This window comes from Paraburkholderia sp. RL17-347-BIC-D (genome assembly GCF_046027915.1).
GTDB lineage: Bacteria > Pseudomonadota > Gammaproteobacteria > Burkholderiales > Burkholderiaceae > Paraburkholderia.
The window spans coordinates 628,739-684,993 of record NZ_JARESS010000001.1; the positions used below are offsets into that span (position 1 = coordinate 628,739).

The following is a 56,255-nucleotide window of genomic DNA, read 5'->3' on the forward strand; positions in this document are numbered from 1 at the left end:
GCGGTGAAGAGCGTGATCGTCTATCGGCGCACGGGCGGCAAGGTCGCGTGGCACGAAGGGCGCGACCTGTGGATGCATGATCTCACGCAAGCCGAGGCAGACGTTTGCGAGCCGGAATGGGTGGGCGCGGAGCATCCGCTCTTCATCCTTTATACCTCCGGTTCGACCGGCGTGCCGAAGGGCGTGCAGCACTCTACGGGTGGCTTCCTGATGTGGGCCGCGCAGACCATGAAGTGGACTTTCGACGCAAAACGTAGCGACGTGTTCTGGTGCACCGCCGACATTGGCTGGATCACCGGTCATAGCTATATTGCGTATGGTCCGATGGCAATCGGCGCAACCCAGGTCGTGTTCGAGGGCGTGCCGACGTGGCCGAACGCCGGCCGCTTCTGGGAGATGATCGCGAAACACCGGGTGACCGTGTTTTACACCGCACCGACCGCCATCCGCTCGCTGATCAAGCTGGCCGATTCCGATCCGAAGGTTCATCCGGACCGCTTCGACCTGTCGACGCTGCGTCTGCTCGGCACGGTCGGCGAGCCGATCAACCCGGCTGCGTGGACATGGTTCTATGAGCACGTCGGTCACGGCCATTGCCCCGTTATCGACACCTGGTGGCAAACCGAAACGGGTGGTCACATGATCGCGCCGATGCCGGGCGCCACGCCGCTCGTGCCGGGCTCATGCACGCTGCCGTTGCCGGGCATCATGGCCGCGGTGGTCGATGAGACCGGGCGCGATGTGCCGAACGGGCAGGGCGGCATCCTTGTCGTCAAACGTCCATGGCCTTCGATGCTGCGCAACGTATGGGGCGATCCGGACCGCTACACGAAGAGCTACTTTCCCGAAGAACTCGGCGGCAAGCTGTATCTCGCGGGTGACGGGGCGGTCCGTGACGAAGACACGGGCTACTTCACGATTACCGGTCGGATCGACGACGTGCTCAACGTATCGGGCCACCGGCTCGGCACCATGGAGATCGAATCGGCATTGGTCGCCAATCCGCTGGTTGCGGAGGCCGCTGTTGTCGGGCGCGCTGACGAGACTACCGGCGAAGTCGTCGTCGCGTTCGTGGTGTTGAAGGGCGAGCGGCCAACCGGTGACGTGGCGATCAGAATCGCGAATGAGTTGCGCAACTGGGTCGGCAAGGAGATCGGGCCGATTGCAAAGCCCAAGGAAATCCGCTTCGGCGAGAATCTGCCGAAAACCCGTTCAGGGAAGATCATGCGCCGTTTGCTGCGTTCGCTTGCGGCCGGCGAAGAAATCACCCAAGACATATCTACACTGGAAAATCCGGCGATTCTCGATCAACTCGGGTGATTCGTCGCGCAGGCCGCGGGATCGCCGGATTGAATTTTATCTTCAGGAGCAGGCCATGGCCAGCGCACCGAACCAAACACCACTCGCGAACCCCGCGCCACTGGGTCTCGCCGGCTTTGCATTGACGACGTGGCTGCTGAGCATGATCAACGCCGGCTGGTTCTCGGGCGAGTCGATGGGTCTCGTGCTCGCCTGCGCGCTTGCCTACGGCGGGACGGCGCAGGCGATTGCCGGCGTGATGGAGTTGCCGCGCGGCAACACCTTCGGCGCGACCGCCTTTCTAAGCTACGGGGCTTTCTGGTGGTCATTCGCGCTCTTCGTGCTGTTTCTGCACGATAAAGTGCCGGCCGCTTTCGTTGGCTGGTATCTGTTTCTGTGGGGCGTGTTTACGTTTTATATGTGGCTGGCCACGTTTCGTTCGCCCCGCGCGCTGCAGGCTATCTTTCTGGCGTTGTGGATCACGTTCGGCTTGCTGGCGGGTGGCGAGTGGACGGGTTCGGCTCTCTTGCGAATGGCTGGTGGTTACATGGGACTTGTCACGGCGGCGCTCGCGTTCTATCTGTCCGCAGCCGATGTGATCAACGAGGTGCACGGCCGGATAGTCATGCCGATTGGCGAGCCACGAGTCTTCAGCCGGCACGCCGTCGCGCTCTGACCGCTCGAACCGATGCTGAATCCGCAAGAGGCGAGAGTCAGCACCTCGCGCATGCAACCGGAGTTACCGAAAATGAAGGCACTGGTCTATCTCGGCCCAGGCAAGAAAGCGGTTGAAGACCGTCCTAAACCGGTCATCGACGCGGCCACCGACGCCATCGTCAGGATCAGCAAGACGACGATCTGCGGAACAGACCTGCACATTCTCAAGGGTGACGTCGCGACCTGCCAGCCGGGCCGGGTGCTCGGGCATGAAGGTACGGGCGTCATCGACGAGGTGGGGCCGGGCGTGACCACGTTCAAGCCGGGTGAGCGCGTTCTCATCTCATGCATTAGTGCTTGCGGCAAATGCGAGTATTGCCGCAAACAGATGTACTCCCATTGCGTGAGCGGCGGCTGGATTCTCGGCAACAAGATCGACGGCACGCAGGCCGAATTCGTCCGGATCCCGCATGCGGATACCAGTCTTTACCGCATTCCCGACAACGCCGACGAAGAAGCGCTCGTGATGCTGAGCGATATCCTGCCGACGGGATTCGAATGCGGCGTGCTCAATGGCAAGGTTGAACCGGGCAGTACGGTAGCCATCGTCGGTAGCGGGCCGATCGGACTCGCGGCGTTGCTCACGGCGCGCTTCTATTCGCCTGCCGAGATCATCATGGTCGATCTGGACGACAACCGGCTGGAGACCGCGAAGCGTTTCGGTGCAACCGTAGTGATCAACAGCGCGGACGGCAACGCAGTGAATGCGATCATGAAGCTCACGTCCGGGCGTGGCGTCGATACTGCCATCGAAGCGGTGGGCATACCCGCCACCTTCGAATTGTGCGAGGAGATCATCGCGCCGGGCGGCACGATTGCGAACGTCGGGGTGCATGGCGTGAAGGTGGACCTTCACATGGAGCACCTATGGGACCGGAATATCACCATCACCACGCGGCTGGTCGATACCGTGAGCACGCCGATGCTGCTGGAGACGTTGCGCTCCCGCAGGCTCGATCCCAAACTTCTGATCACCCATCGCTTCACATTCGAGCAGATCCTCGATGCGTATGAAACCTTTGCGCACGCGGCCGAAACCCGCGCGCTCAAGGTGATCATCGCCGCCTAGCGCGCCGCGATGCATCGGCCGCCATTAGCGCGGCAGTTCATACATTGCCGCAGCGACGTCGGTGTGTGCGGGACCGGCGGTCTGCGCGACCGTGGTTTGCGTTTGCCGGCTCGGGACCAGCAACACGGGCAGGCTTGCACTGCGCACGACGCGTTCGGCCACGCTGCCCAGGAACAGTCGCTTGAAACCTCGTCGCCCATGCGTGCCGAGCACCAGCAGGTCCGCATTGAATTCGTTGGCGGAAATGCGGATCCGTTCCGAAATGTCCTCGCCGATCGGCGCGACGTCGACGATCCGCGGTGTGCCGGCTACGTTCTCGTGCTTCATTCGCGCCAGTGCGTCGGCCAGCAGTTGCTCGCCCTCTTTAACAAAGGCATCGCGCAGGATTGTCGGGTCATAGCCGGAGGCGTCGTATGCCATCAATGGGTTGTCGACCACATAGAGTGGCTGCAACTGCGCGTCATTGGCGCGTGCGAGTTGCAGCGCGCTGTCGAACGCGTGTTCAGACGTCTCGCTACCGTCGATCGCTACCAGAATGCGTTTATACATGTCGGCCTCGAAGAATTCGTTCGTGTCCGTCGTATGTCGCGGTAGGGATAATCATTGTGGTGGGCTCCTTGACGAACGGTGTATTTCGCTGGGCTCGACTCGGATATCGACGGCGTGCCAGTCGACCGTAAACAGCACAGTGAATAGCCCACCTTGCGCTCAATAGCGGTGTAATGCAATGAACAGATCACCTGAATTGTCGCGATGCGGTACGGCAGCGTACCGACTTCGGTCGGTCCTGCGCGCACCGTGAAATGGAAGGGTTCGCATTGCCTCGACGGTGCCATTTCATCGGCTCCTTCGTCCCGCTGTGGTACCGCTGAAGTCAGCGCGCGCGGATTTTCTCAAAGGTCTTCGGTATGAAATACAAAGACTACTACGAAGTGCTGGGATTGCCGCGCAGTGCGACGCAGGACGACATCAAGCGTACGTATCGCAAGCTCGCCCGCAAGTATCATCCGGACTTGAGCAAACTCGACGATGCGGAGCCGCGCTTCAAGGAGGTAGGCGAGGCGTATGGCGTGCTCAAAGATACGGAGAAGCGCGCGGCCTACGACCGGCTGGGGGACCAGTGGCGCAACGGTCAGGACTTCGAGCCGCCGCCGCGGTGGGACGAAGGGTTCGAATTCAGCGGCGCGGACAACAGCGGTGCGGAGGATGCACGCTTCAGTGAATTTTTCGACGCGCTTTTTCGTGGCCAGGATGCCGGTGGTGATCGTAGGTCGACCAGGCAGGCGCGACATACTGCCGGCGCCGGTCACGCACGCGCGACGGACCAGGAGTTGGAAGATGCTTATGCCGGTGTCGGTTTCTCGGTTCCGGGTCAGGATCACCACGCCAAAGTGGTGATCGATCTGGAGGATACCTATCGTGGAGCGCAGCGCACGATTTCGCTGGAGACGCCGGTGCTCGAAGCAAGCGGACATGTCGTGCTGAAATCGCGCACGCTCGATGTCTCCATTCCGAAGGGCGTGCACGGTGGGCAGCATCTGCGGCTGGCCGGCCAAGGGGGCGCCGGTTTCGGAGAGGGGCGTGCCGGAGACCTGTACCTGGAAATCACGTTGCGCCAGCATGCACATTTCCGTGTCGACGGCCGCGATGTGACGATCATCGTGCCGGTTGCGCCCTGGGAAGCGGCACTGGGCGCACGCGTTACCGTGCCGACGCCTGACGGAGCCGTCGAAATAACCGTGCCCAAAGATTCTGGCGGCGGCCAACGCTTGCGCCTGAAAGGCAAGGGAATCCCCGCGAGCGGTCCGGCCGGTACATCGGGTGATCTCTATGCGCAATTGAACATCGTCCTGCCGTCGGCTGACAGTGAGCCGGCACGCGCGGCTTACGAGGCACTACGACAGGCCTGCGAATTCGACCCGCGCGCGCATTTCTCAGGTGATCCATCATGAACGAATCGCGCACGGCCTGGCTCGAATGCCTGATCGTCGAGGAAGAGATCGAGTTCACGCTACACGAATTGTGCCGGGTGTCCGGCGCTTCTGAGAATGAGATATTCGATTGGATCGAGCAAGGCGCGATCGAGCCGAAACGCGTCAGCGAGGACGACGGCCCGCACTTCGACGGCGCCTCGTTGCGACGTGCCCGCAAGGCCCGTCATCTTGCGCGGGATCTCGAGATCAACGCTGCGGGTATCGCGCTCGCACTCGATCTGCTGGATGAAATCGAAGCCTTGCGAGCGCAGTATACGAGGCGATAGAACGGCTCCCTCATGTGAACCAGGCGAGCCCCATCGCCACGACCGTAGCCGCCATCACGCCTGTCGCCACCCAGCCGAGGATGCGTAGAGCTGGCGGAAGCGTGAAGCCGGACATGATGCGGGTACGCATCGAGAGATGCATCATGACGATCGTCACGGGCACCGCGACAACACCGTTGAGGACGGCGCTCCAATAGAGCGCTTTGACCGGATCGATCGACGTGAAGTTCAGACCGGCGCCGACTGCCGTCGCGGCGGCAATCACGCCGTAGAACGCCTTCGCCTGCGAGGGCAGCCGCGCGAGGCCCACCCGCCACGCGAACAATTCTCCCACCGCATAGGCACCCGAGCCGGCCAGCACAGGCAGCGTCAACAAACCGGTGCCGATGATGCCGGCGGCGAACACAAAGAACGTGAATGGACCTGCTATGCCACGCAGCGCCTCAGCCGCCTGCGCCGAAGTCTGAATATCGAAGAGTCCGTGCGCGTGCAAGGTCGTCGCCGTCGTCACGACGATGAAGAACGCGATCACATTCGAAAGCGCCATGCCGAGGTACGTGTCGACGCGGATCCGCGCGAACTCGGCAGGCGCTTCCCACGGTGCGTGGGTCAACGGATGCGCGCCGGGTCGCTCCTTTTCGTCTTCGACTTCCTGCTCTGCCTGCCAGAAAAACAGATAGGGGCTGATCGTCGTACCCATGACAGCGACGATGGCGACGAGATAATCCGGTTTGATGGATAGCGACGGCAATAGTACGGCCCAGCCGACCTGATCCCACGGCACTTTAACGACAAAGGCGCAGATCACGTAGCTGAACAACGACAGGCACAGCCATTTCAGAACCGACACATAGCGTGCATAGCGCGTGAATACTTCCAGCACGACCGACAGCAGCCCGAAACCGCAAACGTAGAGCAGGACAGGACCGGAGATCAGCAGCTTGAGCGCAGCGCCCATCGCGCCCAGGTCCGCACCCAGGTTGATGGTGTTCGCGACGAGCAGCAATCCGACCAGGCTGGTCGACAACCAGCGCGGATAGTGCTCGCGCAGATTGCCGGCGATGCCGCTTCCGGTGATGCACCCGATGCGCGCGCTGATCTCCTGGATCGCGGCCATCAACGGATAGCTGAACAGGAGTGTCCAGGCGAGGCCATAGCCGAATTGCGCACCGACCTGGGAATACGTTGCGATACCGCTCGGATCGTCGTCCGATGCGCCGGTGATGAGGCCCGGGCCCATCACCTGTGGCAGCTTTGGACGAGTCGGCTGTTTGACCGGATCGTGGGTGAGCGTGTCCATGAGCGGGGCGCTCCTCGTGGCGGGCGAGTCGGTATGGGACTCTCAGGCAGTATCGGGTGCGGTGGACCCGGCGTTACGGTGGTCGTCGAAGACCGCGATTCCGACGTCATAGGGAGCCATGCGAGTCGTCCTTGAAAAGGTGAGAGGTATGCAAGCTGCCGCGCCGTGTGCAACGAGCTTTGGAAGTGCGGCCCGTGCTATTTCAGATTATTGAGTTCGGCACGCGCGAGCGTCTCGACCGATTCCCATGCGACATCTTCACGTTCGAAGAAAGTGTCGAGTTTGATCAGTTCCTTGCCCTTTGCCGCGCCTTTCCGAACGATACACACACTCGCCACCCAGCCATCGGCGACATGATCCTTGACCGTCATGTAGGCGTCGTGTGTCCTGCTTGAAATGATTCTGTCTGCCATGGTGCCGCCTGTCTGATTGAACGACAGCCACGCTGGTCGCCGTCGCTGCCGGGTTAAGCTTGAGGTTCGTCGATAACTGTCGGCACTGCTACATCCCGAACTTGTGTTCCGCAATGTATCTGTCGCCATATGCGAGTGCAGCCGCATAGCCTTCCTCGCTGGTTGCAAAGACGCCGACGTCATAGTGCTTGTCGGCGGAAGGAAGGCAACCTTCCACAGCATGCCGAAGATGAAAATTGAAGGTGCCGTCCTGCAGTTCCATGCATTCGGGGGTGAATGTATGAATACGGGCCTGATACAACTTCTGGATGTTTTGCCTCATGACCTGCTCCTGCCTTATATGCCTTTGAATACAACGGACTAGCGACTCCTCGGTCATCGCTGGGCGACGATAGTAGACACGCTACGCGCACGCGCGGGAGAAAGCGGTACGACAACGTACAGACGCCCGTCCATGTTCAAACGCACAATCCGCGCCGGTCTCGCGAGATTCTTTGGATGTCGGCGGGCACTGATCCGCCAAGGCTTGCGGCAATCATCAGACGTGGGCTAAACCTTCATTTCGTTGAATTCCGGCTCAATACGCGTCCGGCAGCGCCTTTTTTGGCAACGTACAAGTGGAAGCAACGATTGCCGTTCAGCCGAGCGTTAGGTCGAGAAGGCCGAGCATGGCAATCGTTTCGAAGGTCGTGCAATCCGCATGCACGGCGTCTCGCACCGCGAATTCATGCCAGGACACGGATCGGCGCGTAACTTCGACGCGACTTATAATCTTTTTTGCGTATTAGCCAGATCTCGAGTAACGCGAAGATTACCGCATCGTGACGCGCTGCGGCACAAGCCGCAAAGGTGTTGGAGCATTCCTCCTTCTATCCATATTCACCCGTCAGGAAATCGTCGGCGAAAGCGGCGCGGTTCCGGGCGAGCTGCGGAGAGTGTGAAATGTCTCAAGATCACCGTCAAAACGAAAATCATCTGATGGCCGTGTTGCCTGACCTGGAGTGGGAGCGTCTGGCGCCGCATCTGTCGCTCGTGGAGATGCCGCTTGGCAACGTCGTCTATGAATCCGGCGATCGCCTCAGTTACGTTTATTTCCCAACCACCTGCATTGTGTCGCTGCTGTATGTGATGGAGGACGGGGCGTCCGCCGAAATCGCGATCGTCGGCAACGAAGGGCTCATCGGCATCGCGCTTTTCATGGGTGGCGAGACCACGCCGAGCCGCGCGGTCGTACAAAGCGCAGGGCAGGCATATCGCTTGGACGCTCAAATCCTGAAAGAGGAGTTTCATCGTGCAGGGCCTGTCCAGCGCCTTTTGCTGCGCTATACCCAGGCGTTGATCACGCAGATGGCGCAGACCGCCGTATGTAATCGTCACCATTCGATCGACCAGCAGTTGTGCAGGTGGCTGCTGCTCAGCATCGACCGCCTCTCGTCGAACGAACTGAAGATGACGCAGGAGCTGATCGCCAATATGCTGGGCGTGCGCCGCTCCGGCGTAACCGAGGCCGCACTGAAACTGCAGGATGCAGGTTTGATTCGGTACAGCCATGGACACATCGAGGTATTGGATCGGCCGGGGCTAGAAAAGCGTGTGTGCGAATGTTACGGCGTAGTGAAGCGCGAATTCGACCGGTTGCTGCCCGCCTTGAAAGCGCTATAAAAAACGGCGTGAGCGCGTGCTGGCGCGAATTCAATTCAGTGTGAACGGAGAGCGAATTGGACGATCCTTTCAACCTTCAGCGCTTTGTCGACGCTCAGGATCCGCTGTACGCGCAGGTCTGTGACGAACTGCGCAACGGGCGTAAGCGCAGCCATTGGATGTGGTTCGTGTTTCCGCAGATCCAGGGGCTTGGAACGAGTGCGATGGCGCAGCGGTTCGCGATTTCGTCGTTGGCCGAGGCCGATGCTTATCTGCGCCACCCGATTCTGGGCGAACGGCTGAGGCAATCGACGCAACTGGTCAACGTTGTCGATGGTCGTTCAATCGAGGAAATTTTCGGGTATCCGGATTACCTGAAGTTTCACTCGTCGATGACGCTATTCGAGCGCGCGGCGATCGACAAAGAGCCCTTTGCGCAAGCGCTCAGAAAGTATTTCCATGGCCAAGGCGATCCTCTAACGTTTGAGCGCCTCTAGCGCGCACTTGCCGGGGCAGCGCAATTGCTGCGCCCCGCATTGATTCAACTTACCCTCCATCGACCACCTTTCAGGCGAACAGTTAAGCCTTGTCCAGGACGCTTCGCGAGCGGACAAAGTAGCGAACGCATCTGCGTGCGGCCCGTCATCGATTGCCGGTGCTGTAAGCGATGTAATGTCAATAACGGTTAGACAATCATGAACGAGAAAGACATTCACTCAGCCAACACAACTCGCAGCGCGCGCCGCCGGAACGTCGTCGCGGGTCTCGTCTACGTGTTCGAGCAGGTCATGCCGGACCCATTCGTCCTTGCAATTGGCTTGACGCTCGTGGTGGTCCTGCTCGCCATGGCCTTCGCACCGCATGCGTCGCTCGCCGTCATCCTGAGCTCGTGGTACGGCGGCACGTTCAACATTCTCGGCTTCGCGCTGCAGATGATCCTGATTCTCGCGACCGGCTATGCGATCGCTGACGCACCGCTCGTCCAGCGCGGACTGCGGGCGATGGCTGCGGGCGTGCGCACGCCGACGCGCGCCGCGCTGTTGGTCTTTCCGATCGTCGCGGTGGCCGCGTGGCTCAACTGGGGGCTTGGCCTGGTTGTCGGCGCGCTCCTGTCGCGCGAAATTGCGAGGCGCGTAAAGGTGGATTTCGCATGGCTCGTCGCGGGTAGCTACTCCGCGTGGTCGGTCTGCAATAGCGGCTTGTCCAGTTCGATCGCGTTGTCACAGGCATCGCACGGCAATGCATTGAACCTGGTCGAAAAAGCCACCGGACAGGTGATTCCGTTGAGTGAGACCGTGTTTGCGCTTTTCGTCTTCATCCCGACCGTCCTCGTCGTTGTCGTCATGACGGCGATCTTCATCTGGATGCACCCGAAGCAGGAGAATGTGGTCGCTTTCAATGAAACGCAGCCTGCGCCTGAAGCACAGACAGAGGCCGATCCGCATGCGAGGGACGCGAAGACATCATCGTTCGCTGCCCGCGCCGAGCGGTCCATGCTCGGCACGCTGCTCCTGCTGGCGCTGGGCGTGGGCTATCTCGCGCTGACGTGGTCCAGCAAAGGCTTCGAGTTGGACATCAACACGACGATCCTGATCTTCCTGCTGGCAGGGCTGGCGCTGCAGCGCACACCGATCGCCTATGCCGATGCAATTCGCCGCGCCGCGCGGCAGACCGGCTCGATGTTGCTCCAATATCCGATGTACGGCGGCATCATGGGCATCATGACGGGGACCGGACTGGCGTCGACGATCGCCAAGACGTTTGTGGCCATTGCCACGCCGGTGACGCTTCCCGTCCTGAGCTACTTCAGCTCGCTGATCATCACGCTGCTCATTCCCAGCGCCGGCGGTCACTGGGCCGTTCAGGGGCCTTTTGTTCTTCCGGCCGCATTGAGCCTGCATGCTTCGGTTCCACGCACGGCGATGGGCGTCGCCATGGCCGAGAACGTCTCTAACATGCTGCAACCTTTCTGGGCGGTGCCCGTTGTTGCGATCGCTGGCATTCGCATCCAGCGGGTCATGGGCTACACGGCGATCACTTTTGTAGTATCGCTCGTGATCTATGCGGCGGCGCTTTGGCTGATTCCGTGATTCGATTGCACATGCGCCGGGCAGAAGAAGCTGCTGGCGCGCCGCTGCGTTTTTTGATGAACTGGTTCACGCGCGTCGCTCGGAAGCGGGTGGGCATGGTCTGATGAATCGCACGCTCCATCGAGCTCGACACGCCGCACGCGACCAGAGTCAGCGACGCGTTCGCCTTTTCTTTTTGGGTTTCGGCGGCGCGAGCGCAGCGGTCCAGAAAGCGGTGGTCCCGCGCTTCGCCGCCGCCGTCGCGTGACCGCGCGCTGAACCCGCCACTGCATTTGCGCCGCTCAACCACATGCTGAGGAAGGGATTCTTTTTCATCCACGGATTTTTCATGTCAGGCCCGATCGAATAAGGGTTGTCCAGTTCATGCCGAACGAAGATCGCAACGGGCATACCTATCGGACCGCGATCGGCGCGCCGGTGCAAATCGAGCGCGGAATCGATCCTGCCGAACGTAAATCGGCAGATCGCGCGCGCGAGACGGCAACTACCGGCAACAATCGCTTCCCCGACCGACGGCGAATTGAACACACCAGTTGTACATTCGCGCAGTCGGGCTGACGCGAACACGTCCGGCCGATCACTTCGGCAGAACTCACCGTGACTGGGCATGACGCTTGCGCGATTAAGCGTCAACCGTTAAACCCGATCACCGAGGAGAGCAGCATGGAAGCGACAAAGCAGGACAACAAGGCGACTGTATCCGGCGCGCACGATGCCTTAGCCTTTCTCGAGGCGGAACATCGCGCGGTCGAAAAATTATTCACGGCGTTCGAGAAAGCCGCGGACGATGATCTTGAAGCGAAGTCGGCGCTCGCGCAGCGCGCCTGCGAAGAGCTATCCATTCATGCGATGCTCGAAGAGGAACTGCTTTATCCGGCGGCGCAGGAAGCTCTGCCTGACAGCGACAAGGTCGACGTCGAAGAAGCGTACGTCGAGCACTTCCTCGTCAAGACGCTGATCGCGAAGTTTGAAACGATGAAAGCGGGCGATAAAGGCTTCGACGCGACCTTCAAGGTGATGAGCGAGATGGTGGGGCATCACGTCGAGGAAGAGGAGGAGGAACTCTTTCCGGAACTGCGCAAGTCGAATTGTAATCTGCGCACGCTGGGCGAGAAGATGGCGAAACGCAAGGCCGAACTGCAGAGCAAGGTCGATGCGGTGGGGAGCAGATCGGTGGGCGATAAGACGGCGGCGCTTTAAGCGTAGCAAAGCGATAGTGGATCGCGAACGCGCGGCAAAAAACCGAAAATATATAACGCTGGAGCAGCCCGCTGCGAGAAAGGCACGCTGTATGCTGCCGTCGTTCTACCCGGCAGCCGCTTCGTTGAGCGGTTGCCTCTTCAAGACTCTTTGCTCTTGATAGGACACGATCAGCACCGCAGAAGAAAGGAACGTCGAAGGGCACTGTGTCGCACAGTAGCACGGCCGAGACGAAACAGGGTAAGCCGCACAAACAGGCTGCAGCGATTGCGTCGAGCCGGGGGCGCAAGTCGGGCGCGAAGATTTCGAAGAAGAGCGACAAGTAAAGGCTGGTGCGCGGTCCTCGGAGTCCGCGAAGGAGGGCGTGGTGATGGCGACGAGTGAATCAGTCGAAGAAACCGGCGGATGTGCTTGCGGTGCGGTGCGATTCCGCGTCACCGCACGACCCCGGCGAGTGTCGATATGTCACTGCATGACGTGTCGGCGAATACATGGCAACGTGTTCGGCGGTTATGCCATGTTCGAGCGTGGCGGTGTGGAGATTTCCGGCGCTACGCAGGCGTGGCAGAGTTCGCCTGAGGCGCGAAGACATTTTTGCCCGACACGTGGTTCGATCGCGCTCATGGAATACCTCGGCAGCGACGAACTGGATCTCCCGCTGGGAGGCTTCGACCGCGTCGGCCTGTATGAGCCGAGCTACGAGCTTTGGTGCTGCCATAAAGAGCCGTGGCTGCCCGGCGGAGTGCGCGCCGAATATAACGAGAACGGACCATGACGCTTGTTCGATGAAAGCAGGGGAAGTGTGATGACGTGGATGCTACGGTCGCCTACCAGTGCCGAACGCGGTTTGCTTGCTGGATCTGGAAGTCGCTCTCGCCAGGCAAGAAGTACAAAGCCGGTATCAGTTGCCATAGCGCAATCCACGCGGACGCCGCTGTGAGCGATCAATCGACGTCAGCGGCGGCTCTATCCTTGCAGAACGATTTCAACCGGCCGCGGCATGAAGTTTGCAGAAAAGGAGACGCGCAACCTTCTGGAGCCGGTCATGACCACCCAACCTGTCGCCCCTTCGCCAACTGACGAACTCGACACCGTTCCAGACACATCGAGTCCTGCCTACGCCGGCCGTGACCCGCTAACGCGTCTATTCGACCGGTTTGCAAGCCTCGTCACGCGATGGGCCCACCCACTGCGTTCTCTCTCGCAGTGCTGACAGTCGTTGCCTGGGTGGTTACGGGGCCTATCTTTCACTACTCGGACGGATGGCAACTTGTCATCAACACCGGGACCACCATCGTTACGTTTCTGATGGTCTTTCTGATCCAGCAGAGCGAGAACAAAGACAGCGTCGCGTTGCATCTCAAGCTGAATGAACTGCTTTCCTCGCATCGAGCCGCAAACAACAATCTGATCGGCATCGAGGACGCGTCTGAGGAAGAACTCCGAAGACTGGCGGCAGCTTACCTACGTTTGTCCACTCAGTGTGATGCTCAAGGTTCGCCCGGAAAGGGCGGCGTGGTGAAGGGACCCGTGGGGCATCCCGTCGAAAGTTGACTTCACCGCTGGCGAACAAGTGTCGCGCGAAGCGTTGCATCAACGTTTCATGGCCCGCTTTTCTATGAGCGGGCGTTCAGGGTGGAAGACGAGTCGCTCGCCCGGCTTAGGCGATTGCGTGGGGCTGTGCCGGGCTCGCGCGCCGTTCCGCTGGCAGCGTTGACGGGCGTGGCAAGGGCCATTCGATCATGGCGGCGTGAAAGCCGGCCAGTACCTGTTGATCAACAACTGCCTACATCGCTCCTTTACAGGCGGCTAATTCCACTGTCTATCTGGTCAAACATGAATCGCAGGCGAGTCACCCGCCTGGCACTGCCGGGAAGCAATGTCTGCGCTGTTTCGAGCGCTGTAATACGCTGACGCCAATAGACAAGTCCAAGAACATTGTTGGTGACGAGTTGCGGGAGTATGTGTTCGAGGTGAGCGAGATCTTTTTCAAGCTGATGATGCGACATATTGATCCTTTTGCCGAGATTGAAGCTCCGGAAACCTGACGCTCCAGTCGATATGGCGGCCAGTCCCTCCGCCATTTATCGGCAGAGCCTTGTATACGGTTCACTTGGCTACGCCGACCGACTAGTCCTCGAAGGCAACCAGGAGCCTCGGAAAGGAGGGTGCGGAGATCACCGGCGAAGCGGCCGAAGCGCACAGGCAACGAATTACCGCTTGGTGTTCGAAGATCACTCACCGTTTTCGGCGTTGGCCATTGCCGCGCATAGCCATGCCGAGCGCGTCACGGACTGTGCTCAAGCCTCTATACGCATGCGCTGTCGGCCATCAACATCTGGATGTGGACATGCGACAGCGAAATTTTCGTTTCGCCCATATCGACACTATCCAAATAGAAATCATCACATGGACGCTTTAACGGCCATATGTGCGGTTCGCGGTGCATCACTGCAGCATTGCAATTGTCGTTTCCACTCTATCTGGCATGCGGGAGCATGTCCGTACGGTGCCGTACCGCGAAGGCCTTGTTTCTCGCGTGGGAATGGATAACGACGCTGCGCGGCATTCATACGTGGCGAATCAAGATCGAGTTCCGCCGCAGGCCCGTGAATATCCAGTTCCTACGGGCATTTCCCGTGTGCCTGATCCATCGTTTGGTCGTTACGGATTGAGCCGACTCCGTGTCGCGTTCCTTTTCTTCCACAACCACTGGCATGCCATCATCCGTCGCATTTTCCGCGGCTTCTCTTCGCCTTCTGTTTTCTTCCAATTCCTCTGTATTGACCTGATCATCATTCATGATTCTCTCCTACCAAAAGAAAACGGCTTCACCAACGGGATGTCGGCATCCGTCCCGTAGCGTCGGCGACGGGGCACATTCGTAGTTCGGGGCACGGTCTTCTTTGCGCGTCAGCGCGTACGATCTTTTTCGTACACGAAGTGCCGCCGGCATCGACATCCGGAATAGTTGCGTTGCAGCGACCGCAGCAACGAGTGAAAGCGGCAAGACACGATTCGGACAGGACGATACAGAAACGCGTTCGCTGAGCCAGTGGCAAGTGCCGCCGTTGACTCTTCAGGCCTTGCAGTCAGTGTGCAATCCGGAACGGCCGCGTGCCGCAATGCCAGTAGGCTTGCCGGTCAATCAAGTGGATGTGGTCAGAGACCTCGGCGTCAACGCTCTGCCGACGGCGCTGAATAGCGCCACTTGCTTGCGTTTGAATCGATGCGGGCGTCATTGACGCGTCGTTTTTCCGCCCGTGCACGATCCGCCTGTTCGAGGGAGAGTGCTTGTGCCTGACGCGACAGAGCATATTCGCTCACGTTGCCAGACGTACGTGCTGCAATTTTGATTTGTGATCGCATGATGATTCCAGAACAAGGGACACTAAGTGCGACCCATGTACTGACTGTATACCCATCGCCCGATGCAAGCACGCTTTCCTTTACAAAGGTGAAAACCGGAACGGTAGGGCTGCTTCTTTCTCGAACGCGCAACGGCACGCCGGAAATCTTCGGCAACGCATCCTTTCGCGCGTTTTTGCAAAAGGTGTTCATCAAACAGGTCCCGCGAGGCAGTGCGGGCACTTTGACTCTTTAGCGTTCGTCAGAGCGTGTTTATCACCCGTGCTGAAGTAACAGGCCCAACATCGTAGGCAACAGATGTCGGGGCCGGCTCTGTGATCTTCGAGGGCATCTCAGGCGACCGCGGACGGCACGCGCCTCGATCATACAAAAGCAACCCTTCGACCTAGAACAGCGGGTGCTCGTGCGGATACAGCGCCGTCCTGAGGGCAAAGCCACCGAGGACAACGAAGATGACGGCGGCCAGAATGTGGACCGCCTTGGTTGGCAGACGGTCGGCGAACTTGTGCCCCAGGTAGATGACGGGCACGTTTGCCAGCATCATGCCGAGCGTGGTGCCGGCGACCACCCCGAAGAACTCGTGAAATCGCGCAGCCAGAGCGATCGTTACGATCTGCGTCTTGTCACCCATTTCGGCCAGAAAGAACGTTAGAGCCGTGGTGCCGAACACACCCATCGGATGCCTGGTCGACACCGCCTCGGCACCGTCGAGCTTGTCGGGAATCAGAATCCAGACGGCCATGACGGCAAATGATGCGACGACCGCCCAGTTCAGGATCGTGGGGCTCAGAACGCTCGCAAGCCATGCCCCCAACGCGCCGGACGCCGCATGATTGACGAGCGTTGCGATAAAGACGCCGAGAATAATCGGAATGGGCTTGCGATATCGGGCAGCGAGCACCAAGGACAGCAGTTGGGTCTTGTCGCCGATTTCGGCTAGGCCGACCACGCTGGTCGAAACGAGGAACGATTGCATAGGTTGTGGGCCGGGCCGCGCAATAAGTACGCGATGACGCGCATTCCGGCGACCCGGTCAGGTCGGAATGCGCGTCATCGGTCTTGCCAGGCATAGTGCTGTGCACGCCATGGCGGTCTGTCGACCACCAAGTATGTTGACGGGCACCCTCGAACATTGCGCTCGAGGCGGCTACTCCCCAATGAGAGGGGCGATTCTACAGTGTCCTGGCCCGGTAACGCAAATCGTCAGCTTTCCGAAAGCGGGTGCGTCGAGATGGAACGGCGTGAGGTTACGAATGCGGAATCTGGCAGACGGAGGCAAGGGCGCCAGGTAAGGGCGAGCATCGGGGCCGTTGTAACCGACTGTAATGGCTGGCGCTCGTCCAGCGGGAATAAAAATTCGACCGATACCGTTCACAGGGAGCCGTCATGGTTCCCTTTCGCTTTGTCAGCCAGACGCGGGCAAGAGCGGGCGACGAGTTGCAACGGCACGAAGTGGACTTCCACGGCAGATTCCGACGACGGGGGTCTCAACCTTGAATAACAGGAAGAAAAATCAGATTTTTTATGAATATAAATCGTAATGATTTGCATTCTGAAGAAGGCTTTCTATGCGGACGCGCTTGCGTTGGCAGCCGGTACGTAGAGGCGCAAGCGGGGTCGCGAACCGGCAACAGACAAATGAGACAGGAGAATGAAACGTGAAGAAAGTGGGTGTCCGAAGGTTTGGGAAAAGGGCGAGCGTGGGACTGACCAGTTCACTTATTGCACTGACGCTGGCGCATTCGGCTGCGGCACAGGACTCACTGCCATCGGGCGGCGAACAGGACGGTATCGCCGACGCGCCGACACTGCCGCCCGTACAGGTTCGCGCGGCAACACCCGGGCAGGTCGTTCAGGACGATAACGTGAACGACCCCGACCAGGTTGCCGCCGTAAGCAAGACAGGAACCGCGCTCAAGGATTTGCCGGCAAGCGTGCAGGTGATCCCGCGCGCGCTGATGACCGAGCAGGGCGCGACGATGCTTCGGCAAGGCGTCAGCAACGCCAGCGGTGTGAATGTCGGTGGTCAGGATACGAAGGGCTATTACGACCATTTTCTGATTCGCGGCCTGAACGCGCAGATCTACAACGACGGATTCTCCGACGGAGACCTTTTGGGCGGCATCTCGCATTCGTTGAACGGCGTCGAGCGCATCGAGATTCTGGAAGGCCCGGGGTCGGCGCTGTTCGGCAGTGGCCCGCCGGGAGGCACGATCAATATCGTCCACTACACGCCATCTTCCGACTTCCACTACGGCGGCAATATACAGTCGGGCTCGTTTGGCACGATCTCCGGTAGCGGCTACGTGACGGGACCAACAGGAATATCTGGGTTGAACTATCGGGTCGATGCAACCGTATCGCGTTCCGATGGATTCCGCGACCTGGCGAGCCGTGACGAGGAAATCAGACCCGCCTTCGAATGGAAGCTCGACAATCACAAGATCAATTTCTCACTCGATGCGCGCGACATTCACGAAACGCCTGACTCGTATGGTCTGATCTATTTTCATGGCTCACCCATCACGAACGTATCAATCGATTCGAAGTATTCGACGCCCTTTGCGTTCGCACGCGGCAACTACGTCCGCCCGACGCTCACCGACGAGTGGAAGGTCAATGACTTTCTGACCATCAATAACCGCTTCTCGTATTTGCACCGAAGCCTCGATGTGCTCGGCAATGGCGATAGCACGAGTACGAAGGTGAGCGGCAGTGAAGTGGTCGGCCGGCAGCTACGGCAGCAGGATGATTCGGATAACAGTTTCGACTATCAGCTGGAGCCGGTGTGGCGGTTTGGGACCGGCAGCGTCAAACACACGCTGCTCACGGGATTCGAATATCAGCATCAGACGATCGATACTGAGCGTACCACGGCGGATCTGCCGAACATACCGAACGCATTCGCTCCTGTGCCACCAGAGACGTCGCTCGCCGGGCTGGCGTTTCTTTGCGACGCGAAGCATTCGTGTGATAACGATCACCTGGTTGCAAATTACTACAGCGTTTATGCAACCGATCAGATCGACGTGACCGACAAGCTGAAAGTTCGCGCGGGCGTGCGCAAGGACTGGTGGGACACGTCGCTCACGCCGAATATCACGGTGCCTGGCCGCTTCGACACAGAAGGGCAGCCGCTGGTTGCCGGGGTGACCGACTCACGCAACGATGCGCCGGTGAGCTGGAACATTGGCGTGCTGTACAAGGCACTGCCGTGGATGTCGCCGTACTTTGGCGTGTCGAAGAGTCATCTCGCCAACTTCAACTCCGAAAACACGCAAAATGGAATCGGCGCTCCGGAATCTGCCTTGCAATACGAGGCGGGCATCAAGTTCTCGTTTCTCGACGACCGGTATGTTCTGAATACGGCGTTGTTCGACGTGGAGCGCGATAACGTGGCTGCGCTGACCACGATCAACAATGTGGAAAGCGTCGTCTTCGACAGTCAGAGGACGAAGGGCGCCGAGGCGTCTCTTGACGCAAGCATTACCTCGCAGTGGCACGTCGTCGCCAATTTCACGGCGCAAGACGCGAAGATCACCGACAATCCGCAAGGGGTGGCGTCGGTGGGCAATCATCCGCAAGGCGCGCCTGCATACATTGCGAACCTCTGGACCACATACGACTTTTCCATCGCGGGCCTGCCGGGGTTTCATGTCGGCGCCGGTGTCAACTATGTCAGCAAGACCTATAGCGACATCACGAACGTCAATTCCATTCCGTCGTATGTGATTGCGAATGCCGCGCTTGGCTATGAAACGCGCCGGTGGGGCGTCGACCTCAACATTCACAATCTCACGGATCGGCGCTACTTCATTGCTGCAAATGCTGCCGGAGCGTATGTCGGCGAATCGTTGAGTGCGTTTGTGAACCTTCACGCCAATTTTTGAGCCTTGTGAGTTGTCGGCCGGTGAAGTCGCGGGCGCTCAACTGGATTCATGAATAGACGTTGAGACAGTGACGCGGTTTGCGTCACCAGTCACGTTCGCGGTCGCGAGCGGTCACCCGGATTAGCTCACGGGTGACCGCCGCAAGGACTGGAGAAAGCCTTCCTCGCGCCGAGTAGTCAGTCGGAACCTGGGGCGGCACTGATCCTTGCGACCGCCACGACCTTTATCATCCCTGGAGTTACATCCGCCGCGCGAGCGTATCGGACGGTGATTCGCCGAATCGTTTCCTGTACTCGATCGAAAATCGCCCTAAGTGCATGAAGCCGCAATCCAGCGCGACGTCTGAGACATGGACGTCGGCTGTCGCTTCACGAAGAATCGTATGCGCCTTGTCGAGACGTATTTGTCGTAGATACTGCGTGGGACTGATGCCCCGGAACTGCTGGAAGCCATCACGCAGTGTCCGCTCGGCCAACCCTAGCGCCATTGCCATATCCGGCAGTCTCAAGACCTCTCCGCAATGTTCGCGCATGTAATCCTCGGCCCGCTTGACGAAGCCTGGCGACGCCGTCCGACGATTCGGCGCAGGCGCCGCGGTTGTGTGACCTGGCGTCAGCAACTCCAGCAGTAGTCGACCCATTTGCCTGCCAACGCCATCATTCTTTCGAGCCAGATCGAGCAGAGTCGAGGAATTGGCAATCAGATTGAGTTGCTGCATCCAGCCTCCAAGTGCCGGGCTGTCGACGTGAATGTGCGAGCCGAGGCCGAGGCGCGCGGACCACGCTTGAGTGCCTGGCAGATCAGTGTCAATGCGCAGAATGAACTGCTCGCAATCCGGCGAAAGAACGGCGTCGAACGGCTCGCCCGCCGCACATAGCACCGCGTTCGACTGATCCACGCAGACAGTTCGCCCTCTTGTCCGTACTTTCGCCTGACCGGTGACGCAAAACATCAACAGGTGATAGCCGTCAACCGCTTCGACATCAACGCGCATCGCGGTTCCGAACGCAATGGTGCCGATCCCGACGCCGCCGAGCCTGACAAAGTCCATATGCGAGAGGCCAGCCTTTGCGCCAGAGGGCACGAGAAGGTGGGGCTGCATCACACGGGAGATGCGCTCACGCGTTTCATCGAGATCAGCGGATTCGAAGAGTCTGAATTCGCGCAAGGCCGGCGCGCTAAACGGAGACGTGAGCATGACTAACCGATAGGTAAGTGCTGCAATGATTCAACTGTGGAAGTGTGGCTTAAAAATGGCCACGGCGAAACACGATTCACCCTTCCCGACGAAACGTGCCGAAAATGGATAGCGCATCCAGTTCCCACCGGAAACGGATAGCGAATGCTTTTTGGCAGCGTCAGCATACCTCCATGGCGATATTCCAAACATGGAGAAGCATGATGCAAACGACTGAGATACCCCTGCGGCCGGCCGCCGAGCTGGACGATGATTTCGTCAGATTTCCGCACACTGACGGCTCGCGTGTCCCGTACAAGGTGTTCAGCTCTCAAGCGGTATTCGAACGGGAGCAGGCACGGATTTTCCGCGGCCCGACATGGAACTTTGTGGCCCTCGAGGCTGAGATTCCGAATATCGGCGACTTCAAGAGCACGTTCGTCGGCGATACGCCGGTTGTCGTTACCCGCATGGAAGACGGCGTGGTTGCTGCGTGGGTCAATCGCTGCGCGCATCGAGGTGCGATGGTTTGCCGAAAGGCGCGCGGCAACGCGACGTCGCACACCTGCGTCTATCACCAGTGGAGTTTCGACAACGGCGGCAATCTGCTCGGCGTTCCATTTCGCCGCGGGCAAAAAGGCATGTCCGGGATGCCCGCGGACTTCGATCCGAAGGCGCACAGTCTGAAGCAACTGCGTGTCGAGACCTATCGCGGCCTCGTATTCGCCACGTTCAGCGACGAAGTGGCTCCGTTGCCGGAATACCTTGGCAATGAAATGCGCCCGTGGATCGACCGCATCTTCCACAAGCCCATCGAATATCTCGGTTGCACGCGCCAGTTCTCCAGATCGAACTGGAAGCTCTACATGGAGAACGTGAAGGATCCGTACCACGCGAGCATGCTGCATCTCTTTCACACCACCTTCAACATCTTCCGCGTGGGCATGAAGGCGCGCTCGATCCCGGATGCGAATCATGGCCTGCACAGCATCATTACGGTGACGAAAACAGAGGACGACACGTCGAGCGCGTACAAGCAGCAAAACATCCGCTCGTTCGACGAGGGCTTCGCGCTGGAAGATGATTCGATTCTTGCGCTCGTTTCCGAATTCGAAGAAGACACAACCAATCACATCCAGCCGATTTTCCCGCAACTGGTGATCCAGCAGATTCATAACACGCTGGTTGCACGTCAATTGCTGGCGAAGGGGCCGGACAGCTTCGAGCTGATTTTCCACTTCTTCGGCTATACGGACGACACCCCCGAAATGCGTGCGCTGCGCATCAAGCAGGCCAACCTCGTCGGGCCGGCAGGGTACATCTCGATGGAGGATACGGAGGCCACCGAACTCGTGCAGCAAGGTACGGTGCGCGACGCCGACGCGACCTCGGTCATCGAGATGTCGCGTGGAAATCCCGATCAGCAGGACACGGTCATTACGGAAAGCCTGATCCGCAAATTCTGGGTCGGCTATCAGAAGCTCATGGGTTATTGAATCAAGGGGTGTCGAGAGATGGAACAGGAAACACAACTTTGGATTGACCTCCATATGCTGCAAAGCCGCTACGTCAACGCGCTGGACAATGATCGGCTCGAAGCCTGGCCCGACTTCTTCGTCGAGGACTGCTTGTACGAGATCGTTCCCCGCGAGAATGACGACGCCGGCTTGCCAATCGGCATCATTCACTGCACGAATCAGCGCATGTTGCGCGATCGGGTCGTTTCGCTGCGTAACGCAAACATCTTCGAAGAGCACTCCTACCGTCATATGACGTCCGGCTTGACGGTCCTCGAGCAATCCGCAGATGAAGTACGCACGGAGAGCAGTTACGTCGTCGTTCAAACGCTGACAAACGGTGAGTCGTTCGTCTACCAGGCGGGTCGTTATCTTGACCGCGTGGTTCGGACGCCCGAGGGCTGGCGCTACGCTGAAAAGCGTGTGATCTACGACACGTCGCGGGTACGGACGCTGCTCGCAACGCCGATCTGAATGGGGGTTTGAATGTCGGAAATTATGCAGTGGGTTGACGTGGGCGCGACGAGTGACTTTGCGGAGGACGAGCCGGCTCAGGTTGCCGTCGGCGCGCATCCGGTAGCGGTGTTCCGCGCCGATGGCGAATGGTTTGCCCTGCACGACCTGTGCTCTCATGGTCATGCGCGCCTGTCGGAGGGATTCGTCGAGAACGGCTGCGTCGAATGCCCGCTTCACCAGGGGCTGATTGACCTGCGTACGGGTGCACCGTGCTCTGCTCCGATTACCGAACCGGTTCGCACGTATCCGATTCGGGTGGTCAATGGTCGAGTGGAAATCGGCAGTAGCGGAACAGAGTGACGGTCGGGCAACTGCGGGAGCTGAGCTATGCAGAATCAAAATCTTGTTATTGTCGGTGGCGGTCAAGCCGGCCGCAGGGCGGCGGAAGTGTTGCGCGAGCGCGCGCCCGACGCGCGCATCTGCATTATTGGTGATGAAACCCATCTGCCGTATGACCGGCCGTCGCTTTCGAAAGATGCGCTGCTCGACGCAGAGCGGGAGCGGCATGCGTTCATTCGAAACGTCGATTACTACCGCAGCCAGCGTATTGAAGTGCGGCTGGGACTGACAGTCACGGCCATCAATCGCGCGGACAGGTTGCTCACCTTGAGCGATGGTTCGGAGATCGCTTACGACCGTCTTCTGCTGGCGACCGGATCGCGTGTCCGCAAATTGCAAGGTGGCCCCGTGCATTACCTGCGCACGCTCGACGACGCCCGGAATCTGAGAATGCGGCTCGCACAAGGGGCGCGAGTCGTGATCGTGGGAGGCGGATTCATTGGACTGGAGGTCGCGGCAACCGCCATCGGCCGAGGATGCGCAGTGACGCTCGTCGAGCCGGCTGACCGGCTGCTCAAGCGCTCGATGCCGCCGGAAGTCAGCGAGTTCATGCGACAACTCCACGTTAGTCGCGGCGTGGAATTTCGCCTTGGAGCGCAGGTCACGGATATCCGGCAGGCGCTCGACGGTTCGGTGCGCGTTGCAACGGGCGAAGGTGAACTGTTCGCGGACGTAGTCGTGGCCGGCATTGGTGTAGTGCCGAACACGGAGCTGGCTCAGCAGGCCGGACTCGAGGTTAGAGATGGCATCGTGGTCAACGACGAATGCCGCACATCCGACCCGGACATTTTCGCTGCCGGCGAGGTCACGCAGCACTTCGTCACCTCGATCGGACGTCACGTGCGTGTCGAATCCTGGCAGGTCGCGGAGAAGCAGCCGGCAGTGGCGGCCGCCAACATGCTCGGTGCGACCGAGCGCTATGATGAAACGCCGTGGCTTTGGTCGGATCAATACGACTGTAATGTGCAATCGCTTGGCACTTTCGAAGGTGCTCATACGGTGGTCCTGCGCGGTGCGATTTCCGATGGCACTTTCAGCATGATCGGCCTCAATGACGCCGGCAATGTACGGGCCGCGGTAACGGTCGACAATGGCAAGGACATGGCCATATTCGTAAGAATGGTCGCTGGTGGTCCGGTAGACGCGAATCAGTTGGCCGATACGTCCGTCTCGCTTCGCTCGCTACTCAAGCGATAGCTGCCTACGGTGTTTCTCGAGAGGCCGATCTTGCGGAATGCAAGGTTGGCCTCTTTTCGCTCTCATTGTCCGCGAACGAAATTATTGTGTGTAGTCTGGGGGAATGCGGATCGTGTGCGGTAGGCGGCCAGTGCTGCGACTGGCTCTCCACTTGATGCAGGCTCGGTCATTTCGAGCGTGGCCGCCGCAGACGGTGACAGCGAGTTCAAAGCTCGAGGCAGAATCTAGTCCACCGGATTCACCGTCATTAAGTTCGAGAACGCCTTGGTTCAGCCAGGGTTCGATTCACCCACATGCTCGTTCGGAGCAGGCGGGCTGGTTTCCGTTCGAACAGGTGCGGCGGCCGCGGCGCATCCCGACCACCGTTGCGCCCGATGCGCACCATCGCAATAGGGCTTGCTCTCCGAGTGCCCGCATCGACAGAGACTGAAGATGCCACTGTTCGGAAAGCGATTGCCCAACGCGTCGACGATTTCAAACTCGCCGACCAGATGAAGCGGGCCGGCGTCCATGATTTGACCTTTGACGATAGACATAGCAGTGCCAAGTGGAACCTGATTATTGCGGAGCGACGCTGGTATTCGACGTCGGAGCGGAGCCGGCTTCGCTTTGCGGTGCTCTCGGAGAGCTCGCGAAGCCGGCAGTCTCGTGCGATGCATCACAGAACGGTAGCCGCGTTGACAGGCCGCATCGGCATAACGTGTAGACCTTGCGAGCGCGTACGATCTGCCCGTTGTCATCCACAAGTTCGAAGTCGCCCGTCAGTTGCATGGGACCGTTGTCTACTATTTGAACCCTGTTCGTCATGGAGAATGTCCGCTGTGTCGTAGTAAGTGACGTCGCTTGCCGCTATCAATCGGATTTACCGACGGCTTGCAGGTCCGGATGGACGGCTTCCACCGGCTGACCCAGCGAATAGAAAGCCCCGCGATTGCAAACTAGCGGTCGATCATCCGTGCGGTGAATCTGCAATGCTTCGCCAACCAGAATGGTGTGGTCACCGCCTTCGTATGCGGCCCAGCGACGGCATAGAAACCAGCCCATGGTCCCGGTGAGAATAGGCGTGTCCGCGATCCATTCATGCGGAGGATCCCAGCGCTCGGGTATCCGGTTAGCGAAGTAGTGGCCGTGAAAGCCCTGATTTTCAGCCAGAATGTTGATTGCGTAATAGTTGTCGCTCGACAGAAACGCATGCGACTTCGCAGTCTTCGCGATACTGACTGCTACCAGCTGGGGGTCGATTGAAACGGCTGCAAATGAACTCGCGGTCATAGCGTGCATGCCGCCCTGGCCGTCAGGCATGGAAACGACGGTGACGCCCGTCGTAAAGGCTCGGAGTCCTTTGCGGAACTCTTCGGGATCGATCTTCAACACTAGCCTCGTAGGTGGGGTTTGTGGGAACGCGCGCCTGCATACGCTGGTCAAGTCCTATCGTTGCACTCGCCGGTCGCGATATCAAGACGAAGCCGTGAAACGTCACGTTCCATGCGGGGAACAAGGTAGCGAGCGAATGCAGATGCGAACGGTTGAGCAGCGCTCTCAAAGAGTGCTGGAAATCCCGGTTTGACAGATATTTTTGTCACCGCTACAAGTCGATAGGTAAGGAATGAACTGCAGTTTGCCGAGTGGAAAGCATTTTGTTGCAATCGGGAACGGCGTCAGCATCAACGGTTCGGCATCCAGAAACCTATGATTGAACTCATCGACATTCGCGTATTTTCGAAACTCTCCGAGTTGATGAGCTTCAGTGCGGTAGCCCGGGTGCTGGCGATGCCGAAATCTTCAGTCAGCCGGTCTCTGTCGCGGCTTGAGGAGCATCTGGGCGTGGCGCTGATTATCCGGTCCAATCGCAAGGTGGCGTTAACGGATACCGGTCTGCTGTTCGCCGAGTCCGCAAAGAAGATACTAGACGACGTAGAAGAGGCGGAGGAGAAGGTCGGGCAAGTGCGGCTGACCCCACGAGGACTTCTGCGGGTCAGCTCGCCAGTGACGCCCGGGCAATTCATGATCGCGCCGCTGGTCCCAGCCTATCTCGCGGCCTATCCGGATGTCCAGGTGTCCCTGGAGCTCACCAGCAATAAGATGGAGCCGCTAACGGACGAAATGGATGTCGTCATTCGGACCGGCACACTGGAAGACTCCAGACTGATTGCAAGAAGACTGGGGAGTGCCCGGCTGGTCCTGGTTTCAACTCCTGCTTATCTCCGCAAGAGCGGCACACCTGAGTCGCCGGAAGATCTTCCGGCCCATTTTCTCCTCGACATTGCCGACGGCCCGTCCGAGTGGCGCTTGCGTCGAGCCGAGGAGTTGTCGACCGTCGGCGTCCATCCGCGCTTCTTTGCCAATGACACGAGCACACTCCGGACAGTCTTGTTGTCTGGATCGGGATTGGCCTGGTTGCCTGACTATCTGTGTCATCAAGACATAGCAGATGGCAGATTGGTGCGCGTGATGCCGGATTGGGAAAGAGGCGAGCGGGAGATCAACGCGGTCTTTCCACGGCACCGAACGCTGTCACCCAAAGTACGGTCATTCGTGGACTTTCTGGCCACTCATTTCAGCAGCGAAACGCGGTAGATCTCGCTGCGTTGACCTCCTTCCCCGAGAGGGGAATCCATTCGCTTCGGCGCTCCACGAGTGAAACGTCGCGCCTCGTCTCCACGCGAAATCTGAACGCCGGCTGATCCGCGCACTGGCGTCCTGCGGTGCAAGAAATCTTTTACCGAATCCCATAGGCACGTTCTCGCTAACGCCGTGAAAACCCGGATGACCAGATTCGGAATGTGGTGTTCCAGTCCGGAGCCTTGTGCGCTGAATAATGGCTGGGCACTTTTGAGTCATTGCACGGAGCATGGTACGGCCAACTCAATCAATAGAACGTGCCGTCACGCAAGCAGCGATTTTGTGAAACTCATCGGTACAAGGGGACAAAAGTGAAGTCATGGTTCTATCCAGGCGTTGCAGCTGTTGTTGCAACGGCCACACCCATCTCGCACGCGCAGAGTTCCGTTACATTGTACGGAATCCTTGACGTTGGGATTCAATACACCACGAATCAAGGTGGTCACCATAGTGTGCAGGAGGCCAGCAGCATGATGCGTGGAGACCGATGGGGTCTTCAAGGCCGTGAGGATCTTGGCGGGGGGCTCAGGGCGGTATTCAGGCTCGAAAGCGGGTTTTCGTTGAATAACGGCGTGCTGGGGCAGAGCACAGCGACTGCTCAGAGAATATTCGGGCGCTACGCCTATGTCGGACTGGCAAACGACAAGGTGCAGGTGCTATTCGGACGACAGCCCGATTTCATGCTGGACTACCTGCAGACCACGGCGAATTCCTGGTACGGCACATCGCTGGAATTTCACCCCGCAATCAACGCCAACTTCTTTGGGAACAACGGCAGCAATCCCTCGCTTGATCGCATTGGTGGAGGTGAAGTCGACAGCTCAGTGAAGGCGACGTGGAGCCCTGTGGAGTCGCTCCACTTCGGCGCGATGTACGGGTTCGGCGATGCGCCCGGAATCGGATCGCCCAATAGCACGCAAAGCTATGGAGCGACATGGACGACGACCGGTGCGCTTTTGGGCGCCGTCTACACGACACGGAAGGACAATCTGACGCCGAGCACGCTGCGTACGCTAGGCGTAGGCGGCACGGCATCTTTCGGCGATTTCATCTTCAATGCGCTCTACACCAATTCGAGGTGGACGCTTACCGGCGACGTGGCCGACATCTTCGATGTCGGTGTCCGGTACAACATCACGCCGTTCCAGGTTGTCGGAGCGGAATACACGTTCCTCGACAAGAACAATGGTCCGAAAAATGTCTTCTACGCAAGCATTCGCAGCACATATGGCGTGATCTACGACTACAAATTCAGCAAGGCCACGGATATCTACGTGACCTACGTCTTCCAGCATGCGACGGGTGGGCGTCAGGCTCAGCTATTCGGAATGTCACTTAGCTCGAGTTCCGCGCAGGGCGTCGCGGCAATCGGCCTGCGCCACTACTTCTAGAGACGGTGGCCGCTGCAGACTGAAGACCGCAGCGGCCTGTCTGGGCGCCACGCCCAATCGCCAGCCCCCTCAAACGATCGACCTCAGGTGGTTTCCACCGCCTGCTGCTTGCGGATGCGAGGCGGGTCATAAATGCTAAGCAACATCAACCAGCCCTCGCCAATATTTCGGATCGCATGCACCACGCCGCGCGGAATCCGCACGACTGATCCTGGTTTGACCTGAAAACACTTATCGGCGATGTCAATTTCGCCTTCGCCGTCGAGGATGTAAAACGCGTGGTTATCCTGATCAATATGCAATGGCGAATATCCGCCTGGAGCCACCTTCGCAATATCGATGTTGTAGGCATCGGTGTATTCGGTGCCCAGAATGTTGAAGATGAATTCGTAGCCGCGTGATCCTTCAATCTGATGCGATCTCCACGGCGTATCGAAAGTATGGGTAATGTGGTTCATTCCAGTCCTCTCTTGATGATGGTGGCGCTTTTGCCCAGGCGTGCTGGTCGGAAGTCGAAACATGGCTATTGCAACTTGAAGCGCCATGCGGGCGATGTTTGTCGCCGCATGGCGCAGGTCGCCGGATGATTATTGGCTGACGTGCTCTTTCACAAACAGCATGCAGATCGCGCCCAGCAGCGGGCCCACTGCGAGCGCGGCAAAGGCCATCTGAAATGAGTGGCTAGCCTGAAACACGAGACCTACGACAGCCGGCGACATCGCCGAGCCCGACTGCCAGACCGCATTCGCGATGCCGGCGGCAGAGCCAGCCCGATTGATGCCGCTCTGTTCAGCAACCAGCGTCACCAGCAGCGGGCTGTAGACGAATGCGCCGATACCGACGAACGGAGCCGCGAGACGAAATGCATCGATATCTGAAAGCTGACCGAACGCCAGCAGAACCACAAAGAAGAAGAGAAACGACGCGACTGTCAATGCTTTGCGGCGTCCGCCCAGTTTGTCGGAGAGCCAGCCGATCGACGGTTTGCTGACGAGCCCTGCAACCCCTGCGATCGCCACAATGAACCCTGCTTGCACCGGAACGAGGTGATGTCCTTTGACCATGAGCGAAATCGCCCATGACGCAAAGCCAAGTGTGCCCCAGAACCCGCCGCAGCCGGCGAGCGCAAGCAAAACGAAGTTGCGCGTGAGGAGGGTCCTCAGACGCAACTTTTCCGAGGTGCGTCCCGACAGATGGACGTCGGAATGGATGGAATGGTTGCGGACGATCACCGCAGTCAGGATTGCCAGTATCAGCGCGCAAATACCGAGTCCGTGATAGGTGTTGCGCCAGCCAAGCTGGGTGACGACGCCAGGCAGAACCGCGTTGGTTACGATGACCGCGATGGACGACGCGCTCATCAGCAGACCGACGGCTCTGCCGCGTTCGTGCCGGGTAAACCATGTCGAAACGAGTTTCACGCCGGCCGCGTAGTCGGCGCCCGCGGTGAGCCCCATGATGCATTGCAATACGAGCCCCACAGCTAATGATGGGGTGTACCCGAAGCAGAACGTCGCGACTGCGAGGCCGAAAAGGGAGACCGACAGGGTTGTGCGGCCACCGATCCGATCGGTCGAGACACCACCCACGACATTGGAGAGAACGTAGCCCGCGTAGAACGCCGTGACAAACACACCGAGGGCGGCAATGGGAAGCCCGAGCGACTGTCCTGCGGGAAGTGCCAGCGTTCCCCAGGCGAGGCGGCAGACCGTGCTCAGCATGAGCCCGGCCCACGCGAAAAATAGAATCACCCATCGGAATCGGGCGGCTTCTGCTTGCTCACTACAGCCCGTTGGCGTCGGAATGGCCGCTTGCATACTGTCTCCTCGCTACGATTGTCAGCTCGCTTTCGCGAGCGGGAATGGTGTCTATGATCGTGCGAAAAGCCGGCGAACAAAATCCGTCTACGGCAAAACCATGTTCCCGGCGTGGAACGACAGCGCGAGACCTCCAGAAAATCCGGCGTGTGCCGTAAACAAGCGGTGGTCCGATAAAACGCGGGCCGGAATCAGCGTCGTTCGTCATCGACGCGATTCGGAGTCAAGGAATGAATTGAGTCACGCTCAGGGCCACGACTTCAGGATGCGCGCGTCTTCTCCCAGAAGACCGGCACCTCTGATGGCCTTCCGCCCAGCCTGCTCGAACAGATCAACCCGTCGACGTGACGTTCCACATTGGAGCAATCGTGACCAGAAAGAAAGATACCCAAAGGCGTCGTTACCCGTGGCGAGGCAATTCAGGGGCAGACCCATTGGAGCAGTCGGCGTTGAATGTACCGCCGGCGCGGCGCACCGCAGTATTTGGACTGATCCTCGTTCTGCTGAGCGTGCCGCTTCTGGCCTTCTGGGGAGCCTATGAAAGCTTGAGCGCTGGTTTCGCCGCGCAAGCCGCCAACGAGGCGGATAACGCTTTCGAGGAAGCCCGCTATAGCGTCGCATGGGAGGAGTCGGCCGAACGCAAGTACTTCCTCGACCCACGTCCGGAAGTTCTGCGGGAGCACAGCGAAGCCGGCGCGGCACTGGATGCTTCGCTGAAGAAGGCGATGGTGCTTGAACCCGGCAGCAGCACGATGCTGCTCGGCCTGCTGGAGAAGCACGCGAAGTATCGATCGTTCGCGAAGCCGATGTTCAAGGCCGTCGACGATCACGACATCGCCAAAGCCAATGAGATCGACGAGGATTCCGCCGATCCGCTCTTCGACGATATCGAGCACCAGGTCCTTGCAGCAGCGGCACAGCATCGCGACGATGCGACGACGCAACTCAACCGGCTCGTTGCCGTGCAACGGATCGTTCTGATATCGACCCCGGTGGTTCTGGCGATCGGGGTGGGGCTGACGCTGCTGTTTCTGCAGATGCTGCGGCGAATTCGCAAGAACGCGGACGCGGCGGCCCAGGATGCACTGCGCACGAGCGAACAGCGGCTGCAGGCGCTTGTCGCGAACACGTCGGACGCGATACTCGTTTCCGACATCAATGGGACGGTGACTTACGAGGCGCCGACGCGAAGACCGGATCCGTTGCGGAACATGGGTCAGCTCGTCGGCACCAGTCTGCTCGGTCCGATTCATCCCACTGATCGTCCCGCGCTGGCGGATCTGTTGCAAACCGTGGCGTCGACGGCTCGATCCACGAAGTCCATCGAGATTCGCACGCGAGGCGAGGGCGATAACTGGCGCTATATTCAGCTTACTTTGACGAATCTGCTCGACGAACCGGCGGTCGGTGCGATCGTGGCAACAGCGAGCGACATCACCGAAAGAAAGAACTTCGAGGAGCAACTCGCACGAAGGGCGTTCTACGATACGCTCACCGCGTTACCGAACCGCGCGCTGCTGCTCGATCGGATTGGTCAGGCCGAAGTTCGCGCGCGTCGGCGCAATGCGATGATCGGCGTCGTTTTCATCGACCTGGATAACTTCAAGCGCGTCAATGACAGTCTTGGGCATCACGTGGGAGACCGGCTGCTGATCGCAGCGGCCAAGCGCCTCGAAGGCTGCGTTCGTCCCTCCGATACCGTCGCGCGATTGGGCGGAGACGAGTTCGTCATCCTGCTGGAACACCTCGGCAGTGAAGCAACCAGCGAGGGGACTCTGGTCGCGGACAACATCCTTGCCCAGTTCAGTCAACCGTTCGATCTCGACAACAAGCAGTACATCGTCAGCGCGAGCGTCGGGCTCGCATTCGCGCGCGCCGGCGGTGGCCGCGGCGATGCTGAAACGTTATTGCGGGACGCCGACGTTGCGATGTACCGGGCCAAGAACGGCGGCAAGGGCCGCTATGTGGTTTTCGAAGAAGACATGCACACCGAAGCCGTCAAGAAGCTGGAGATCGAGACGGACCTGCGTTACGCGATCGAGCATCGTGAACTACGCGTGTATTTTCAGCCCATCATGCAGCTTCAGGCGGCAGGGTTCAGTGAAATGGAAGCGCTCGTGCGGTGGCAGCACCCCACGCGAGGTTTGTTGCCACCGTCCGAGTTCATTGCGATTGCAGAAGAAAGCGGCCTGATCATCCCGCTCGGACGATACGTGCTGGAAGAGGCTTGCCAGCAAGTCGCCCGCTGGCAGCAGGAGTTCCCAACCGAGCCGCCCCTGCAGATCAGCGTCAATCTCTCCCCCCGGCAGTTCGATGATCCCAACCTCGTTGCCGACGTGGCGGCGGCGCTGTCCAGTGCTCAGATCGGCGCAGCGGCGTTGAAACTGGAGGTCACGGAAGGTCTGATCATGCGGGATACGGCAAAGAGTATCGAGACGCTCCGAAAGCTGAAAGAGTTTGGCGTAACGATCGCAATCGACGACTTCGGTACGGGTTACTCGTCGCTAAGCTATCTTCGCAAGCTGCCGCTGGATGTGCTGAAGATCGACCGTTCCTTCGTTCAGGGCATCGGCACGAGTGCCGAGGACGACGCCATCGTTCGAGCCGTCATCTCCATGGCGCAGTCTCTTGGCTTGTCCGTCACCGCCGAGGGGATTGAAACGGATGAGCAGGCACGGCTCCTTCGGGAATGGTCTTGCCAGGCGGGACAGGGCTATCTTTTTTCGCGACCTCTGCCAGCGGAAGAGTTCACGACTCTGTTTCGCGCGCGTTCTTCCAGCTCCAGCCGCAGCCATTTAGCGGGGGACGTCACCATGGAATTGCTCTGACTCGCGGGCGTCATGTGGCTCGACCTGTCGGGTCACATCATGCCGCCCGAGCTTCCAATGCCGCCGACCCCGGTCCCACCCGTGCTGTTATTCGGTGATACCGCAATCGGATGTGCCGCTCCCGCCGTGGCCATCAGCGCGACGGCGGCGGCGGCCGGTTCGCCGTTGGCGTCGATGGCGCCGCGAGCGAGGAGGGCTTCGAGATCACTGTCCTCGCCAGGCTGACCGGCAGCGAACGTGGTGGTCAGGAAATTGGGTGCGGACAGCGTAACACCATACGTTTGCTGTAGATTCTGGACGACCGCGGCCTGCGCGGTCAGCACGTCGGTCTGATTCGCGAGCGTCTGCTGGAACTGTGTGTTCACCCCGAAGCCGGCGATCAGTCCGGTTTCATTCGTGCCGAGTTGCGCCGCCAGATACGACACCAGCAGATCCGTCTCCGGCGTGACGCTGTACGTGCCGCCGGCGAATGCAACGGAATGCAACATCGTCACGCCGGAGGTCGCGGAGATCAGGCAGGGCATCACTGCGCCGAGCGTCGCGTGGTAGTTCCCGTTCGCATCCGCCGCAACCGACATCGAGCCCCGTACGCAGTCGATGTTGATCGTCGCGTTCGCAAGCGCCTTGCCGGTTGCCGCGGTGCCGCCGATCGAAACCATCGACGTGCTGCTGCCGCTACCACCACCGCCTCCGCAGCCGGCGACCAACGCGACGGATGCCATCAGCAGCATGCTGCCGACAGGCCGAATGAAATGCTGCTGTCGAATGTTCATCGAAGTCTGCCGTTGGTTCGGACATGCTGTCTAAACGATCCGGTGCGACCGCCTATTCCATCTTTCGCGTAAACCTTCATGCTGAGTAGGCTTGGCGAAATTGACTCGCCTGAGCGGCGGGCGGACCTTTGCGCGATAAACAGATACGCAGCGGCAAACGCTCACTTCATATGATTGGAATAGAGCGCACCATGCGGACGTTTACTCACGGTATTGGCGCCGGATATTTCGAGCCCGTTCTGTGCCGGAACGTCATTCCCGGCTAGAAAGAAGGGGTTATGCCGCGGGCTCCGATTCACCGCGCGTGTGCGTGGATCTGCGACGGACGGCATTCCGTCATCAAGAGGCATCAGGGCAGGGCAGTTGCAACCTGCAAACTAGCCATGAACGACGACCGTGACCGGAGGACTCAAGGCTTGGGTGGTACCGATCTGCGGCCGCTATCGGCGTTTGCCGACAATGAACTCTCCGCGTCGGAGCGCGCAGCCGCGCTCCATTGGCTGGCAACCGACCTGGGAGCGGCCGAACGCGTGGGCGACTACCGCGCGCAAAAAGCCGCGCTGGCAGCATTGTTCAGGGATCCGCGAGACGACGCGCGCTGCATCGTCGTGCGCCGCCGCTTCACGCCGTGGTGGCGGCAGGCTGGCCTCGCGGCCTCCTGCATGGCGATAGGCGTGGCGCTCGGCTCGTCACCCGGTTGGGTGTCGGCGAATTTCGCGGCCGCTCCGCCCGGGTTCGCGGAGCGCGCCGACATCGCTTTCGCGGTGTACGCGCCCGAGCAACGCCACCCCGTGGAGGTCGCGGCGCTGCAACGCGATCAACTGGTCAACTGGTTGTCACGGCGCCTCGATCGACAGTTGACGGTGGCTTCGCTTCGGGAATATGGGTATTCGCTGATGGGCGGCCGCCTGCTGCCCGGCGAGTCCGGGCCTGCCGCACAATTCATGTATCAGAACACGGCAGGTGCCCGGCTCACGATGTACGTCGCAGCGGTTCCAAAGGATGCGACAGCATTCCGCCTGTTTCGTGACGGCAATCGCAGCACGTTCTACTGGGGGAGCCAGGGAACGGGCTGCGCGCTGACCGGTCAACTCTCTGAGGCGCAATTGCGACCCATGGCGATCGACGCATGCAGCATGCTAGGGCAACCCTTCAAACGCCGGTAAACCAGCCACGGATTAAACCCATGACGTTTTGCGGATTTGGCATCTCCAATCATCCGGTACGCCGGCGCACGCTGCCTGCTGCGGGATGGCGGACAGTCGCGCGGACGTTGTTGCATGGGCTCGCCTTGACGTGCCTGATCGTCTCAATGGGCGCGTTCGCCCAATCGACCAGCCCGATTGCGCCGGCTTCATCCGGGACAGCGGCGGAATGCGCGAATGCTGTCGCGTCGGATACCGTGAATGCGGATATCGAGCAGTTCCGGTGTCTCCCGGCTCGCGAACAGGCAGCGTCATTGCGCACGCGGATCGAAAACCACTCGATTCTGTCCCTGACCGACGATCAGATCCTTGCCCTGATGGACGCGATGAAGCCTGAGGCCTTCGTCGAGTACGCGAAGTCCGACATGATTGCCGAAGACGCCTACGAATACAGCATGTTCCGTCAGGAGCGCATATCCGGAAGATGGCCGGAGCGCCCCGATCACATGCTTATCCGCTACCAGCACAGCCCTCGAAAAGTCTACGCAAAATGGCTGCCTGATGGCGCTCATGCGGGCCAGGAGATCCTTTACGACGAAACCACGGACCCGAAAAGCATGTTCGGCCATCTGGGCGGCCGGCTGCGTCTCGTGTCGGGCAAGGTCGCCGTCGACGGCCCGTTCGCGCACGCCCAGTCCCGCCATAGCGTCCGGGATCTCGGCTTGCAGTTCATCGCGCGCACTGTCGAGCACGATGCGCGCAGCTTTCGTGAAGAGGGCCTCAGCGAAAAGCCGGGCCGCATCGAACTCATGAACGCGCACGGCACGCGATTGCTTGCGTGGACATGGACCGCTCCGTCAGGACCGCCCGCGCATTACGCGCCGCGCGTCAGACTGCTGTTCGATCTTCAGCACACCTGGCCCTGTGGCGAAGCCGCGTGGGACGAACAGGGCGGCCTGCTGGAGCTGATCCGCTTCGAAGATGTCGTGCCTCGTCAGTGGAGCGAATCCATTTTCGATCGTGGCAACCCTGAATACGGTTTCCGCTGATGCGCCGCCCGGCGGAACGTTCACGCAACCGCCACTTCCTCGCCTGCGCCGACCGTCCATTAATATCTTTTCCGACTTAATTGCACCGGAAAAATATATTGGACGTCTTAAGCGTCCTCTCGCACTATTCGTACCTTCCCAGCCGCACGCGCACGCGCGCGCCATTGCGGGCCACCCTGCGGCAATCGCCGCGCCGGTCGCCGTTCGCGATGGTGCATGTGGCGGCCTGGGCACAATTCCAATGTCGACGACCCCAATACCTGAGGACACAGATGCCTGACTATCGATCGAAAACTTCGACCCATGGCCGCAACATGGCCGGCGCACGCGCCTTGTGGCGCGCCACCGGAATGAAGGACGGAGATTTCGGCAAGCCCATTATTGCGGTGGTGAACTCGTTCACGCAGTTCGTGCCGGGCCATGTGCATCTGCGCGACCTCGGCGCGTTGGTCGCGAAGGAAATCGAAGCGGCCGGCGGCGTCGCCAAGGAATTCAACACCATTGCCGTGGACGACGGCATCGCCATGGGTCACGGCGGCATGCTGTATTCGCTGCCCTCGCGCGAACTGATCGCCGACTCGGTGGAGTACATGGTCAACGCGCACTGCGCCGACGCCATGGTCTGCATCTCCAATTGCGACAAGATCACGCCGGGCATGCTGATGGCCGCCATGCGCCTGAACATCCCCGTCGTGTTCGTTTCCGGCGGTCCGATGGAAGCGGGCAAGGTCAAATCGCCGACGGACGGCCAGGTGATCGCCAAGATCGACCTGATCGACGCGATGATCAAGGCGGCCGACCCGAAGATCAGCGACGCCGAAGTGGCCGAGGTCGAGCGCAGCGCCTGCCCGACGTGCGGTTCCTGCTCGGGCATGTTCACCGCGAACTCGATGAACTGCCTGACCGAAGCGATCGGCCTGGCGCTCCCCGGCAACGGCACGATCGTCGCCACGCATGCATGGCGCAAGGGCCTGTTCGAGCAGGCCGGCCGCCTGGTGGTGGACCTGTGCCGCCGCTACTATCAGGAAGAAGACGTGTCGGTCCTGCCGCGCAGCATCGCGAGCAAGCAGGCGTTCGAGAACGCCATGGCGCTCGACGTGGCCATGGGCGGTTCGACCAATACCGTGCTGCACCTGCTGGCAGCGGCGCAGGAAGCCGGCGTCGACTTCACGATGTCCGACATCGATCGCATCTCGCGCAAGGTGCCGTGCCTGTGCAAAGCGGCGCCCGCCACCGACAAATACCATATCGAAGACGTGCATCGTGCCGGCGGCATTCTCGGCATTCTCGGCGAGCTGGCCCGCGCGGAGCTGCTCGACCTGTCGTGCGGCAACGTGCATAGCGGCACGCTGGGCAACGCCATCGCCAAGTGGGACGTGGCCGGCGACGCGGGCGAAGAAGCGCAGAAATTCTTCCGCGCGGCGCCGGGCGGCATTCCGACCACCGTTGCGTTCAGCCAGGAAGCCACGTTCGCGTCGCTGGATACCGACCGCAAGACCGGCTGCATCCGTAGCAAGCAGAACGCGTATTCGAAAGACGGCGGCCTCGCCGTGCTTTACGGCAACCTCGCGGACAAGGGCTGCATCGTCAAGACCGCCGGTGTCGACGAATCGCAGTGGATCTTCTCCGGACGCGCTCGCGTCTTCGAAAGCCAGGACGACGCCGTCGAAGCCATTCTGGGCGACAAGGTTGTGGCGGGCGACGTGGTCGTGATCCGTTACGAAGGTCCCAAGGGCGGCCCCGGCATGCAGGAAATGCTTTACCCCACGTCGTATCTGAAGTCCAAGGGATTGGGTAAGACCTGCGCGCTGTTTACCGACGGCCGCTTCTCGGGTGGTTCGTCCGGGCTGGTGATCGGGCACGCGTCGCCGGAAGCTGCGGAAGGCGGCAACATCGGCCTGGTGGAAGAGGGCGATGTGATCGAGATCGACATTCCCAACCGCAAGATGCACCTGGTGGTGTCGGACGCGGAACTGGCGCGCCGTCGCGAAGCCATGGAGGCACGCGGCGACAAGGCCTGGCTGCCGGTGAATCGTGAACGCGTGGTGTCGCAAGCGTTGCAGGCCTACGCCGCGCTGGCGACCTCGGCTGATCGCGGCGCGGTGCGGGATATTTCGCAACTTAAGCGCAAGTGAGATGGGACGGCTCTGGCACCCGCTGCAGGGCGGTCAGGGCCGGCCGGATTCACTTCCCCTCAGGTTTGGAATCGTCCCAGTTCATGCGGTGGCGATCGACTGTTTCGCGATGGCGCGCATCGTCTTCGGTATGGAGGTAAAGACTGGTCGTGTTGAGTGACACGTGGCCCAGATTGTCACGGATCGTCCGCAGATCCACACCGCCGTCTGCTTGATGCGAACCCGCGGTATGTCGAAGCCAGTGCGCCGATGCTCTTTCCAGTTCGTCCGCTCGATCGGCGAACTCGGCGCCTTTGGAGCGCAACCAACTGGCGGCATTGCCAAAAATGCTCTTGATCGCGTCGTGAATGGCGGAGCGGGACAGATTCCGGTTCCGGCCTCTGAATGGAATGACCAACGGTGTTTCTTCGCTCCGGGTGGGCAGAGGCGCCAAACCATTTTCAGTTCGGTAAAGCCGCATTTCCTGAATCAGCTCAGGCGAGGCGGGGACGATGCGCTCCTTGTTCCCCTTGCCGAGCGTTTCAAGCCACCACTGATCTTTGCCGTCAGCGCCTAGCCGGCGGGAAAAGTCGCCCATTTTCCCGCCGGCGACTTCCGATATCCGCATGCCCTGAAGATAGAAAAGCGTCGTCAGCCAGCGGCTACGGGCGTAATACGCCCGCTCATCGGCAGACTCGCGCGGCAGTTGCTCGACAAACACCTTCACTTCATCCCATAGCGACGTCGACAGATAGCGCGTCACTCGGGGCGCGGAGCGTTTGGCGCGCTGTCGAAGCAGCGCCATGGGATTGCCGCGCAGATAGCCGGCGTTGACCAGCCACGTGAACATCGCGTTCAGGATGATCAGCGCCTGACGCTGGCTGGCCGGCGACAGCGGCCCATTGAACGGACGCCAGCGCTCGTCGCCGCGGGGAAATTTGCCGCCGGTGGCCGAAACCCAGCGCGCCGCCGGCTGCGGATCGACGAGAAACCCCTTGAACCGCAGCAGATCCTCATGTGTCAGCGACGACAGCGGCTTGCCGAGTTGCACGACCGCCCACAGCAGCAGCCGCTCGGCTTCCTTGCGGTAGTTGTCGAACGTCGTCTTGGTATCGGCGTAGTTCGACAGCCACGCGCGGACGGCGTCCAGATCGTTGGTGGCCGACAGCTGTGAGCCACCGGCTGCGCCACGGTTGGTGCCGTCACGACCGTCGAGAATTTCGGGAACGACTAGCGATTCGACGGGCTGAACGGTGACGAGTTGAGCATCAGGCACGGTTTTGAAGGTTCCAAAGACGAGATTCTTGCGCGAAAAGCATTCGGCACATCATACGCGACATTATAGTACTAATGTCGTGTAGCGGATACGAGTAAATTGTGTATTCAACGTTATACGTTGTATTATTAACACATTCGGATAATGCAGTCGCCCAAGGATTCCTATGACTCTCGAAACCGACATCGAAGCGTTGCGTGAGCGCGTCCCGGACACGCAGGAGCTTTATCGTGAGGTTTGCGCGCTGATGTTCTTCCGTTACGGAGAAACGCCGACAGCGAACAAGCTCTATCAACTTGTTCGCAAAGGCAGCATGAGCGCTCCGGCGAAAGCCTTGCGGGACTTCTGGACGGAAGTCAGGGACAAGACGCGGGTCGACGTCGGGCAACCAGATTTGCCGCCAGAAGTCGCGAGCGCCGCCGGCGAACTGGCGGCGACGCTTTGGCGGCTATCGGGCGACGCGGCCAATGCGGCGCTGGAAGTCTTCAGGCAAGACGCGCAGCGCGAAACAGCCGAGGCACGCGAACATGCACGAGGATTGGCTGCGGAACGCGACACTGCGATCGCCGCCGCCGAGCAGACGTCCCGCGACGCGGCAGACGTCCGCATTGAAAACGCGAAGCTGCTCGCGCGCCTGGTCGAACTGGAAACCGCCAAAACCATGCTCGCTGATCAGCTCGCGCAGTCCAGAAACGAAAGTGCGGCCGCCGCCACGGCGCTGTCGGAAGCCAGACGGGAATTCGCCGAGGAGTTGAGCAAGCTACGCGTCATGCACAATCAGAGCGAACAGCGCCTCGCCGCGACTGAAAAGCGGGCGCTCCTGGAGATCGACAGCGAGCGGACGGCCGCGCGCCAGACGCGCCAGGAACTGCAGGCCGCTATCGATCGGATGGCCGAGGCGCAGGCCACGCATCAGGCAGAACGAGATCAGCTGCGCGATGCGCTCGCTGCGGCGAAAACCCAGTTGTCGACGTCGATGACACGTTGCGCGAGCGTCGAAGGAGAACTGGCATCACGGGACATTGCGCTCGACGAACAAATCGCGGCGAGCGAACTCCTTCGCAAAAAGCTTGAAGCGCTGTCTCGTCAACTGGTGGAAAGCGGGCGCCCTGCTGCTACGTCCTCACCCTCTTCTCGCCGCCCGTCATCAGCCAGGAGACGGGACGTGCGCCGCGATTTGAAGTTCACGGAAACAGCGGCGGTTCGCAGGTCACCCTCGGAAGGCCAGTGAAATAGCTGACGCAACGTGGTACGCGCGTGTGATCTTAGATAATGGGCGCTCCGCCCGTCACCGCGATCGTTGCGCCCGAGATATAGCTCGCTTCATCGGAGGCGAGCATCACATAGGCGGCGGCCAGTTCGGCCGGCTGCCCCGGGCGTTTCATCGGCACCTGCTCGCCGAATTTCTCGACTTTCTCGCGCGGCATGGTCGACGGAATCAAAGGCGTCCAGATCGGCCCGGGCGCGACACAATTCGCCCGTATGCCCTTCTCCGCCAGCAATTGAGCAAGACCGCCGGTGAAATTCTGAATCGCACCTTTGGTGGTCGCGTAGGCGATCAACCCCGGATTGGGATGATCCGCATTGATCGACGACGTATTCACGATCGACGCCCCTGGCTTCATATACTTCACCGCCGCCCGCGTAATCCTGAACATCGCGCCGATGTTGGTATCGAAAGTCTTGTCCCATTCTTCATCGCTGATGTCTTCGAGCGACGGATAGCTCATCTGATAGGCCGCATTGTTGACCAGCACGTCGAGGCGCCCGAACGCCTCGACGGCTCGCTCGACGATCTCCTTGCAGTGCGCCGGGTTCGTGATGTCGCCACGCAGCAGCAACGCCTTGCGGCCGGCCTCCTCCACCCAGCGCGCGGTTTCGCGCGCATCGTCGTCTTCGTTGAGGTAGGCGATCAGCACGTCCGCGCCCTCACGCGCGAACGCAATGGCGACAGCGCGGCCGATTCCACTGTCGCCGCCGGTAATGATGGCGGCCTTGCCGGCAAGACGCCCTGAGCCCTTATACGATTGCTCGCCGTGATCCGGTTGCGGCTTCATGGGCGCGGTTTGCCCCGGCGTCTGGTCCTGCTGCTGGTTTGGAAAAGGTGGCGTGGGACGTTGCGGGTCGGTCATGACGGATCTCCAAAGCGCGGATGAGCATACGCGGCGCGCTAAAAGCACGCGGCGGCTGCCGTAGACGCAGCAACGTTCGGGCCCGCGCGCATCGCCGTACCGAACCGGCGTCAGGCATGCGTGGTGCTCAACGGCGTGGTCGGCACAGCATGCGCGGTTAGCTCCCGCAGACGCGCCAGCCCCGGCGCAGCCAGATAGGCGATTTCATAGCCGACGACACCCTCGATCGCGCGCAGCGGCGCCGAGCTCAGTGTAAAACGCGCGAGCTTCCAGTTGAACGCATCGAGGCCCACGAGCGAGACGACGACATCGTCGCGCGTGGCAAGCCGCGCGTTACGCTCGGCCTCGGCGGCGCTCAACCCGGCGAGATCGACGCCCTCGCCGACCGGCAACTCTTCACGATAGATCGACATCGGGGGCGCGGAATGACCCGCGTGCACGGCAAGCGGCAACCACGTCTGAATCGGCGGACGGCCGAACGTCGCCGATCCGCACACTCGCTGATCTGAAGGGCAAAAAGATCGCCGCCACCAAAGGCACAGATCCTTTTCTATTTACGCTGCGTGCGCTGCATACCGCCGGACTTTCCCGCGACGACGTCGAGATCGTGAATCTGCAACATCCCGATGGACGTGTCGCGCTCGCCAACGGTCAGGTGGACGCGTGGGCCGGTCTCGATCCGCACATGGCCGCCGCGCAGATCGACGACGGCGCGCGCCTCCTGTACCGCAACGTCGACTTCAATACGTGGGGCTTACTCGACGCGCGCGAAGACTTCATCAGCGCGCATCCCGATACGCTGGCGCACGTCCTGACGGTTTACGAAAAGGCGCGCCTGTGGATCGCGGCCCATCCTGAAGAGACCGCGAAAATCGTCGCCGAGGAATCGAAGGTATCGCTGCCGGTGGCGAAACTGCAGTTGAGCCGCAACGACTTCAGCCACCCGCAACCGGGCGCCAGACAACTCGCCGCGCTCAAGGCCGCTGCGCCTATTCTCACGCAGGAGCAACTGGTTAAACCGGACACGAACCTGAACCAGATCATCGACGCGTTGATCGATGCAAAGCCCGCGCAGCCAATTATCGCGGCCGACGCAGGCAAGTAAGCCGACCACACCGCCATGGCTACCGACGATTCACTGTCGCTCGAGGACTCCGCATCAACCGTTCGACGGCATCGCGAAGCGCCACCACGACGCGATCCGCTGAAGACCTGGCGCGTGGCGGGACTTGCGTTGCCGCCATCGACACAGCGAGGCCGCGCGACAGGCGCGACCTGTCGTTGATGAACTGCGCGCGCAGTTGCTGGACGGATTGAACGGGACTGTCGGGCAGCACTGAACGTCTCGGATCGGCGCACAGGTCACGCCAACGAGCCGTGCCCGGCCCATGCACAAACTCAGCGCGTTAGGGCATCGCCACGCTACGCTCTTTGCTGCGCGCCTTGCCGGCCTCGGTTTCCGTGTCGGTGCCAGTGACGCGAGCGGCCGGCGCGCGCAACAACACAAGAGACGCAATCCATTGCAGCGCAGAGCACAAAGCCACATACACGATCCCGACGAACACGAAAATCTGCGCGGGGTAAATCATCAGACGGCTGTTGACCTGATTGGCGAGAAAGGTGAATTCCGGCACCCCGACGATATACGCGAGCGAAGTATCTTTAATGAGCGACACCCACTGATTGACGAACGACGGCATCATCACGCGTACCGCCTGCGGCAGCACCACATAGCGTAACGCTTGCCAACGCGTCAGCCCGAGTGACAGCGCCGCGTTCTGCTGGCCCGCTCCGATCGAGACGATGCCCGCATGTACCGAATGCGACAGATACGCGCCACCGATCAACGACAGCGCGCACACCACCGCCGCCAGACCCGGCACGTCGACATGCAGCAGAATCGGCATCAGGAAGAACGTCCAGAAAATCAGCATCAGCACCGGAATCGCCCGGAAAAACGCGACGATTCCGAGCAGAAGCAGATGCGTGACGCCGCGCGTCATCGAGAGCGCCACGCCGCCTGCCAGACCTACCGCAGCGGACAGCAGCGCCGACACCACCGACAGCACCACAGTCAACGCCGCGCCACCAAGCGGCCCATTGGGGAACGCACCTAGCAGCAGATATCGCAGCGTCGGCAGCCATTCGAGCGCACTCATGCATGCCCCCTTTGCAACGCACGCGCACCCGTGCGTTGCCAGATCACCAATGCAATTTCGATCAACGCGATGGTGAGGACATACAGCACGGTTGCCGTACCGAAGGCCTGAAAAGTCCGGAAGCTCTCCGTGTCGACCTGACGCGACATATACGACAGCTCGGCCACGCCGATCGCCATTGTCAGCGACGAGTTCTTCACGATATTCATGTATTGCCCCGCGAGCGGCGGCGTGGCGATACGCACCGCTTGCGGCAAGATCACATGACGTAAGGTGGCGTACCGGGTCATGCCCAGGGCCGCGCCCGCCTGATATTGCGCGACGCCCACGCCGCGAATGCCGGCGCGAAACTCTTCGGCGATAAAGGCGGTGCTGTAGCAGGTCAAGCCGAGCCAGCCCGCGAACAGCTCGAAGCTCGGCCAGCGCAAGACAAGAGGCCCAACGCTCAACAGATGCGGCGCGTTCAGCCACGTCATCCACAGCTGGGGCAGCAGCGTCGCCGCGCCGAAGTACCAGAATAGCAACTGCACCAGCAGCGGCGAATTGCGAAACACGAGCACATAGAGCCGTGCCGCAGTGGCGACCGTGCGATGTTGGGAGATTTGAGCCATCGCCAGCCCGAAGCCTAGCAACGTGGCGCATACGCTCACGCAAGCCGACAGAACCAGGGTGATGACAAAGCCATGTGCGAGCCAGTCGAGATAGCGAGGCTCCAGCCAGAGATTGATTAAATGCATTCGAAAAACCGCGGTCCTCTATCAGCAAGACGGCCCGGCCGCTCGTTTCGAGTCATGACCGGGCCGTATTCAGGCGCTTAGAAAGCGACGTACGTCAGCTCTTTTGCGCGTCGCCGATCTTGAACAAACGTGGCAACGGCGCGGCACTTGTCGGGCCGAACCAGGTGTCGTAAATCTTGCCGGCCGTGCCTTTGGCCTCGAGATCCTTCAACGTCTCGTTGACGACATTCAGCAGTCGCGTCTCGCCCTTCGGCACACCCACACCTTCGTAGTCGTTGGAGATGGTGAACGGCGGGATCTCGTAGTTCGCCTTGTCCGGCACTTTAGCCAGCAACGCGACGAGCTTCGGCCCGTCTTGCGTAATCGCCTGCACATTGCCCGTGCGCAGCGCGGCGAAAGCGAACGGCGTGTCGTCGTAAGCGACGATCGTGGCGCCCGGGAATTGCGCGCGCACCTGCTGCTCATTGGTCGTGCCTTTGTCCGCGCCGATACGCAAGCTGTTCAATTGCTGCGGCGACGTGAGCGTGCCCTTCTTCGCGATGAACTGCGTGCCGGACGCAAAATACGGGGTGCTGAAATCCACCTCCTTCTTGCGATCGTCGGTAATCGTGAAGTTGGCGAACACCAGATCCACCTTGCCCGACTTCAGGAAGGCGATACGGTTGGCAGGATTGGTCGGCTGGATATCGAGCCTGACGCCGAGCCGGGTCGCGAGAGCACGCGCATAGTCGATGTCGAGCCCGACGATCTGGTTGTTCTTCGGATCGACGAAGCCAAACGGCGGATTGCTGTCGAACGCGGCAACGCGCAACACGCCCACTTTCTTGATGTCGTCGAGGCGATCCGCGTGCGCGGCGGTAGACATGACGAGCAAACTTCCGGCAAGGACTGCCCCAAGCACTCTGAAATTCATAGCGGTGGTTTCCTGTTGTTCTTGATGATCCGCGCAAGACGTCGATCGACGTTCTTTCTTGCGCGTGAGCCACTCACTCTACCAACGCTGCCGGACAGAACAAACGAAGCAATTCTCAGGTGCTAAGCGGCGAAAGTCATATCGCCGGCGCTGGAATGCCCGCGTTGCCAGGAGCGGCTCACATCACGCGGGAAAAAACCGGTTTTCAGGCCGCGGCAAACCGAGATTCTCGCGCAGCGTCACGCCTTCATACTCGCGCCGGAACAGCCCTCGCTTCTGCAATTCAGGAATGACTTTATCGACGAAGTCATCGAGGCCGGCGGGAAGGTGCGAGAACATCACATTGAACCCGTCCGAGCCCTCCTCCACCAACCACTGCTCCATCTGATCCGCGATCATCGCAGCCGTGCCGACCATCTCAAGTCCCGAGTAGCCGCCAATGCGCTGCGCGAGCTGGCGAATCGTCAGGCCATCACGCTGCGCCCATTCGACCACTCTTTGCCGTGCCGTACGGCTCGCATTGGTTTCGGGGATTTCCGGCAATGGACCGTTCGGATCGAAGCCGGACACATCGTGCCCCAATGCAATCGACAACGAAGCGAGGCCGCTCTCGTAGTGCACGAACGTGTCGAGTCGCGCGCGCGTCTCCTGCGCCTCGTCCAGCGTATCGCCCACCACGACGAAGGCGGCCGGCAAGATCTTCATGTGATCGCGCTGCCGACCGAGTTTCTCCATGCGGCCTTTCACATCGGCGTAGAAGCGCTTTCCGTCAGCCAGATTGCTTTGCGCGGTGAACACCACCTCGGCGGTTTCAGCCGCGATCTGCCGCCCCGCTTCGGATGAACCGGCCTGCACGATGACCGGCCAGCCCTGAACGGGGCGCGCGATATTCAACGGTCCGCGCACGGAGAAGTTGTCGCTCTTGTAATTCAGCACATGCAGTTTCTGCGGATCGAAGTAGGTACCGGTTGCCGTATCGCGGATAAAGGCGTCGTCGGCCCAACTGTCCCACAGGCCGGTGACCACATCGAAGAACTCGCGGGCACGCCGATAGCGTTCGTCATGCTCGACATGCTCGTCGAGGCCGAAATTGAGCGCGGCGTCCGGGTTCGACGTCGTCACGAGATTCCATCCCGCGCGGCCGCCGCTGATGTGATCGAGCGAGGCGAAACGCCGGGCGACGTGATAAGGCGCGTCGAACGTGGTGGACGCGGTGGCGACCAGCCCTAGCCTTTCGGTTACCGCCGCCAGCGCGGGCAACAGCGTCAGCGGCTCGAACGAAGTGACCGTGTGGCTATGCTTGAGCGCATCCAGCGGCATATTGAGCACCGCGAGATGGTCGGCCATGAAGAACGCGTCGAAGCGGCCGCGTTCGAGCGTCTGCGCAAAACGCTTCAGATGGCCGAAATTGAAGTTGGCGTCCGGATAGGCGCCGGGATAGCGCCATGCGCCGGTATGAATCGTCGTGGGACGCATGAAGGCGCCGAGGCGAAGCTGACGTGACATGTGCCGCTCTCCATTGCGAATAGGTCGAGCCAGTTTAATCGCGCTTCGCCGCGGCTGCTTGCGGCCGATTCGCGGGTCATTCCCACTCCGGGGCGCCGTGCCGCGCGGATGCGCGCCGGCATCCATCCCAAATGCGCCCCAGAAGAAATACAAAGCACAAAATCTTCGTTCGCCCGGCACGACTCCATCACTAGACTGTGATTCAACTTGTCATAACAAGTACAGACAACCCCGCAAAACCATGACGAAACCCGACCTCGCCAACGTGCTGCCGCTTGCCGCTGCTCCGCTCTACGAGCAGATCAAGACGGAGTTGCGCGCGCGCATTCTCAATGGCACGTATGCGGCCCATTCGCAGATGCCCTCCGAAAACGATCTGTGCGCGATGTTCGACGTCAGCCGCATCACCGTGCGGCAAGCCCTCGGCGATCTGCAGAAGGAAGGCCTCGTTTTCAAGCTGCACGGCAAGGGCACCTTCGTCTCCAAGCCGAAAGCATTCCAGAACGTCAGCGCGCTGCAGGGCTTCGCCGAAGCGATGTCGTCGATGGGCTATGAAATCGTCAACCAGCTCAAGCACATCCGTTTCATTCCGGCCACCGCCCAGATCGCTCAGCGCCTTGAGTTGCCCGAAGGCGCGAAAGTGGCCGAGATCCACCGCGTGCGCCTGCTCAATCGCGAACCGGTGTCGCTGGAAATCACATGGGTGCCCGAAGCTTTGGGCAAGCGCCTCGCCAATGCGGACCTCGTCACGCGCGACATCTTTCTGATTCTCGAGAACGATTGCGCCGTGCCGCTCGGCCACGCGGACGTCTCCATCGACGCCATTCTCGCCGACGAAGACATCGTCGAAGCATTGAACGTCGAGGAAGGCAGCCCGGTGCTGCGGATCGAACGTCTCACCCATAGCGCGGACGGCACGCCGATCGACTACGAATACCTCTATTTCCGCGGCGATGCATTCCAGTACCGCTTCCGCATCGATCGTCAGAAAGAGAAGAAGAGCACAAGGAAGACGAAATGAATACACATGTGATCGAGTACGACCTGATCGTCGTGGGCGGCGGCACGGCCGGCCCTATGGCTGCCGTCAAGGCCAAGGAACAGAACCCGAACCTCAAGGTACTGCTGCTGGAAAAGGCCAACGTCAAGCGCAGCGGCGCGATTTCGATGGGGATGGATGGCCTGAACAACGCCATCATCCCCGGTCACGCGACACCCGAGCAATACACGCGCGAAATCACCATCGCAAACGACGGCATCGTCGATCAGTCGGCCGTCTACGCTTACGCGCGGCACAGCTTCAAGACCATCGAGGAACTGGACCGCTGGGGCGTGAAGTTCGAAAAAGACGGCACTGGCGACTATGCCGTCAAGAAAGTGCATCACATGGGCTCTTATGTCCTGCCGATGCCGGAAGGCCACGACATCAAGAAAGTGCTGTACCGCCAGCTCAAACGCGCGCGCATTGCGATCACCAATCGGATCGTTGTCACTCGCGTGTTGACCGATGCGCAAGGGCGCGCCTGCGGCGTGCTGGGCTTCGATTGCCGCACGGCCGATTTCTACGTGGTGCGCGCCAAGGCGGTGATCCTCTGCTGCGGCGCGGCGGGCCGGCTCGGCTTGCCGTCGTCGGGATATCTGATGGGCACTTACGAGAACCCCACCAACGCCGGCGACGGCTACGCGATGGCCTATCACGCCGGCGCCGCGCTGGCGAACCTCGAGTGCTTCCAGATCAACCCACTGATCAAGGACTACAACGGCCCGGCCTGCGCCTACGTGACGGGACCGCTCGGCGGTTTTACGGCCAACGGCAAGGGTGAACGCTTTATCGAATGCGATTACTGGAGCGGGCAGATGATGTGGGAGTTCTATCAGGAACTGCAGAGCGGCAATGGCCCCGTGTTTCTGAAGCTCGACCATCTCGCGGAAGAAACCATTCAGACCATCGAGCAGATTCTGCATACGAACGAGCGCCCGAGCCGCGGACGTTTTCATGCGGGACGCGGCACCGACTATCGCGAGCAGATGATCGAGATGCACATCTCCGAGATCGGCTTTTGCAGCGGTCATAGCGCATCCGGCGTGTACGTGAACGCGCGCGCGGAAACTACGGTTGCGGGTCTCTATGCTGCCGGCGACATGGCGGCCGTGCCGCACAACTACATGCTCGGCGCGTTTACCTATGGCTGGTTCGCCGGCCACAACGCCGCGCAATACATCGAGGGCCGCGAGCATGCCGCGCTGGACGACGAGCAGATCGAAGCTGAGCGCTCACGCATCTACGCCCCGCTCGAACGGGACACCGGGCTCGCGCCGGCGCAGGTCGAATACAAGCTGCGCCGCATGGTGAACGACTATCTGCAACCGCCGAAAGTCACGCGCAAGATGGAAATCGGCCAGCAGCGCTTTGCCGAGATCGCCGACGACATCGGCCGGATCAAGGCCGACAATCCGCACGAACTGATGCGCGCCGCCGAAGTGCGGGCGATTCGCGATTGCGCCGAAATGGCCGCGCACGCATCGCTGTATCGCACGGAGAGCCGCTGGGGGCTGTACCACCATCGGGTCGACTATCCGCAGCGCAACGACGCGGGTTGGTTTTGCCACACGCATCTGCGCAAGGACGCAACGGGTCGCATGAGCAGCGAAAAACGCGCCGTCGAACCCTACGTGGTGCCACTCGACGCTCACGACAGTCACGCCTATCAGAACTTGCGCATCGGCGAACCCGCGCTTGCCGACGCCTGAGGAACCACCATGCCGACGACACCGCACAACATTTTCCAGCGCAGCGCCGCACCCGTCACGATCGACGAGGACAAGTGCATTGCCGACAAAGGCTGCACGGTCTGCGTGGATGTCTGCCCGCTCGACCTGCTCGCGATCGATCTGAGCAAGGGCAAGGCCTATATGAAGTTCGACGAATGCTGGTACTGCATGCCTTGCGAAAAAGATTGCCCGACCGATGCGGTCAGGGTCGAGATTCCCTATCTGCTGCGGTAACGACGAAGCATCGCGACGAACCATCCACTTTGAAACACGGCCGCTTATCAACCGGGGTTTAACTCATGAATATCCGTCATCTGCTTGCCACGACGCTCCTCGCGAGCGGCCTGCTGGCGTTCACCGCCGGCGCGGCGCGTGCCGAGACCATCCGCATTGCGATCGGCACTCAGGACACGACGATCAATTGCGCCACCGGCGGCCTGCTGATCCGCGAACTGAATCTGCTCGACAAGTATCTGCCGCACGACGGCAAGTACAAGGACGTCAAATACGACGTGCAATGGAAAGACTTCACGTCCGGCGCGCCGATCACCAATGAGATGGTCGCGGGCAAGCTCGATTTCGGATCGATGGCGGACTTTCCTGGTTCATTGAACGGCACGGCCTTCCAGAAGGCGGGTAAGAAGAGCGTGTTCATTACCGTGCTCTCAGGCAGCATCGAGGGTAGCGGCAACGGCATTGTCGTGCCGGACGACTCGCCGATCCGCTCGGTCGCCGACCTGAAAGGCAAGACGATCTCGGTGCCGTTCGCCTCGGCAGCGCACGGCATGCTGTTGCGGGCCGTGAAGGCACAAGGCTGGAATCCCGACACCGACGTGAACATCATCACGCAGTCGCCGGAAGTGGCAGGCAGCGCGCTAAAAGCGCATAAGATCGACGCCCATGCCGACTTCGTGCCGTTCGCCGAACTGTTCCCGTTCCGCGGCTTTGCGCGCAAGATTTACGACGGCGCGCAGACGCATGCGCCGACCTTCCACGGCACGCTGGTCGATGCGGACTACGCGAAGCGCTATCCGGAGGTGGTGGTCGCGTATCTGCGCGCGGTGATCGAAGCCAACCAGCTGTTCGCGCAAGATCCGGAGAAGTACAGTCAGCTGATCCAGAAAGTGACCGGCATCGACGCCGAAGTCAATTATCTGTTCCACGGGCCGCTCGGTCTGCAAACGCGTGATCTGACGTGGAAGCCCGAATACCGCCAGGCGACGGTCACGGCCATCAGCACGCTCAAGCTGCTGAAGAAGACCGACGTCGATCTGGATGTGAACACCTTCATCGACGATCGCTATATCCGCGAAGCGTTCAAGCAATCCGGCCTGAACTACGACGCGGCGCTCAAGAACTACGCGAAGCAACCGCTCGTCGCCGATGACGCGCAAACCGGCAAGCGCATCACCGATCTGCGCAGCGTCACGCAGGTCTGGGTCGATGGCGAAGGCAAGGTGCGCGACTACGCGTCCGCCCAGGAAGCGTTTGCCGCGGTCAATACGCTCGAGCGAGGCGGCAAAAAAGTGCGCGTCGTCTACGTCCAGGATCATTCGAGCGGATTGAAGCTCTTCGCCAATCAGGCCTGGTACGTGAAGGACGCCAAGGGCAACCTCGCCGGATTCCTCCTGAAAGAAAACGCGGATAGCTACGCGAAACAGGTGAACGGCAATGTCGTGGATTTCGCCGCCGCCAAAACCGACGCGACACAAGCCGTCGCGGCGCGCTGAGCGCCAAGCCGTGGCCTGCCTCACTCAGGAGAGTCCTCGATGTCAGCCATTCTTGAAGCAGTGCAAACCGCAAGCATCCGGCGCGCCGCTGCCGGTCAGCAGATCTGGAGACCGGCCCGCCTTATCCGCGCGTTGGCCAGGATCGCCGCCGTCCTGGCGTGCGTGGGGATCTGGCAAGTGCTCGCCGAACATCATGTCTCGTTCGGCTTCGTGACCTTCGCCAATGTGCCGGCGCCGAGCGATGTCGTGCCGGCGGCGTGGGCCCTGCTCCACTCGCCGAAGCTGCCGATGCATCTGCTGTCGAGCCTCACGCGCGTGCTGGTTGGCTTTGTTGCGGCGAGCGTCGTCGGCATTGGACTCGGGCTCGCTATCGGCCGCTATCGCGCGTTCGAAGACACCTTGCTGCCGCCGCTCGAAGTATTGCGGCCGATTCCCGCGGTCGCGTGGATCCCGCTCGCCATCCTGATGTTTCCTTCATCGGAGATGAGCATGATGTTCATCACTTTTATCGGCGCGCTGTTTCCGATCCTGCTCAACACGATTCACGGCGTGGAAGGCGTCGATCCGCGGCTGGTCGCGACGGCGCGTTCGCTCGGCACGCGAGGCGGCGCACTGTTCAGCGAAGTGATCCTGCCGGGCGCCGCACCCGCCATCGTCACGGGGCTGTCGATCGGCATGGGCACCGCCTGGTTCTGTCTGGTGAGCGCCGAGATGATCGCGGGTCAATACGGGATCGGCTATTTCACATGGGAGTCGTACACGTTGCAGAACTACGCGGACATCGTCGTCGGCATGCTGCTGATCGGCGCGTTGGGCATGGGCAGCAGTCTGCTGGTGAGGCGTGCCGGCCTCGCGCTGATACCGTGGTACCGCATGGAGGCGTCGCAGCGATGAGTACGCAATTGCAATCGAAACCGGCGGGCCGCATCGACGTGCGGGCTCTGAGCGTCGAAGTGGGTTTGCGCGAGCAGCGGTTCACCGCACTCGATAAACTGGACTTCAGCGTCGAACCCGGCGAATTCGTCTGCGTGCTGGGACCGTCGGGATGCGGAAAATCCACCCTGCTGACCGCGCTCGCCGGTCATGTGTCGGCCAGCGCGGGAGAGATCGCCGTCGACGGTGAACAAGTGCTGCGGCCGCATCCGGAACGCGGCCTCGTGTTTCAGCAGCACACACTGTTTCCGTGGAAGCGCGTGATCGACAACGTCGCGTTCGGCCTGAAGATGAAGGGCCTCGCCGCCGACGAGCGGCGTCGCCAAGCGAGCGATCTGCTCGATCTGGTTGGCCTGAGCGGATTTGGCACACGCTATCCGGCACAGTTGTCTGGCGGCATGCAGCAGCGCGTGGAAATCGCACGCGCGCTGATCAACCGGCCACGCGTGCTGCTGATGGACGAGCCGTTCGGCGCGCTCGACGCGCAAACGCGCCGCATGATGCAGGCCTTGCTGCTCGACGTGTGGACGCAGGTCCCCACGACCGTGCTGTTCGTCACGCACGATATCGACGAAGCGCTGTTTCTCGCCGACCGCATTCTCGTGCTCTCGCAGCGGCCCGCGCGCATCGTCGCCGATCTGCGCGTGACGTTGCCGCGTCCGCGCGACGACGAGACCACGACCGATGCGCGATTCGTCGAGATCAAGCGGCGCTGCCTCGCATTGCTGCGCGAAGCTGCGGCGGCATGACGGGCTTCGCCTGCCTGAGCGGCGTAATGGCCCGATCCGTTCCACTCCAGACATCACTCCATTCATGACCGATATTTCGCTTCCGCTGACCTTCGACCCCGACTCTCTCGATCCGGAAGCCGCCGAACTGCTGCCGCGTTTGACATCCACGGACGCCGCGGTGCGCCGCATCGCCCTGCTCGCGCTCGCCGATCTCGAGGACGAAACCGTGCTCGAACCGATCGTCGCCGCCTTGCGTCAGGACACGTCGTCGGAAGTTCGCGCGCAGGCCGCTCAGGTGCTCGGTGCGTGGGAACGCGCCGATGCGGTAGCGGCGCTCTGCGAGGCGCTGGCGGATCCTGATAATGAAGTCCGCGAAGCGGCTGCGCAGAGCCTGGCCGGCTTGAAGGACTCGCAATCGGGTCCCCTGCTCGTAGCCTGGACCACGCACCATGATCCGTTCGTGCGCCAGGCGGTGCTTCGCGGGCTACGCGAGTTACGCTATGCGGGCGCACTCGAACCCGCGCTGGACGCGCTGACAGCGAGCGAAGACCTCGTGCGACTGGAGGCCGTGAGCGTGCTCGGCTGGCTGAAAAGCGAGCGCGCGCTTGGACCCCTCACCAGCATCGCCGCGCAGGATCCGAATGCCGCCGTGCGGCGCGCGGCGATCGGCGCATTGGGGATCGGCGCTGCGTCGACCGAAGACACTGTCGTCGCGTTGCTCGGCGCCTTACGCGATGCCGCGTGGCAGGTCCGTGAAGAAGCGGCGGCCACGCTCGGCAAACTGCGCGCGACGGCCGCAAGAGATGCGCTAATCGACGCTCTTGCCGACAACTACTGGCAAGTCCGGCTGCAAGCGGTCCGCGCTTTGGGCAAGTTACGCGACGCGAGCACGAGCACGGCGGTCGCGTCGCTACTGACACAGGCGATCAGCAATTTGCGCAAGGAAGCGGCCTTGTCGCTGGGCGAACTGGGCGACGCAGCGTCGCTGCCGGCCTTGCAGGCAGCCGCGACGGATCCCGATCCGGAAGTCCGCAAGGCGGCGCGGATCGCCTCGACTCAAATCGAAAGCGCACGGCGATGAACGCCCCTCAGCGGATCACGGTCCACGCCGCGAGCGGGCGATTGTCCCTCACGTGGGATGACGGACGCACGCAATCGATCGACAACACAACGTTGAGAGAACGCTGCCCTTGCTCGACATGCCGCCGCCTCGCGCATTCGGGCGAGGCGCGACTCGATTCGCCGCGCGTCGCGATCGTCGACATGCAGCCGATGGGCTACGGCATGCAGATCGTGTTCAGCGATGGCCACGCGCAGGGGATTTACCCATGGGAATACCTGAAGAGACTGGATTGAATACAGGCATCAGGGCCGATGCTCATCTTCAGTGTCAACAAGCCTTAGTCTGTGCCGACATATCGATGCCAGAATTGTCGCGCGACTGACTGGATTCTCGGCGCCTCTCACGCATCTCACCACGAACAAATCCATCGATCCATATTCGCCAGTGAACTAACGAAATCAAACCCGGCGGTTGCGCGACAAGCGCCTCGTCAGGCACCGGCCACCGCGCAACGGGCGCGGATGGCAGAAAACGGCGTATCACTGGCACGCTTTACCGGTCGATTGCGCCTCACCCAGAGGCGACTCCGACGGATACTTGGACATCACCGGGCGGTGCTCACAGCGAATCCAGAACGCTGTCCGGGCATTGCCCGAACGACACGAAGTCCATCGCCTCACGAGGCACTATCTTTGTCCAGGAGAAATTCGATGAGTACGACCATTGCCGGCATTCACATTCCAGACAGCCGTCTCGCGAGGGCAGCAACCGATCTGGTCCGCGACACCGAGAACGATCTGCTTTTCAATCACTCGCGCCGCGTGTTCCTGTGGGGTGCGTTGACGGGAGCGCGCCGCAACCTCGCGTACGACCCCGAGTTGCTGTACATCGGCGCGATGTTTCATGACATGGGCCTCACGCCGGACTACAGCAGCAAAACAGATCGCTTCGAAGTCGACGGCGCCAATGCCGCGCGCGACTTTCTCAAGAGCCACGGCGTCAACGAGTACGACATCGAACAGGTCTGGTTGTCGATCGCGCTTCACACCACGCCGGGTGTGCCCGAGCATCTGAAGCCGGTCGTCTCGCTGGTGACCGCGGGCGTGGAAATGGACGTGCTCGGCATGCGGTATCACGAGTTCGACGACGCGCAACGCGTCAGCGTGGTGGCCGCGCATCCGCGCGAGCAGGACTTCAAGAACCTGATCATCGATGCGTTTGCGCAAGGCACGATCAGCAAACCCGAAACCACGTTCGGCAACGTCAAAGCCGATGTCCTCGAGATGAAAGATCCCAATTACAAGCGGCTGAATTTCTGCAAGATCATTCTCGGCTCGGCATGGGACGACAGCAAGGCAGGTCACGTCCATCACGCTGGATGCAGTCACGGCGCAGCGGCGGAATAACTGCTTGCGCAAGACGGCCGGCGCTTTGCGTGCCGGCCGCTGCAGGACTCAGGGCGCGCCGAACCGGAAAGCCGGTGGCGCGCCACATCGGTTGGCGCGGCCATATTTCAATCGGCCGTTGCGAGCCTCACTTCACGACTTATCCGTTGGTCGCGGCGTCAGCATCAGCGCCAGCACTGCGACGCCGAGCACCAGTAACACCCCGCCATAGAGCGTGGAATTGCGCGTGTCGAACAACACACCGTGAATGACCATCGCCATGCCGCCCAGCGCGACGAACACCGCGATGGCCGCGAATACGATCCGACGTTCAGCGCGAATCATGGCGCTCTCCCGCAAGATGTTGGTGCCGTAAGACGCACAGGAACAACGGAAGACCTCGAACCGCGCAGTATTTTTTCTGGCAACCAGCGTTGCGCGCTGCAGCCGGGTCTTCCGCTCGGGTCATCGCGATGAGCCGGTGCGCTCATGCTTCAACGATGCCTGTCGGAAAGCTTGCGTCGGTTCGCCTTGAAGCCGTTGCAAGTCAGTTTATAAGCCGGACTGTCAGCCGGTTATCGAATCTCGGCTACGGCGATCACGTGCGTCGTCAGCCGGAAACCTCAATCTATCGTAGGCGGCGAACGGGCAATAGTAAATACGGGTAACCATGCCGCTCGCCGCCTGCGCCGCCCTCAATGGCCACCTGCTCCCGCCGCCGCCGCCGAACTGGCGCGGTCCGGCTTCGTCACCCAGATCAGCGGGATGATCAGTACGAAGAGCACCGCCGACAGCCAGAAAATATCGTTCAGTCCCAGCATGGCCGCCTGGGCATTCATCGAACGTTCGAAGAATGCCATCGCCTGGGCGTGACTGCCTCCCAGCGAACTTTGCAGCGCATCCAGCGCCGACGTGTATGTCGGATTGTTCACGCTCGTCTGCTCGGCGAGTTGCGAATGATGCAGGATCGTCCGGTCGTTCCATCCCGTCGAAGCCAGCGAGGTTCCCACCGCGCCGGCGAACACCCGCGCGAAATTCGACAGGCCCGCCGCGGCCGGAATCCGGTCGGGCGCAAGGCCGGACAAAATGATCGCGGTCAGCGGCACAAAGAAAAGGGCCGTCGGGATACCTTGCAACAGCGTCGGCAAAACCAGCGTCCATGTATCCACGCCCGTGGTGTAGTTC

The 56,255-nt window shown here is 60.6% G+C and carries 57 protein-coding genes, 2 pseudogenes and 1 riboswitch (2 of these 60 running past the window's edge); of the genes and pseudogenes, 34 read left to right on the forward strand and 25 right to left on the reverse strand.

Annotation, left to right across the window (positions count from 1 at the left end):
- The 3 genes from acs to P0D96_RS02905 all read left to right on the forward strand — a co-directional run.
- Positions 1-1,320: the 3' portion of an acetate--CoA ligase gene (acs, locus tag P0D96_RS02895; protein ID WP_342960297.1), read on the forward strand. It extends 654 nt beyond the left edge of the window; 1,320 of the gene's 1,974 nt are visible here — the last part of the coding sequence; its start codon lies off the left edge, out of view; its stop codon occupies positions 1,318-1,320.
- 55 nt (positions 1,321-1,375) lie between these two features.
- The gene (locus P0D96_RS02900) at positions 1,376-1,975 is read left to right on the forward strand and encodes an acetate uptake transporter (RefSeq protein WP_323048661.1); all 600 of its coding nucleotides are present in this window, start codon (positions 1,376-1,378) and stop codon (positions 1,973-1,975) included.
- Between the two features lie 72 nt (positions 1,976-2,047).
- Positions 2,048-3,085: a zinc-dependent alcohol dehydrogenase family protein gene (locus P0D96_RS02905; RefSeq protein ID WP_408311487.1), complete on the forward strand. Its 1,038-nt coding sequence runs from the start codon at positions 2,048-2,050 to the stop codon at positions 3,083-3,085.
- Between the two features lie 24 nt (positions 3,086-3,109).
- Here the strand turns inward: P0D96_RS02905 and P0D96_RS02910 are convergent, their stop codons facing one another.
- On the reverse strand, positions 3,110-3,634 hold the full coding sequence (locus P0D96_RS02910) for a universal stress protein (RefSeq protein WP_408176822.1): 525 nt from the start codon (positions 3,632-3,634) through the stop codon (positions 3,110-3,112).
- Between the two features lie 359 nt (positions 3,635-3,993).
- Between P0D96_RS02910 and P0D96_RS02915 the strand changes: the two genes are divergently transcribed.
- Together P0D96_RS02915 and P0D96_RS02920 are read left to right on the forward strand one after the other, a co-directional pair.
- The gene (locus P0D96_RS02915; RefSeq protein WP_408176824.1) at positions 3,994-5,037 is read left to right on the forward strand and encodes a DnaJ C-terminal domain-containing protein; all 1,044 of its coding nucleotides are present in this window, start codon (positions 3,994-3,996) and stop codon (positions 5,035-5,037) included.
- On the forward strand, positions 5,034-5,345 hold the full coding sequence (locus tag P0D96_RS02920; protein WP_323047375.1) for a chaperone modulator CbpM: 312 nt from the start codon (positions 5,034-5,036) through the stop codon (positions 5,343-5,345). The genes P0D96_RS02915 and P0D96_RS02920 overlap by 4 nt, the downstream gene beginning before the upstream one ends.
- 10 nt (positions 5,346-5,355) lie before the next feature.
- On the opposite strand, the gene P0D96_RS02925 is transcribed toward P0D96_RS02920, so the two are convergent.
- The 3 genes from P0D96_RS02925 to P0D96_RS02935 form a co-directional block, all read right to left on the reverse strand.
- Entirely contained in the window at positions 5,356-6,645 is a 1,290-nt protein-coding gene (locus tag P0D96_RS02925) for an NRAMP family divalent metal transporter (RefSeq protein ID WP_408311490.1), read from the reverse strand.
- Between the two features lie 197 nt (positions 6,646-6,842).
- Positions 6,843-7,058 carry a hypothetical protein gene (locus tag P0D96_RS02930; protein WP_132374555.1) on the reverse strand — a complete coding sequence of 72 codons (216 nt, stop codon included), beginning with the start codon at positions 7,056-7,058 and terminating at the stop codon, positions 6,843-6,845.
- 88 nt (positions 7,059-7,146) lie between these two features.
- On the reverse strand, positions 7,147-7,380 hold the full coding sequence (locus tag P0D96_RS02935; RefSeq protein WP_408176826.1) for a hypothetical protein: 234 nt from the start codon (positions 7,378-7,380) through the stop codon (positions 7,147-7,149).
- Positions 7,381-8,000: 620 nt separating this feature from the next.
- On the opposite strand from P0D96_RS02935, the gene P0D96_RS02940 reads away from it, so the two are divergent.
- From P0D96_RS02940 to P0D96_RS02950, 3 genes are all read left to right on the forward strand, one after another.
- Positions 8,001-8,720 (forward strand): Crp/Fnr family transcriptional regulator, encoded by a 720-nt coding sequence (locus P0D96_RS02940; RefSeq protein ID WP_408176918.1) that lies wholly within the window; start codon positions 8,001-8,003, stop codon positions 8,718-8,720.
- Positions 8,721-8,776: 56 nt separating this feature from the next.
- A complete protein-coding gene (locus P0D96_RS02945) occupies positions 8,777-9,196 on the forward strand; it encodes a DUF1810 domain-containing protein (protein WP_408311493.1) in 420 nt (139 codons plus the stop codon).
- Positions 9,197-9,394: 198 nt separating this feature from the next.
- Complete coding sequence (locus P0D96_RS02950) at positions 9,395-10,789, forward strand: short-chain fatty acid transporter (RefSeq protein WP_408311496.1); 1,395 nt, start codon at positions 9,395-9,397, stop codon at positions 10,787-10,789.
- Here P0D96_RS02950 and P0D96_RS02955 read toward each other — a convergent pair.
- Entirely contained in the window at positions 10,734-11,108 is a 375-nt protein-coding gene (locus P0D96_RS02955) for a hypothetical protein (protein WP_408311499.1), read from the reverse strand. The genes P0D96_RS02950 and P0D96_RS02955 overlap by 56 nt on opposite strands.
- 44 nt (positions 11,109-11,152) lie before the next feature.
- On the opposite strand from P0D96_RS02955, the gene P0D96_RS02960 reads away from it, so the two are divergent.
- The 4 genes and pseudogenes from P0D96_RS02960 to P0D96_RS02975 all read left to right on the forward strand — a co-directional run bounded on the left by P0D96_RS02960 (position 11,153) and on the right by P0D96_RS02975 (position 13,543).
- Entirely contained in the window at positions 11,153-11,347 is a 195-nt protein-coding gene (locus P0D96_RS02960) for a hypothetical protein (RefSeq protein WP_408311502.1), read from the forward strand.
- Between the two features lie 105 nt (positions 11,348-11,452).
- Positions 11,453-11,989, forward strand: coding sequence for a hemerythrin domain-containing protein (locus tag P0D96_RS02965; RefSeq protein WP_408311505.1), 537 nt, complete (start codon positions 11,453-11,455; stop codon positions 11,987-11,989).
- Positions 11,990-12,359: 370 nt separating this feature from the next.
- Complete coding sequence (locus P0D96_RS02970; protein WP_408311688.1) at positions 12,360-12,764, forward strand: GFA family protein; 405 nt, start codon at positions 12,360-12,362, stop codon at positions 12,762-12,764.
- Positions 12,765-13,034: 270 nt separating this feature from the next.
- A pseudogene (locus P0D96_RS02975) lies at positions 13,035-13,543 on the forward strand (low affinity iron permease family protein).
- A gap of 245 nt (positions 13,544-13,788) precedes the next feature.
- On the opposite strand, the gene P0D96_RS02980 reads toward P0D96_RS02975, so the two are convergent.
- The 4 genes from P0D96_RS02980 to P0D96_RS02995 all read right to left on the reverse strand — a co-directional run bounded on the left by P0D96_RS02980 (position 13,789) and on the right by P0D96_RS02995 (position 16,334).
- Positions 13,789-14,073: a hypothetical protein gene (locus P0D96_RS02980; RefSeq protein WP_408311508.1), complete on the reverse strand. Its 285-nt coding sequence runs from the start codon at positions 14,071-14,073 to the stop codon at positions 13,789-13,791.
- A gap of 485 nt (positions 14,074-14,558) precedes the next feature.
- Positions 14,559-14,792 carry a hypothetical protein gene (locus P0D96_RS02985; RefSeq protein WP_408176834.1) on the reverse strand — a complete coding sequence of 78 codons (234 nt, stop codon included), beginning with the start codon at positions 14,790-14,792 and terminating at the stop codon, positions 14,559-14,561.
- Between the two features lie 374 nt (positions 14,793-15,166).
- Positions 15,167-15,550 (reverse strand): hypothetical protein, encoded by a 384-nt coding sequence (locus P0D96_RS02990; protein WP_408282469.1) that lies wholly within the window; start codon positions 15,548-15,550, stop codon positions 15,167-15,169.
- Positions 15,551-15,743: 193 nt separating this feature from the next.
- Positions 15,744-16,334 (reverse strand): TMEM165/GDT1 family protein, encoded by a 591-nt coding sequence (locus tag P0D96_RS02995; protein WP_408311510.1) that lies wholly within the window; start codon positions 16,332-16,334, stop codon positions 15,744-15,746.
- 9 nt (positions 16,335-16,343) lie between these two features.
- Positions 16,344-16,526, reverse strand: a riboswitch (yybP-ykoY riboswitch).
- A 490-nt stretch (positions 16,527-17,016) separates the two neighbouring features.
- On the opposite strand from P0D96_RS02995, the gene P0D96_RS03000 reads away from it, so the two are divergent.
- Positions 17,017-19,248, forward strand: a complete 2,232-nt coding sequence (locus P0D96_RS03000) for a TonB-dependent receptor (RefSeq protein WP_408311513.1) — start codon at positions 17,017-17,019, stop codon at positions 19,246-19,248.
- Positions 19,249-19,486: 238 nt separating this feature from the next.
- Here the strand turns inward: P0D96_RS03000 and andR are convergent, their stop codons facing one another.
- A complete protein-coding gene (andR, locus tag P0D96_RS03005; RefSeq protein ID WP_408311516.1) occupies positions 19,487-20,446 on the reverse strand; it encodes an anthranilate 1,2-dioxygenase regulatory protein AndR in 960 nt (319 codons plus the stop codon).
- Positions 20,447-20,649: 203 nt separating this feature from the next.
- On the opposite strand from andR, the gene andAc reads away from it, so the two are divergent.
- The 4 genes from andAc to P0D96_RS03025 are packed head-to-tail and all read left to right on the forward strand — an operon-like array spanning position 20,650 to position 23,994.
- The gene (andAc, locus tag P0D96_RS03010) at positions 20,650-21,921 is read left to right on the forward strand and encodes an anthranilate 1,2-dioxygenase large subunit AndAc (RefSeq protein ID WP_408311691.1); all 1,272 of its coding nucleotides are present in this window, start codon (positions 20,650-20,652) and stop codon (positions 21,919-21,921) included.
- An 18-nt stretch (positions 21,922-21,939) separates the two neighbouring features.
- A complete protein-coding gene (gene andAd, locus P0D96_RS03015; protein WP_408311519.1) occupies positions 21,940-22,416 on the forward strand; it encodes an anthranilate 1,2-dioxygenase small subunit AndAd in 477 nt (158 codons plus the stop codon).
- 12 nt (positions 22,417-22,428) lie between these two features.
- Positions 22,429-22,758 (forward strand): anthranilate 1,2-dioxygenase ferredoxin subunit AndAb, encoded by a 330-nt coding sequence (andAb, locus tag P0D96_RS03020; protein ID WP_408282472.1) that lies wholly within the window; start codon positions 22,429-22,431, stop codon positions 22,756-22,758.
- 27 nt (positions 22,759-22,785) lie between these two features.
- A complete protein-coding gene (locus P0D96_RS03025; protein WP_408311522.1) occupies positions 22,786-23,994 on the forward strand; it encodes an NAD(P)/FAD-dependent oxidoreductase in 1,209 nt (402 codons plus the stop codon).
- A 269-nt stretch (positions 23,995-24,263) separates the two neighbouring features.
- Here the strand turns inward: P0D96_RS03025 and P0D96_RS03030 are convergent, their stop codons facing one another.
- From P0D96_RS03030 to P0D96_RS03040, 3 genes are read right to left on the reverse strand one after another with little or no spacing between them, the layout of a single operon-like run.
- Positions 24,264-24,653, reverse strand: coding sequence for a CDGSH iron-sulfur domain-containing protein (locus tag P0D96_RS03030; RefSeq protein ID WP_408311694.1), 390 nt, complete (start codon positions 24,651-24,653; stop codon positions 24,264-24,266).
- Complete coding sequence (locus P0D96_RS03035; RefSeq protein WP_408311525.1) at positions 24,553-24,801, reverse strand: CDGSH iron-sulfur domain-containing protein; 249 nt, start codon at positions 24,799-24,801, stop codon at positions 24,553-24,555. The genes P0D96_RS03030 and P0D96_RS03035 overlap by 101 nt, the downstream gene beginning before the upstream one ends.
- Positions 24,802-24,846: 45 nt before the next feature.
- The gene (locus P0D96_RS03040; RefSeq protein ID WP_408311528.1) at positions 24,847-25,365 is read right to left on the reverse strand and encodes a flavin reductase family protein; all 519 of its coding nucleotides are present in this window, start codon (positions 25,363-25,365) and stop codon (positions 24,847-24,849) included.
- Between the two features lie 318 nt (positions 25,366-25,683).
- Here P0D96_RS03040 and P0D96_RS03045 point away from each other — a divergent pair, with 318 nt between their 5' ends.
- Both P0D96_RS03045 and P0D96_RS03050 read left to right on the forward strand, forming a co-directional pair.
- Positions 25,684-26,571, forward strand: a complete 888-nt coding sequence (locus P0D96_RS03045) for a LysR family transcriptional regulator (RefSeq protein WP_408311531.1) — start codon at positions 25,684-25,686, stop codon at positions 26,569-26,571.
- 356 nt (positions 26,572-26,927) lie between these two features.
- Entirely contained in the window at positions 26,928-28,007 is a 1,080-nt protein-coding gene (locus P0D96_RS03050) for a porin (protein ID WP_408291270.1), read from the forward strand.
- Between the two features lie 83 nt (positions 28,008-28,090).
- On the opposite strand, the gene P0D96_RS03055 is transcribed toward P0D96_RS03050, so the two are convergent.
- Both P0D96_RS03055 and P0D96_RS03060 read right to left on the reverse strand, forming a co-directional pair.
- Positions 28,091-28,465 carry a cupin domain-containing protein gene (locus P0D96_RS03055; protein ID WP_408176847.1) on the reverse strand — a complete coding sequence of 125 codons (375 nt, stop codon included), beginning with the start codon at positions 28,463-28,465 and terminating at the stop codon, positions 28,091-28,093.
- A 129-nt stretch (positions 28,466-28,594) separates the two neighbouring features.
- Positions 28,595-29,824: an MFS transporter gene (locus tag P0D96_RS03060; protein ID WP_408311534.1), complete on the reverse strand. Its 1,230-nt coding sequence runs from the start codon at positions 29,822-29,824 to the stop codon at positions 28,595-28,597.
- Positions 29,825-30,258: 434 nt separating this feature from the next.
- Between P0D96_RS03060 and P0D96_RS03065 the strand changes: the two genes are divergently transcribed.
- Positions 30,259-32,652, forward strand: a complete 2,394-nt coding sequence (locus tag P0D96_RS03065) for a putative bifunctional diguanylate cyclase/phosphodiesterase (RefSeq protein ID WP_408311537.1) — start codon at positions 30,259-30,261, stop codon at positions 32,650-32,652.
- A 32-nt stretch (positions 32,653-32,684) separates the two neighbouring features.
- On the opposite strand, the gene P0D96_RS03070 is transcribed toward P0D96_RS03065, so the two are convergent.
- Positions 32,685-33,425, reverse strand: a complete 741-nt coding sequence (locus tag P0D96_RS03070; RefSeq protein WP_408311539.1) for a hypothetical protein — start codon at positions 33,423-33,425, stop codon at positions 32,685-32,687.
- A gap of 383 nt (positions 33,426-33,808) precedes the next feature.
- On the opposite strand from P0D96_RS03070, the gene P0D96_RS03075 reads away from it, so the two are divergent.
- From P0D96_RS03075 to ilvD, 3 genes are all read left to right on the forward strand, one after another.
- A complete protein-coding gene (locus P0D96_RS03075; RefSeq protein ID WP_408311542.1) occupies positions 33,809-34,591 on the forward strand; it encodes an anti-sigma factor family protein in 783 nt (260 codons plus the stop codon).
- Between the two features lie 20 nt (positions 34,592-34,611).
- Positions 34,612-35,619 (forward strand): DUF1571 domain-containing protein, encoded by a 1,008-nt coding sequence (locus tag P0D96_RS03080; RefSeq protein ID WP_408311545.1) that lies wholly within the window; start codon positions 34,612-34,614, stop codon positions 35,617-35,619.
- Between the two features lie 272 nt (positions 35,620-35,891).
- The gene (gene ilvD, locus P0D96_RS03085; protein WP_408291281.1) at positions 35,892-37,754 is read left to right on the forward strand and encodes a dihydroxy-acid dehydratase; all 1,863 of its coding nucleotides are present in this window, start codon (positions 35,892-35,894) and stop codon (positions 37,752-37,754) included.
- Positions 37,755-37,803: 49 nt separating this feature from the next.
- Here the strand turns inward: ilvD and P0D96_RS03090 are convergent, their stop codons facing one another.
- On the reverse strand, positions 37,804-39,009 hold the full coding sequence (locus tag P0D96_RS03090) for a tyrosine-type recombinase/integrase (RefSeq protein ID WP_408291283.1): 1,206 nt from the start codon (positions 39,007-39,009) through the stop codon (positions 37,804-37,806).
- A 193-nt stretch (positions 39,010-39,202) separates the two neighbouring features.
- On the opposite strand from P0D96_RS03090, the gene P0D96_RS03095 reads away from it, so the two are divergent.
- Positions 39,203-40,240 (forward strand): DNA-binding protein, encoded by a 1,038-nt coding sequence (locus tag P0D96_RS03095; RefSeq protein ID WP_408311548.1) that lies wholly within the window; start codon positions 39,203-39,205, stop codon positions 40,238-40,240.
- Between the two features lie 34 nt (positions 40,241-40,274).
- Here P0D96_RS03095 and P0D96_RS03100 read toward each other — a convergent pair whose 3' ends face one another.
- Together P0D96_RS03100 and P0D96_RS03105 are read right to left on the reverse strand one after the other, a co-directional pair.
- Positions 40,275-41,141 (reverse strand): SDR family oxidoreductase, encoded by an 867-nt coding sequence (locus P0D96_RS03100; RefSeq protein WP_408176858.1) that lies wholly within the window; start codon positions 41,139-41,141, stop codon positions 40,275-40,277.
- A gap of 110 nt (positions 41,142-41,251) precedes the next feature.
- Complete coding sequence (locus P0D96_RS03105; protein ID WP_408311551.1) at positions 41,252-41,638, reverse strand: DUF4865 family protein; 387 nt, start codon at positions 41,636-41,638, stop codon at positions 41,252-41,254.
- Between P0D96_RS03105 and P0D96_RS03110 the strand changes: the two are divergent.
- A pseudogene (locus P0D96_RS03110) lies at positions 41,617-42,246 on the forward strand (aliphatic sulfonate ABC transporter substrate-binding protein); the annotation flags it as partial. The gene P0D96_RS03105 and the pseudogene P0D96_RS03110 sit on opposite strands and share 22 nt — an antisense overlap.
- A gap of 301 nt (positions 42,247-42,547) precedes the next feature.
- Here the strand turns inward: P0D96_RS03110 and P0D96_RS03115 are convergent.
- From P0D96_RS03115 to P0D96_RS03130, 4 genes are all read right to left on the reverse strand, one after another.
- Entirely contained in the window at positions 42,548-43,300 is a 753-nt protein-coding gene (locus tag P0D96_RS03115; protein ID WP_408311553.1) for an amino acid ABC transporter permease, read from the reverse strand.
- Entirely contained in the window at positions 43,297-44,037 is a 741-nt protein-coding gene (locus P0D96_RS03120; RefSeq protein ID WP_408311555.1) for an amino acid ABC transporter permease, read from the reverse strand. Before P0D96_RS03120 ends, P0D96_RS03115 begins: the two co-directional genes overlap by 4 nt.
- Before the next feature lie 94 nt (positions 44,038-44,131).
- Positions 44,132-44,950, reverse strand: coding sequence for an ABC transporter substrate-binding protein (locus P0D96_RS03125; protein WP_408311558.1), 819 nt, complete (start codon positions 44,948-44,950; stop codon positions 44,132-44,134).
- Positions 44,951-45,133: 183 nt separating this feature from the next.
- Entirely contained in the window at positions 45,134-46,456 is a 1,323-nt protein-coding gene (locus tag P0D96_RS03130; RefSeq protein WP_408311561.1) for an LLM class flavin-dependent oxidoreductase, read from the reverse strand.
- 241 nt (positions 46,457-46,697) lie between these two features.
- Here P0D96_RS03130 and P0D96_RS03135 point away from each other — a divergent pair, with 241 nt between their 5' ends.
- The 9 genes from P0D96_RS03135 (at position 46,698) to P0D96_RS03175 (ending at position 55,091) form a co-directional block, all read left to right on the forward strand.
- Entirely contained in the window at positions 46,698-47,477 is a 780-nt protein-coding gene (locus P0D96_RS03135) for a GntR family transcriptional regulator (protein WP_408291297.1), read from the forward strand.
- Positions 47,474-49,207 carry a fumarate reductase/succinate dehydrogenase flavoprotein subunit gene (locus P0D96_RS03140; RefSeq protein WP_408311564.1) on the forward strand — a complete coding sequence of 578 codons (1,734 nt, stop codon included), beginning with the start codon at positions 47,474-47,476 and terminating at the stop codon, positions 49,205-49,207. The genes P0D96_RS03135 and P0D96_RS03140 overlap by 4 nt, the downstream gene beginning before the upstream one ends.
- A 9-nt stretch (positions 49,208-49,216) precedes the next feature.
- A complete protein-coding gene (locus P0D96_RS03145; RefSeq protein ID WP_132374582.1) occupies positions 49,217-49,462 on the forward strand; it encodes a 4Fe-4S dicluster domain-containing protein in 246 nt (81 codons plus the stop codon).
- Positions 49,463-49,527: 65 nt separating this feature from the next.
- A complete protein-coding gene (locus tag P0D96_RS03150) occupies positions 49,528-50,958 on the forward strand; it encodes an ABC transporter substrate-binding protein (protein ID WP_408311569.1) in 1,431 nt (476 codons plus the stop codon).
- 39 nt (positions 50,959-50,997) lie between these two features.
- The gene (locus P0D96_RS03155) at positions 50,998-51,852 is read left to right on the forward strand and encodes an ABC transporter permease (protein ID WP_408311572.1); all 855 of its coding nucleotides are present in this window, start codon (positions 50,998-51,000) and stop codon (positions 51,850-51,852) included.
- The gene (locus P0D96_RS03160) at positions 51,849-52,640 is read left to right on the forward strand and encodes an ABC transporter ATP-binding protein (protein WP_408311575.1); all 792 of its coding nucleotides are present in this window, start codon (positions 51,849-51,851) and stop codon (positions 52,638-52,640) included. The genes P0D96_RS03155 and P0D96_RS03160 overlap by 4 nt, the downstream gene beginning before the upstream one ends.
- 64 nt (positions 52,641-52,704) lie before the next feature.
- Positions 52,705-53,703, forward strand: a complete 999-nt coding sequence (locus tag P0D96_RS03165) for a HEAT repeat domain-containing protein (protein ID WP_408311578.1) — start codon at positions 52,705-52,707, stop codon at positions 53,701-53,703.
- Positions 53,700-53,978: a DUF971 domain-containing protein gene (locus P0D96_RS03170; RefSeq protein WP_408176873.1), complete on the forward strand. Its 279-nt coding sequence runs from the start codon at positions 53,700-53,702 to the stop codon at positions 53,976-53,978. The genes P0D96_RS03165 and P0D96_RS03170 overlap by 4 nt, the downstream gene beginning before the upstream one ends.
- Positions 53,979-54,395: 417 nt before the next feature.
- Complete coding sequence (locus P0D96_RS03175; RefSeq protein ID WP_408176874.1) at positions 54,396-55,091, forward strand: HD domain-containing protein; 696 nt, start codon at positions 54,396-54,398, stop codon at positions 55,089-55,091.
- A 132-nt stretch (positions 55,092-55,223) separates the two neighbouring features.
- Here P0D96_RS03175 and P0D96_RS03180 read toward each other — a convergent pair whose 3' ends face one another.
- Positions 55,224-55,415, reverse strand: a complete 192-nt coding sequence (locus P0D96_RS03180) for a DUF2964 family protein (RefSeq protein ID WP_132374589.1) — start codon at positions 55,413-55,415, stop codon at positions 55,224-55,226.
- Positions 55,416-55,765: 350 nt separating this feature from the next.
- On the reverse strand, positions 55,766-56,255 hold the 3' portion of the coding sequence (locus tag P0D96_RS03185; RefSeq protein ID WP_408176875.1) for a DHA2 family efflux MFS transporter permease subunit. Its footprint extends 1,073 nt past the window's final position; only the last 490 of its 1,563 coding nucleotides appear in the window; the start codon falls outside the window, past its right edge; the stop codon is at positions 55,766-55,768.

Coding starts and splice junctions, on each gene's coding strand:
- P0D96_RS02900 (WP_323048661.1), top strand. CDS start 1,376: ATGGCCAGCGCACCGAACCAAACACCACTCGCGAACCCCGCGCCACTG.
- P0D96_RS02905 (WP_408311487.1), top strand. CDS start 2,048: ATGAAGGCACTGGTCTATCTCGGCCCAGGCAAGAAAGCGGTTGAAGAC.
- P0D96_RS02910 (WP_408176822.1), bottom strand. CDS start 3,634: ATGTATAAACGCATTCTGGTAGCGATCGACGGTAGCGAGACGTCTGAA.
- P0D96_RS02915 (WP_408176824.1), top strand. CDS start 3,994: ATGAAATACAAAGACTACTACGAAGTGCTGGGATTGCCGCGCAGTGCG.
- P0D96_RS02920 (WP_323047375.1), top strand. CDS start 5,034: ATGAACGAATCGCGCACGGCCTGGCTCGAATGCCTGATCGTCGAGGAA.
- P0D96_RS02925 (WP_408311490.1), bottom strand. CDS start 6,645: ATGGACACGCTCACCCACGATCCGGTCAAACAGCCGACTCGTCCAAAG.
- P0D96_RS02930 (WP_132374555.1), bottom strand. CDS start 7,058: ATGGCAGACAGAATCATTTCAAGCAGGACACACGACGCCTACATGACG.
- P0D96_RS02935 (WP_408176826.1), bottom strand. CDS start 7,380: ATGAGGCAAAACATCCAGAAGTTGTATCAGGCCCGTATTCATACATTC.
- P0D96_RS02940 (WP_408176918.1), top strand. CDS start 8,001: ATGTCTCAAGATCACCGTCAAAACGAAAATCATCTGATGGCCGTGTTG.
- P0D96_RS02950 (WP_408311496.1), top strand. CDS start 9,395: ATGAACGAGAAAGACATTCACTCAGCCAACACAACTCGCAGCGCGCGC.
- P0D96_RS02960 (WP_408311502.1), top strand. CDS start 11,153: ATGCCGAACGAAGATCGCAACGGGCATACCTATCGGACCGCGATCGGC.
- P0D96_RS02965 (WP_408311505.1), top strand. CDS start 11,453: ATGGAAGCGACAAAGCAGGACAACAAGGCGACTGTATCCGGCGCGCAC.
- P0D96_RS02970 (WP_408311688.1), top strand. CDS start 12,360: ATGGCGACGAGTGAATCAGTCGAAGAAACCGGCGGATGTGCTTGCGGT.
- P0D96_RS02980 (WP_408311508.1), bottom strand. CDS start 14,073: ATGGCGGAGGGACTGGCCGCCATATCGACTGGAGCGTCAGGTTTCCGG.
- P0D96_RS02985 (WP_408176834.1), bottom strand. CDS start 14,792: ATGAATGATGATCAGGTCAATACAGAGGAATTGGAAGAAAACAGAAGG.
- P0D96_RS02990 (WP_408282469.1), bottom strand. CDS start 15,550: ATGAACACCTTTTGCAAAAACGCGCGAAAGGATGCGTTGCCGAAGATT.
- P0D96_RS02995 (WP_408311510.1), bottom strand. CDS start 16,334: ATGCAATCGTTCCTCGTTTCGACCAGCGTGGTCGGCCTAGCCGAAATC.
- andR (WP_408311516.1), bottom strand. CDS start 20,446: ATGCTCACGTCTCCGTTTAGCGCGCCGGCCTTGCGCGAATTCAGACTC.
- andAc (WP_408311691.1), top strand. CDS start 20,650: ATGCAAACGACTGAGATACCCCTGCGGCCGGCCGCCGAGCTGGACGAT.
- andAd (WP_408311519.1), top strand. CDS start 21,940: ATGGAACAGGAAACACAACTTTGGATTGACCTCCATATGCTGCAAAGC.
- andAb (WP_408282472.1), top strand. CDS start 22,429: ATGTCGGAAATTATGCAGTGGGTTGACGTGGGCGCGACGAGTGACTTT.
- P0D96_RS03025 (WP_408311522.1), top strand. CDS start 22,786: ATGCAGAATCAAAATCTTGTTATTGTCGGTGGCGGTCAAGCCGGCCGC.
- P0D96_RS03030 (WP_408311694.1), bottom strand. CDS start 24,653: ATGCATCGCACGAGACTGCCGGCTTCGCGAGCTCTCCGAGAGCACCGC.
- P0D96_RS03035 (WP_408311525.1), bottom strand. CDS start 24,801: ATGACGAACAGGGTTCAAATAGTAGACAACGGTCCCATGCAACTGACG.
- P0D96_RS03045 (WP_408311531.1), top strand. CDS start 25,684: ATGATTGAACTCATCGACATTCGCGTATTTTCGAAACTCTCCGAGTTG.
- P0D96_RS03055 (WP_408176847.1), bottom strand. CDS start 28,465: ATGAACCACATTACCCATACTTTCGATACGCCGTGGAGATCGCATCAG.
- P0D96_RS03060 (WP_408311534.1), bottom strand. CDS start 29,824: ATGCAAGCGGCCATTCCGACGCCAACGGGCTGTAGTGAGCAAGCAGAA.
- P0D96_RS03070 (WP_408311539.1), bottom strand. CDS start 33,425: ATGAACATTCGACAGCAGCATTTCATTCGGCCTGTCGGCAGCATGCTG.
- P0D96_RS03075 (WP_408311542.1), top strand. CDS start 33,809: ATGAACGACGACCGTGACCGGAGGACTCAAGGCTTGGGTGGTACCGAT.
- P0D96_RS03080 (WP_408311545.1), top strand. CDS start 34,612: ATGACGTTTTGCGGATTTGGCATCTCCAATCATCCGGTACGCCGGCGC.
- ilvD (WP_408291281.1), top strand. CDS start 35,892: ATGCCTGACTATCGATCGAAAACTTCGACCCATGGCCGCAACATGGCC.
- P0D96_RS03100 (WP_408176858.1), bottom strand. CDS start 41,141: ATGACCGACCCGCAACGTCCCACGCCACCTTTTCCAAACCAGCAGCAG.
- P0D96_RS03115 (WP_408311553.1), bottom strand. CDS start 43,300: ATGAGTGCGCTCGAATGGCTGCCGACGCTGCGATATCTGCTGCTAGGT.
- P0D96_RS03120 (WP_408311555.1), bottom strand. CDS start 44,037: ATGCATTTAATCAATCTCTGGCTGGAGCCTCGCTATCTCGACTGGCTC.
- P0D96_RS03125 (WP_408311558.1), bottom strand. CDS start 44,950: ATGAATTTCAGAGTGCTTGGGGCAGTCCTTGCCGGAAGTTTGCTCGTC.
- P0D96_RS03130 (WP_408311561.1), bottom strand. CDS start 46,456: ATGTCACGTCAGCTTCGCCTCGGCGCCTTCATGCGTCCCACGACGATT.
- P0D96_RS03135 (WP_408291297.1), top strand. CDS start 46,698: ATGACGAAACCCGACCTCGCCAACGTGCTGCCGCTTGCCGCTGCTCCG.
- P0D96_RS03140 (WP_408311564.1), top strand. CDS start 47,474: ATGAATACACATGTGATCGAGTACGACCTGATCGTCGTGGGCGGCGGC.
- P0D96_RS03145 (WP_132374582.1), top strand. CDS start 49,217: ATGCCGACGACACCGCACAACATTTTCCAGCGCAGCGCCGCACCCGTC.
- P0D96_RS03150 (WP_408311569.1), top strand. CDS start 49,528: ATGAATATCCGTCATCTGCTTGCCACGACGCTCCTCGCGAGCGGCCTG.
- P0D96_RS03155 (WP_408311572.1), top strand. CDS start 50,998: ATGTCAGCCATTCTTGAAGCAGTGCAAACCGCAAGCATCCGGCGCGCC.
- P0D96_RS03160 (WP_408311575.1), top strand. CDS start 51,849: ATGAGTACGCAATTGCAATCGAAACCGGCGGGCCGCATCGACGTGCGG.
- P0D96_RS03165 (WP_408311578.1), top strand. CDS start 52,705: ATGACCGATATTTCGCTTCCGCTGACCTTCGACCCCGACTCTCTCGAT.
- P0D96_RS03170 (WP_408176873.1), top strand. CDS start 53,700: ATGAACGCCCCTCAGCGGATCACGGTCCACGCCGCGAGCGGGCGATTG.
- P0D96_RS03175 (WP_408176874.1), top strand. CDS start 54,396: ATGAGTACGACCATTGCCGGCATTCACATTCCAGACAGCCGTCTCGCG.
- P0D96_RS03180 (WP_132374589.1), bottom strand. CDS start 55,415: ATGATTCGCGCTGAACGTCGGATCGTATTCGCGGCCATCGCGGTGTTC.